The organism is Pseudomonas sp. FW507-12TSA (assembly GCF_058781435.1).
In genome coordinates this window covers 1-49,772 of record NZ_JBYSWT010000044.1, presented here as the reverse complement: position 1 = coordinate 49,772, position 49,772 = coordinate 1, and the positions used below count along the sequence as shown (strand labels likewise).

At 63.7% G+C, this 49,772-nt stretch carries 51 protein-coding genes and 1 tRNA gene; 21 read left to right on the top strand and 31 right to left on the bottom strand.

Annotated features, from left to right (window positions below; all coding sequences use genetic code 11):
* Positions 1-96 precede the first annotated feature (96 nt).
* The 5 genes from prpF to AC3WK8_RS29850 all read right to left on the bottom strand — a co-directional run bounded on the left by prpF (position 97) and on the right by AC3WK8_RS29850 (position 6,807).
* Positions 97-1,287: a 2-methylaconitate cis-trans isomerase PrpF gene (gene prpF / locus AC3WK8_RS29870; protein WP_103326659.1), complete on the bottom strand. Its 1,191-nt coding sequence runs from the start codon at positions 1,285-1,287 to the stop codon at positions 97-99.
* Between the two features lie 61 nt (positions 1,288-1,348).
* Positions 1,349-3,961, bottom strand: coding sequence for a Fe/S-dependent 2-methylisocitrate dehydratase AcnD (acnD, locus tag AC3WK8_RS29865; protein WP_103326657.1), 2,613 nt, complete (start codon positions 3,959-3,961; stop codon positions 1,349-1,351).
* 2 nt (positions 3,962-3,963) lie between these two features.
* On the bottom strand, positions 3,964-5,121 hold the full coding sequence (gene prpC / locus AC3WK8_RS29860) for a bifunctional 2-methylcitrate synthase/citrate synthase (protein ID WP_022643236.1): 1,158 nt from the start codon (positions 5,119-5,121) through the stop codon (positions 3,964-3,966).
* A gap of 82 nt (positions 5,122-5,203) precedes the next feature.
* Positions 5,204-6,088 carry a methylisocitrate lyase gene (gene prpB, locus AC3WK8_RS29855; RefSeq protein ID WP_022643235.1) on the bottom strand — a complete coding sequence of 295 codons (885 nt, stop codon included), beginning with the start codon at positions 6,086-6,088 and terminating at the stop codon, positions 5,204-5,206.
* Complete coding sequence (locus tag AC3WK8_RS29850) at positions 6,085-6,807, bottom strand: GntR family transcriptional regulator (protein ID WP_022643234.1); 723 nt, start codon at positions 6,805-6,807, stop codon at positions 6,085-6,087. The genes prpB and AC3WK8_RS29850 overlap by 4 nt, the downstream gene beginning before the upstream one ends.
* A gap of 268 nt (positions 6,808-7,075) precedes the next feature.
* On the opposite strand from AC3WK8_RS29850, the gene rloA reads away from it, so the two are divergent.
* The 4 genes from rloA (at position 7,076) to pabB (ending at position 11,635) form a co-directional block, all read left to right on the top strand.
* Entirely contained in the window at positions 7,076-7,612 is a 537-nt protein-coding gene (rloA, locus tag AC3WK8_RS29845) for a retropepsin-like aspartic peptidase RloA (RefSeq protein ID WP_103326655.1), read from the top strand.
* Positions 7,613-7,617: 5 nt separating this feature from the next.
* Positions 7,618-9,150: an osmotic stress tolerance membrane protein RloB gene (gene rloB, locus AC3WK8_RS29840; RefSeq protein ID WP_031321286.1), complete on the top strand. Its 1,533-nt coding sequence runs from the start codon at positions 7,618-7,620 to the stop codon at positions 9,148-9,150.
* Positions 9,150-10,136 carry an alpha-L-glutamate ligase-like protein gene (locus tag AC3WK8_RS29835; RefSeq protein ID WP_022643231.1) on the top strand — a complete coding sequence of 329 codons (987 nt, stop codon included), beginning with the start codon at positions 9,150-9,152 and terminating at the stop codon, positions 10,134-10,136. The genes rloB and AC3WK8_RS29835 overlap by 1 nt, the downstream gene beginning before the upstream one ends.
* A 155-nt stretch (positions 10,137-10,291) precedes the next feature.
* Positions 10,292-11,635, top strand: coding sequence for an aminodeoxychorismate synthase component I (gene pabB, locus AC3WK8_RS29830; RefSeq protein WP_103326653.1), 1,344 nt, complete (start codon positions 10,292-10,294; stop codon positions 11,633-11,635).
* A 194-nt stretch (positions 11,636-11,829) separates the two neighbouring features.
* Here the strand turns inward: pabB and thrH are convergent, their stop codons facing one another.
* Entirely contained in the window at positions 11,830-12,447 is a 618-nt protein-coding gene (gene thrH / locus AC3WK8_RS29825; RefSeq protein WP_022643230.1) for a bifunctional phosphoserine phosphatase/homoserine phosphotransferase ThrH, read from the bottom strand.
* Between the two features lie 441 nt (positions 12,448-12,888).
* On the opposite strand from thrH, the gene AC3WK8_RS29820 reads away from it, so the two are divergent.
* The 3 genes from AC3WK8_RS29820 to AC3WK8_RS29810 all read left to right on the top strand — a co-directional run bounded on the left by AC3WK8_RS29820 (position 12,889) and on the right by AC3WK8_RS29810 (position 16,406).
* Positions 12,889-13,623: a phosphoadenylyl-sulfate reductase gene (locus AC3WK8_RS29820; protein WP_022643229.1), complete on the top strand. Its 735-nt coding sequence runs from the start codon at positions 12,889-12,891 to the stop codon at positions 13,621-13,623.
* A gap of 448 nt (positions 13,624-14,071) precedes the next feature.
* Positions 14,072-15,619 carry an NCS1 family nucleobase:cation symporter-1 gene (locus AC3WK8_RS29815; RefSeq protein ID WP_103326651.1) on the top strand — a complete coding sequence of 516 codons (1,548 nt, stop codon included), beginning with the start codon at positions 14,072-14,074 and terminating at the stop codon, positions 15,617-15,619.
* Between the two features lie 58 nt (positions 15,620-15,677).
* Positions 15,678-16,406, top strand: coding sequence for an aspartate/glutamate racemase family protein (locus AC3WK8_RS29810; protein ID WP_103326649.1), 729 nt, complete (start codon positions 15,678-15,680; stop codon positions 16,404-16,406).
* A gap of 12 nt (positions 16,407-16,418) precedes the next feature.
* Here the strand turns inward: AC3WK8_RS29810 and AC3WK8_RS29805 are convergent, their stop codons facing one another.
* On the bottom strand, positions 16,419-17,342 hold the full coding sequence (locus AC3WK8_RS29805; RefSeq protein WP_103326647.1) for a LysR family transcriptional regulator: 924 nt from the start codon (positions 17,340-17,342) through the stop codon (positions 16,419-16,421).
* Between the two features lie 122 nt (positions 17,343-17,464).
* Here AC3WK8_RS29805 and AC3WK8_RS29800 point away from each other — a divergent pair, with 122 nt between their 5' ends.
* Complete coding sequence (locus AC3WK8_RS29800; RefSeq protein WP_085597158.1) at positions 17,465-18,211, top strand: 3-oxoacyl-ACP reductase family protein; 747 nt, start codon at positions 17,465-17,467, stop codon at positions 18,209-18,211.
* A gap of 79 nt (positions 18,212-18,290) precedes the next feature.
* On the opposite strand, the gene AC3WK8_RS29795 is transcribed toward AC3WK8_RS29800, so the two are convergent.
* From AC3WK8_RS29795 to AC3WK8_RS29785, 3 genes are all read right to left on the bottom strand, one after another.
* Positions 18,291-18,986: an HAD-IA family hydrolase gene (locus AC3WK8_RS29795; protein ID WP_022643225.1), complete on the bottom strand. Its 696-nt coding sequence runs from the start codon at positions 18,984-18,986 to the stop codon at positions 18,291-18,293.
* A gap of 150 nt (positions 18,987-19,136) precedes the next feature.
* Positions 19,137-19,298 (bottom strand): hypothetical protein, encoded by a 162-nt coding sequence (locus AC3WK8_RS29790; protein WP_178088067.1) that lies wholly within the window; start codon positions 19,296-19,298, stop codon positions 19,137-19,139.
* Between the two features lie 108 nt (positions 19,299-19,406).
* On the bottom strand, positions 19,407-19,772 hold the full coding sequence (locus AC3WK8_RS29785; RefSeq protein ID WP_031321282.1) for a glycine zipper domain-containing protein: 366 nt from the start codon (positions 19,770-19,772) through the stop codon (positions 19,407-19,409).
* A gap of 300 nt (positions 19,773-20,072) precedes the next feature.
* Between AC3WK8_RS29785 and AC3WK8_RS29780 the strand changes: the two genes are divergently transcribed.
* A complete protein-coding gene (locus tag AC3WK8_RS29780; RefSeq protein ID WP_158250075.1) occupies positions 20,073-20,333 on the top strand; it encodes a hypothetical protein in 261 nt (86 codons plus the stop codon).
* Between the two features lie 198 nt (positions 20,334-20,531).
* Here the strand turns inward: AC3WK8_RS29780 and AC3WK8_RS29775 are convergent, their stop codons facing one another.
* Entirely contained in the window at positions 20,532-20,864 is a 333-nt protein-coding gene (locus tag AC3WK8_RS29775) for a DUF2388 domain-containing protein (RefSeq protein ID WP_143494616.1), read from the bottom strand.
* A 66-nt stretch (positions 20,865-20,930) separates the two neighbouring features.
* Positions 20,931-21,569: a TetR/AcrR family transcriptional regulator gene (locus AC3WK8_RS29770; RefSeq protein WP_158250074.1), complete on the bottom strand. Its 639-nt coding sequence runs from the start codon at positions 21,567-21,569 to the stop codon at positions 20,931-20,933.
* A gap of 91 nt (positions 21,570-21,660) precedes the next feature.
* On the opposite strand from AC3WK8_RS29770, the gene AC3WK8_RS29765 reads away from it, so the two are divergent.
* Positions 21,661-22,671: an alpha/beta hydrolase gene (locus AC3WK8_RS29765; RefSeq protein ID WP_103326638.1), complete on the top strand. Its 1,011-nt coding sequence runs from the start codon at positions 21,661-21,663 to the stop codon at positions 22,669-22,671.
* Positions 22,672-22,675: 4 nt separating this feature from the next.
* Here AC3WK8_RS29765 and AC3WK8_RS29760 read toward each other — a convergent pair whose 3' ends face one another.
* A complete protein-coding gene (locus AC3WK8_RS29760) occupies positions 22,676-23,113 on the bottom strand; it encodes a hypothetical protein (protein WP_103326636.1) in 438 nt (145 codons plus the stop codon).
* An 88-nt stretch (positions 23,114-23,201) separates the two neighbouring features.
* The gene (locus tag AC3WK8_RS29755) at positions 23,202-24,017 is read right to left on the bottom strand and encodes a hypothetical protein (protein ID WP_103326635.1); all 816 of its coding nucleotides are present in this window, start codon (positions 24,015-24,017) and stop codon (positions 23,202-23,204) included.
* Positions 24,018-24,161: 144 nt separating this feature from the next.
* On the opposite strand from AC3WK8_RS29755, the gene AC3WK8_RS29750 reads away from it, so the two are divergent.
* Complete coding sequence (locus AC3WK8_RS29750; protein ID WP_053135857.1) at positions 24,162-24,470, top strand: Imm32 family immunity protein; 309 nt, start codon at positions 24,162-24,164, stop codon at positions 24,468-24,470.
* The gene (locus AC3WK8_RS29745; RefSeq protein WP_103326633.1) at positions 24,467-24,880 is read left to right on the top strand and encodes a hypothetical protein; all 414 of its coding nucleotides are present in this window, start codon (positions 24,467-24,469) and stop codon (positions 24,878-24,880) included. The genes AC3WK8_RS29750 and AC3WK8_RS29745 overlap by 4 nt, the downstream gene beginning before the upstream one ends.
* Before the next feature lie 108 nt (positions 24,881-24,988).
* On the opposite strand, the gene AC3WK8_RS29740 is transcribed toward AC3WK8_RS29745, so the two are convergent.
* A tRNA-Ser gene (locus AC3WK8_RS29740) sits at positions 24,989-25,078 on the bottom strand.
* A gap of 319 nt (positions 25,079-25,397) precedes the next feature.
* On the opposite strand from AC3WK8_RS29740, the gene AC3WK8_RS29735 reads away from it, so the two are divergent.
* The 3 genes from AC3WK8_RS29735 (at position 25,398) to AC3WK8_RS29725 (ending at position 28,121) form a co-directional block, all read left to right on the top strand.
* Complete coding sequence (locus tag AC3WK8_RS29735; protein WP_022643213.1) at positions 25,398-26,087, top strand: crotonase/enoyl-CoA hydratase family protein; 690 nt, start codon at positions 25,398-25,400, stop codon at positions 26,085-26,087.
* 198 nt (positions 26,088-26,285) lie between these two features.
* Complete coding sequence (locus AC3WK8_RS29730; protein WP_103326632.1) at positions 26,286-27,008, top strand: lysophospholipid acyltransferase family protein; 723 nt, start codon at positions 26,286-26,288, stop codon at positions 27,006-27,008.
* A gap of 141 nt (positions 27,009-27,149) precedes the next feature.
* On the top strand, positions 27,150-28,121 hold the full coding sequence (locus AC3WK8_RS29725) for a magnesium and cobalt transport protein CorA (protein WP_103326630.1): 972 nt from the start codon (positions 27,150-27,152) through the stop codon (positions 28,119-28,121).
* Positions 28,122-28,160: 39 nt separating this feature from the next.
* Here AC3WK8_RS29725 and AC3WK8_RS29720 read toward each other — a convergent pair whose 3' ends face one another.
* The 3 genes from AC3WK8_RS29720 to AC3WK8_RS29710 form a co-directional block, all read right to left on the bottom strand.
* Positions 28,161-28,883 (bottom strand): amidotransferase, encoded by a 723-nt coding sequence (locus AC3WK8_RS29720; protein ID WP_022643210.1) that lies wholly within the window; start codon positions 28,881-28,883, stop codon positions 28,161-28,163.
* 105 nt (positions 28,884-28,988) lie between these two features.
* Positions 28,989-31,133: a 3-hydroxyacyl-CoA dehydrogenase NAD-binding domain-containing protein gene (locus AC3WK8_RS29715; protein ID WP_103326629.1), complete on the bottom strand. Its 2,145-nt coding sequence runs from the start codon at positions 31,131-31,133 to the stop codon at positions 28,989-28,991.
* 24 nt (positions 31,134-31,157) lie between these two features.
* Complete coding sequence (locus AC3WK8_RS29710; protein WP_103326627.1) at positions 31,158-32,363, bottom strand: acetyl-CoA C-acetyltransferase; 1,206 nt, start codon at positions 32,361-32,363, stop codon at positions 31,158-31,160.
* Positions 32,364-32,964: 601 nt separating this feature from the next.
* Between AC3WK8_RS29710 and AC3WK8_RS29705 the strand changes: the two genes are divergently transcribed.
* Positions 32,965-33,414 (top strand): rhodanese-like domain-containing protein, encoded by a 450-nt coding sequence (locus tag AC3WK8_RS29705; protein ID WP_103326626.1) that lies wholly within the window; start codon positions 32,965-32,967, stop codon positions 33,412-33,414.
* Positions 33,415-33,449: 35 nt separating this feature from the next.
* Positions 33,450-34,214 (top strand): c-type cytochrome, encoded by a 765-nt coding sequence (locus tag AC3WK8_RS29700; RefSeq protein ID WP_103326660.1) that lies wholly within the window; start codon positions 33,450-33,452, stop codon positions 34,212-34,214.
* A 305-nt stretch (positions 34,215-34,519) separates the two neighbouring features.
* Here AC3WK8_RS29700 and AC3WK8_RS29695 read toward each other — a convergent pair whose 3' ends face one another.
* The 11 genes from AC3WK8_RS29695 to AC3WK8_RS29645 form a co-directional block, all read right to left on the bottom strand.
* Positions 34,520-34,861, bottom strand: a complete 342-nt coding sequence (locus AC3WK8_RS29695) for a ribonuclease E inhibitor RraB (RefSeq protein ID WP_022643205.1) — start codon at positions 34,859-34,861, stop codon at positions 34,520-34,522.
* Positions 34,862-35,071: 210 nt separating this feature from the next.
* A complete protein-coding gene (locus tag AC3WK8_RS29690; protein WP_031321271.1) occupies positions 35,072-35,308 on the bottom strand; it encodes a hypothetical protein in 237 nt (78 codons plus the stop codon).
* Positions 35,309-35,449: 141 nt separating this feature from the next.
* Entirely contained in the window at positions 35,450-36,058 is a 609-nt protein-coding gene (locus tag AC3WK8_RS29685) for an START domain-containing protein (RefSeq protein ID WP_085597170.1), read from the bottom strand.
* A 43-nt stretch (positions 36,059-36,101) separates the two neighbouring features.
* Entirely contained in the window at positions 36,102-36,356 is a 255-nt protein-coding gene (locus tag AC3WK8_RS29680; RefSeq protein WP_053135844.1) for a YkgJ family cysteine cluster protein, read from the bottom strand.
* A 169-nt stretch (positions 36,357-36,525) separates the two neighbouring features.
* A complete protein-coding gene (locus tag AC3WK8_RS29675; protein WP_272482547.1) occupies positions 36,526-37,044 on the bottom strand; it encodes a translation initiation factor 2 in 519 nt (172 codons plus the stop codon).
* 78 nt (positions 37,045-37,122) lie between these two features.
* Positions 37,123-38,562, bottom strand: coding sequence for an aminotransferase-like domain-containing protein (locus AC3WK8_RS29670; protein ID WP_022643200.1), 1,440 nt, complete (start codon positions 38,560-38,562; stop codon positions 37,123-37,125).
* Between the two features lie 203 nt (positions 38,563-38,765).
* Positions 38,766-39,578, bottom strand: a complete 813-nt coding sequence (locus AC3WK8_RS29665; protein WP_022643199.1) for an OmpA family protein — start codon at positions 39,576-39,578, stop codon at positions 38,766-38,768.
* Positions 39,575-39,931 (bottom strand): DUF4398 domain-containing protein, encoded by a 357-nt coding sequence (locus AC3WK8_RS29660; RefSeq protein ID WP_031321268.1) that lies wholly within the window; start codon positions 39,929-39,931, stop codon positions 39,575-39,577. Before AC3WK8_RS29660 ends, AC3WK8_RS29665 begins: the two co-directional genes overlap by 4 nt.
* Before the next feature lie 9 nt (positions 39,932-39,940).
* Complete coding sequence (locus tag AC3WK8_RS29655) at positions 39,941-40,765, bottom strand: substrate-binding periplasmic protein (protein WP_103326624.1); 825 nt, start codon at positions 40,763-40,765, stop codon at positions 39,941-39,943.
* Between the two features lie 78 nt (positions 40,766-40,843).
* The gene (locus AC3WK8_RS29650; RefSeq protein WP_022643196.1) at positions 40,844-41,773 is read right to left on the bottom strand and encodes an electron transfer flavoprotein subunit alpha/FixB family protein; all 930 of its coding nucleotides are present in this window, start codon (positions 41,771-41,773) and stop codon (positions 40,844-40,846) included.
* 2 nt (positions 41,774-41,775) lie between these two features.
* Complete coding sequence (locus tag AC3WK8_RS29645; RefSeq protein WP_031321267.1) at positions 41,776-42,525, bottom strand: electron transfer flavoprotein subunit beta/FixA family protein; 750 nt, start codon at positions 42,523-42,525, stop codon at positions 41,776-41,778.
* A gap of 546 nt (positions 42,526-43,071) precedes the next feature.
* Between AC3WK8_RS29645 and AC3WK8_RS29640 the strand changes: the two genes are divergently transcribed.
* Positions 43,072-44,736 carry an electron transfer flavoprotein-ubiquinone oxidoreductase gene (locus AC3WK8_RS29640; protein ID WP_022643194.1) on the top strand — a complete coding sequence of 555 codons (1,665 nt, stop codon included), beginning with the start codon at positions 43,072-43,074 and terminating at the stop codon, positions 44,734-44,736.
* Between the two features lie 52 nt (positions 44,737-44,788).
* Here AC3WK8_RS29640 and AC3WK8_RS29635 read toward each other — a convergent pair whose 3' ends face one another.
* Complete coding sequence (locus tag AC3WK8_RS29635) at positions 44,789-45,679, bottom strand: AraC family transcriptional regulator (RefSeq protein ID WP_103326621.1); 891 nt, start codon at positions 45,677-45,679, stop codon at positions 44,789-44,791.
* Between the two features lie 182 nt (positions 45,680-45,861).
* On the opposite strand from AC3WK8_RS29635, the gene AC3WK8_RS29630 reads away from it, so the two are divergent.
* Positions 45,862-46,914: an NAD(P)-dependent alcohol dehydrogenase gene (locus AC3WK8_RS29630; RefSeq protein WP_085597173.1), complete on the top strand. Its 1,053-nt coding sequence runs from the start codon at positions 45,862-45,864 to the stop codon at positions 46,912-46,914.
* Positions 46,915-46,963: 49 nt separating this feature from the next.
* On the opposite strand, the gene AC3WK8_RS29625 is transcribed toward AC3WK8_RS29630, so the two are convergent.
* Positions 46,964-47,443: a GNAT family N-acetyltransferase gene (locus AC3WK8_RS29625; protein ID WP_022643191.1), complete on the bottom strand. Its 480-nt coding sequence runs from the start codon at positions 47,441-47,443 to the stop codon at positions 46,964-46,966.
* Positions 47,444-47,621: 178 nt separating this feature from the next.
* Here AC3WK8_RS29625 and AC3WK8_RS29620 point away from each other — a divergent pair, with 178 nt between their 5' ends.
* Both AC3WK8_RS29620 and AC3WK8_RS29615 read left to right on the top strand, forming a co-directional pair.
* Positions 47,622-48,263, top strand: coding sequence for an HD domain-containing protein (locus tag AC3WK8_RS29620; RefSeq protein WP_103326620.1), 642 nt, complete (start codon positions 47,622-47,624; stop codon positions 48,261-48,263).
* Positions 48,264-48,377: 114 nt separating this feature from the next.
* Positions 48,378-49,592, top strand: coding sequence for an MFS transporter (locus AC3WK8_RS29615; RefSeq protein ID WP_103326618.1), 1,215 nt, complete (start codon positions 48,378-48,380; stop codon positions 49,590-49,592).
* Positions 49,593-49,772: the final 180 nt, after the last annotated feature.

Genomic DNA, 49,772 nt, shown 5'->3' with positions numbered 1-49,772 from the left:
CAGTTTACGAGTGGTAAATGAGCATTTTGACCGGGCTGGCGCACCAGCCTGTTTTTAACGCAGCGATGGCAACGCAGCTAGTTTTTCAACGGCCTGTTAGAAGGTATCGCCAGGTACTCTCACCCAGCCTTCCATCAGCACCCGCGCACTGCGGCTCATGATCGCCTTGACCACGCTCCACTCGCCGGCCTCGAGGCTGGCCTCGGCGCCTACGCGCAAAGTGCCCGAAGGATGGCCGAAACGCACGGCGCTACGCTCGCCGCCACCGGCTGCGAGGTTGACCAGGGTCCCGGGGATCGCCGCCGCCGTGCCGATGGCCACCGCCGCGGTGCCCATCATCGCGTGGTGGAGCTTGCCCATGGACATGGCGCGCACCAGCAGGTCGACATCCGCCGCCTTGACCGCCTTGCCGCTGGAGGCCTGGTAGTCCGCCGGCGGAGCGACGAAAGCCACCTTCGGCGTGTGCTGGCGCTGCGCGGCCTCGTCCAGGTGCTTGATCAGGCCCATGCGCAAGGCGCCATGGGCACGGATGGTCTCGAACATCGCCAGGGCCTTGGGGTCGCCATTGATCACGCCCTGCAACTCGGTACCGCGATAACCGATGTCCGCCGCATTGATGAAGATGGTGGGGATCCCGGCATTGATCAGGGTCGCCTTGAGGGTGCCGACACCGGGTACTTCCAGGTCGTCCACCAGGTTGCCGGTGGGGAACATCGAACCGCCACCGCCCTCCTCCTCGGCCGCCGGGTCGAGGAACTCCAACTGCACCTCCGCCGCCGGGAAGGTCACGCCGTCCAGCTCGAAGTCGCCGGTCTCCTGGACCGCGCCATCGGTGATCGGCACATGGGCGATGATGGTCTTGCCGATGTTGGCCTGCCAGATGCGCACCACCGCCACACCGTTGTGGGGAATGCGCGCCGGGTCCACCAGGCCGCTGCTGATGGCGAAGGAACCCACCGCCGCCGACAGGTTGCCGCAGTTGCCGCTCCAGTCGACGAAGGGCTTGTCGATGGCGACCTGGCCGAACAGGTAGTCGACGTCATGGTCGGGCTTGATGCTCCTGGACAGGATCACCGTCTTGCTGGTGCTGGAGGTGGCGCCGCCCATGCCGTCGATCTGCTTGTCGTAGGGATCGGGGCTGCCGATCACCCGCAGCAGCAAGGCATCGCGGGCCGCGCCGGGCAGCTGCGCAGCCTCGGGCAGGTCTTGCAGGTTGAAGAACACACCCTTGCTGGTGCCGCCACGCATGTAGGTGGCCGGAATCTTGATTTGCGCTACAAATGCCATGGATTTCAGGTCCTGATAAAGACCGGGGGCGGCGCCTTGCGGCCCGCCCCAGGTACGTCGCTTAACTGGCTGTGGCCGATTCCAGGAAGTCCTGGGCAAAGCGCTGCAGCACACCGCCGGCCTCGTAGATCGACACCTCCTCGGCGGTATCGAGGCGGCAGGTCACCGGCACCTCGAGCCGCTCGCCATTGCGGCGATGGATCACCAGGGTCAACTGCGCCCGGGGAGTGCGCTGGCCAAGCACGTCGTAGGTCTCGGTGCCGTCGATGCCCAGGGTCTTGCGGTCGGTGCCCGGCAGGAACTGCAGCGGCAGCACGCCCATGCCCACCAGGTTGGTGCGGTGGATGCGCTCGAAGCCCTCGGCGACGATCGCCTCGACACCCGCCAGGCGCACGCCCTTGGCCGCCCAGTCGCGGGACGAACCCTGGCCGTAGTCGGCACCGGCGATGATGATCAGCGGCTGCTTGCGCTCCATGTAGGTCTCGATGGCTTCCCACATCCGCGTGACCTTGCCTTCGGGCTCGACACGGGCCAGGGAGCCCTTCTTCACCTCGCCATCGACCACCGCCATCTCGTTCACCAACTGCGGGTTGGCGAAGGTCGCGCGCTGGGCGGTCAGGTGGTCGCCACGGTGGGTGGCGTAGGAGTTGAAGTCCTCCTCCGGCAGGCCCATCTTCGCCAGGTACTCACCGGCCGCGGAGTCCGCCAGGATGGCGTTGGACGGCGACAGGTGGTCGGTGGTGATGTTGTCCGGCAGCACCGCCAGCGGACGCATGCCCTTGAGCGTGCGCTCCCCGGCCAGCGCGCCTTCCCAGTACGGCGGACGACGGATGTAGGTACTCATCGGACGCCAGTCGTACAGCGGGCTCTCGGCTTCCTTGACGGTGCCGAGGTCGAACATCGGGATGTAGATCTGGCGGAACTGCTCGGGCTTCACCGAGGCGGCGACGATGGCGTCGATCTCCTCGTCGCTCGGCCACAGGTCCTTCAGGGTCACCGGGTTGCCGGCCTGGTCATGGCCCAGCACGTCCTGCTCGATGTCGAAGCGCACGGTGCCGGCGATCGCATAGGCCACCACCAGCGGCGGCGAGGCGAGGAACGCCTGCTTGGCGTAGGGGTGGATACGGCCGTCGAAGTTGCGGTTGCCCGACAGCACCGCGGTGGCATACAGGTCGCGGTCGATGATTTCCTGCTGGATGACCGGGTCCAGGGCGCCGGACATGCCGTTACAGGTGGTGCAGGCGTAGGCGACGATGCCGAAGCCGAGCTTTTCCAGCTCCGGCAGCAGGCCGGCCTCTTCCAGGTACAGCTTGGCGACCTTCGAGCCCGGCGCGAAGGACGTCTTGACCCAAGGCTGGCGCACCAGGCCCAGGGCGTTGGCCTTCTTCGCCACCAGGCCGGCAGCCACCACGTTGCGCGGGTTGGAGGTGTTGGTGCAGCTGGTGATCGCCGCGATGATCACCGCGCCATCGGGCATCAGGCCCTCGGCTTGTTCGACCTTGCCGGCGGCCAGCTTGGTTTCGTCGGCGATCCCCCGCTCGGCCAGGGCCGAGGTCGGCAAGCGCCGGTGCGGGTTGGACGGACCGGCCATGTTGCGCACCACGGTGGACAGGTCGAATGTCAGCACCCGCTCGTACTCCGCGGTGACCAGGGCATCGGCCCACAGGCCGGTGGTCTTGGCATAGTTCTCCACCAGGGCCACCTGCTCCGGCTCGCGGCCGGTGAGCTTGAGGTAGTCGATGGTCTGCTGGTCGATGTAGAACATCGACGCGGTGGCACCGTACTCCGGGCACATGTTGGAGATGGTCGCGCGGTCGCCAACGGACAGGCTGTCGGCCCCTTCGCCGAAGAACTCGACGTAGGCACCCACCACCTTTTCCTTGCGCAGGAACTCGGTCAGGGCCAGGACGATGTCGGTGGCGGTGATCCCGGGCTGGCGCTTGCCGGTGAGCTTGACGCCGACGATGTCGGGCAGGCGCATCATCGACGCGCGACCGAGCATCACGGTCTCCGCCTCCAGGCCACCGACGCCGATGGCGATCACCCCCAGCGCATCGACGTGGGGGGTATGGCTGTCGGTGCCGACGCAGGTGTCGGGGAAGGCCACGCCGCCGCGCGCCTGGATCACCGGGCTCATTTTCTCCAGGTTGATCTGGTGCATGATGCCGTTGCCGGCGGGGATCACATCGACGTTCTTGAACGCGGTCTTGGTCCACTCGATGAAGTGGAAGCGGTCCTCGTTGCGGCGCTCCTCGACGGCGCGGTTCTTCTCGAAGGCATCCGGGTCGAAGCCGCCGAACTCCACGGCCAGGGAGTGATCGACGATCAGCTGGGTCGGCACCACCGGGTTGACCAGGGCCGGGTCGCCACCCTGGTCGGCGATCGCATCGCGCAGGCCGGCCAGGTCCACCAGCGCGGTCTGGCCGAGGATGTCGTGGCAGACCACGCGGGCCGGGTACCAGGGGAAGTCGAGGTCGCGCTTGCGCTCGATCAGTTGCTTCAGCGAGTCGGTGAGCTGCGCCGGATCGCAACGGCGCACCAGTTGCTCGGCCAGCACCCGGGAAGTGTACGGCAGGCCGGCGTAGGCACCCGGGGCGATGGCATCCACCGCCTCGCGGGTGTCGAAGTAGTCCAGCGCCGTACCCGGCAGGTTCTTGCGGTATTGGCTGTTCATGATTACTTGCGGTCCTTCAGGGGCACGAACTTCAGGTCTTCCGGGCCGACATAGTTGGCGCTCGGGCGGATGATCTTGCCGTCGATGCGTTGCTCGATGACGTGGGAAGACCAGCCGGAAGTACGGGCGATCACGAACAGCGGGGTGAACATGGCGGTGGGCACGCCCATCATGTGGTAGCTGACGGCGCTGAACCAATCGAGGTTGGGGAACATCTTCTTGATTTCCCACATGGTCGATTCCAGGCGCTCGGCGATATCGAACATCTTGCTGTTGCTCTGCTCGACGGACAGCTCGCGGGCCACTTCCTTGATTACCTTGTTGCGCGGGTCGGACACGGTGTAGACCGGATGGCCGAAACCGATCACCACTTCCTTCTTCTCGACGCGGGCGCGGATGTCGGCTTCTGCTTCGTCCGGGTTGTCGTAGCGCTTCTGGATCTCGAAGGCCACCTCGTTGGCGCCACCATGCTTGGGACCGCGCAGTGCGCCGATGGCCCCGGCGATGCAGGAGAACATGTCGGAACCGGTACCGGCGATCACCCGCGAGGTGAAGGTAGAAGCGTTGAATTCGTGCTCGGCATAGAGGATCAGCGAGGTATGCATGGCGCGCACCCACGACTCACGCGGCTTCTCGCCGTGCAGCAGGTGCAGGAAATGGCCGCCGATGGAATCGTCGTCGGTCTCCACGTCGATGCGCTTGCCGTTGTGGCTGAAGTGGTACCAGTAGAGCAACGCGGAGCCGAGGCATGCCATCAGCTTGTCGGCGATGTCCCGGGCGCCCGGATGGTTGTGGTCGTCCTTCTCCGGCGACAGGCAACCCAGCACGGAAACGGCGGTGCGCATCACGTCCATCGGGTGGGCGGACGGCGGCAGTTGCTCCAGCGCCAGCTTGACCCCAGCCGGCAGGCCGCGCAGGGCCTTGAGCTTGGCCTTGTAGCCCGTCAGCTCGGCGACATTCGGCAGCTTGCCATGGACCAGCAGGTGGGCGATTTCCTCGAATTCGCAGGAGGTGGCGAAGTCGAGGATGTCATAACCGCGGTAGTGCAGGTCGTTGCCGGTACGGCCGACGGTGCACAGGGCCGTGTTGCCGGCGGCGGTGCCGCTCAGGGCCACGGATTTCTTCGGTTTGAAGGCGGTAGTGGTTTCGCTGGGGCTCATCGCGTGAATCTCCTCATTTTTATCCGGTTGCTTGCGTCTTGTTATATCCGCAGGCCGCTCTCGGGGAGCGGCCCGGGTCCGGTCATTTCTTGGCAGCGAACAGGGCGTCGAGCTTCTGCTCGAAGGCGTGGTAGCCGATGCGGTCGTACAGTTCGGCACGGGTCTGCATCAGGTCGATGACCTCTTTTTGATGGCCATCGCGGCGAATAGCGGTGTAGACCGCCTCGGCCGCCTTGTTGGCGGCACGGAAGGCCGACAGCGGGTAGAGCTGGATGGCGACGCCCACCGACGCCAGCTCATCGCGGGAGAACAGCGGGGTGGCGCCGAACTCGGTGATGTTGGCCAGCACGGGCACATCGAGGGCATCGACGAAGCGCTTGTAGGTCGGCAAGTCGTAGGCGGCCTCGGCGAAGATGCCGTCGGCGCCCGCCTCCACATAACGCTGGCAGCGCTCGATGGCGGCGTCCACGCCCTCGGCCTGGATGGCGTCGGTCCGGGCGATCAGGAAGAAGCTCGGGTCGGTCTTGGCATCGGCGGCGGCGCGCACGCGGTCGGCCATTTCCTCGGTGGAGACAATTTCCTTGCCCGGCCGGTGGCCGCACCGCTTGGCCCCTACCTGGTCCTCGATGTGGGCGGCGGCAGCGCCGGCCTTGATCAGGTTCTTGACGGTACGCTCGATGTTGAAGGCGCTGGGGCCGAAACCGGTGTCGATGTCCACCAGCAGCGGCAGGTCGCAGACATCGGTGATGCGGCGCACGTCGGTGAGCACGTCATCCAGGGTGTTGATGCCCAGGTCCGGCAGGCCCAGGGAGCCGGCGGCGACACCGCCACCGGAGAGGTAGATGGCCTTGAAGCCGGCGCGCTTGGCCAGCAGTGCATGGTTGGCGTTGATGGCGCCGATGACCTGCAGCGGATGTTCTTCGGCAATGGCGTCGCGGAAGCGCTGGCCGGCGGTTTTCTGACTCATGACTCACCTCGTGTCTTGGACGGGTTGACGAGCGCTTCCTGGTAATGGCGCTCGATATTGCGCTTGGAGGCACCGATATGACGGCGCATCAGCAACTCGGCCAGTTCGCCGTCTCGGTCGGCGATGGCATCGAGAATTCGGTGGTGTTCGGCGAAAGCCTGGCGCGGCCGGTTCGGCACGCTGGAGAACTGCAGGCGGTACATGCGCACCAGTTGGTAGAGCTCGCCGCAAAGCATCTTGGTCAGGGTCTGGTTGCCCGCGCCCTGGATGATCCGGTAGTGGAAGTCGAAATCCCCTTCCTGCTGGTAGTAGCCAACCCCGGCCTGGAACGCCGCATCGCGCTCGTGGGTCTCCAGCACCCGGCGCAGCTCGTCGATCTCGGCCACGCTCATGCGCTCGGCCGCCAGGCGGCAGGCCATGCCTTCCAGGGATTCGCGGATTTCGTAGAGTTCGATCAGCTCGGCATGGCTCAGGGAAACCACCCGGGCGCCGACATGGGGCACGCGCACCAGCAGGCGCTGGCCCTCCAGGCGATGGATGGCCTCGCGCAGCGGACCACGGCTGATGCCGTAGGTGCGGGCCAGCTCGGGCTCGGAGATCTTGCTGCCCGGGGCGATCTCACCCTTGACGATGGCCGCCTGGATGCGCCGGAAGACGTTTTCGGAGAGGGTCTCGGAGTCGTCCTGGGCCGGCGTCGAGTGTTCCAGTTGATCCAGCATATTGTCGACACCTTGAAAATCAATGAGGCGAAAATTAGCCAATACCCCCATTACAGTCAAAGGAAAAATATAGATTGTCGACAATCGTCTAAGACCCCCATGAATTCTAAACGAGACAAATGGCCCGCCCCGGACGCTGGCGCCAACAAACCAGCATGCTAGAATGCCGCCCGCATTGGCCTGTCATCTTTTTATGCCACGCACACGAGGGAGCTTGCGCAGCAATGCCGGTCGCCTTGAACTGAAGAACCCATGACCATCAGGATCTATGACTCTCAAGGCCCTTCTCCCACTGCTCTGCCTATTCATCCTTCCTGGTACCGGCATCGCCGCCGGCAAGACCGTCTACGGCTTGAATGAATACGCCCAACTGGCGGGCATCGACCTGGAGGTCGCCGCCAAACTCGACACCGGGGCCAAGACCGCTTCGCTGAGCGCCCGCGACATCAAGCGCTTCAAGCGCAATGGCGAGTCCTGGGTACGCTTCTACCTGGCCATCGACACCGCCCACTCCCACCCCATCGAACGCCCCCTGGCGCGAGTCAGCAAGATCAAGCGCCGCGCTGGCGACTACGACCCCGATGAGGACAAGAACTACACCGCGCGCCCGGTGATCGCCCTGCAAGTCTGCATGGGCAGCGCCTTGCGCAGCATCGAAGTGAACTTGACCGACCGTAGTGCATTCCAATACCCGCTTTTGATCGGCTCCGAAGCCCTCAAGCGTTTCGATGCGCTGGTCGACCCCAGTCTTAAATACGCTGCTGGCAAACCTGCCTGCGCCACCGCCGCTCTTACCGCAGAGTAATTCCAATGCGCTCTCTTACCCTTCATCTGAAAGTCCTGATCGCCGTACTGGTGGTGCTGGGCATTTCGATCACGGCCTACCAGATCTTCGTGCTCGGCATTCCGGTGACCGAAGACGCTACCGACGACTTGTGGAACATCGACGCCAAGGTCGAGTTCGTCGCCAACGGCAAGGACCCGATCAAGATCCAGATGTTCGTGCCGCCCCTGAGCCGTGACTATGTGAGCCTCAACGAGAGCTTCATCTCCAACAACTATGGGGTGGCGGTGAACCGCGTCGACGGCAACCGCAAGGTCACCTGGTCGGCACGCCGGGCCAAGGGCAACCAGACCCTGTACTACCGCCTGGTCCTGACCAAGCGCTACAGCGCCGAGAAAGCCAAGGTCAAGGGTCCGACCTTCCGCGACAGCATGGCCATCGAAGGACCGGAGAAGATCGCCGCCGACGCCTTGCTGGCACCGATCCGCCAGCACTCGGCAGACGTCGAGACCTTCATCAGCGAAGCCATCAAGCGGGTCAACAACGCCAACGACGACAACGCCAAGCTGCTGCTGGCCGGCGACCCATCCAGCGCCAACAAGGCCAAGATCGTCGAACTGCTGCTGTCCATCGCCCATGTGCCGGCCGAGAAGGTCCACACCATCCGCCTGGTGGCCGACCAGCCGCAGACCCCGGAGCTGTGGCTGCGCAGCTTCAACGGCACCGACTGGCTGTACTTCAACCCCGAGACCGGCGAGCAGGGCCTGCCCAGCGATCGCCTGCTGTGGTGGACCGGCGACGACAACCTGATCACCGTCGATGGCGGCAAGAAAGCCAACGTCACCTTCAGCATGAACAACAGCGAGATGAATGCCATCCGCCTGGCCAAGCTGACCGACGAGAACACCGACGCCAACTTCCTCGAATACTCGCTCTACGGCCTGCCGCTGCAGACCCAGCAGACCTTCATGATCATGGTGATGATCCCGATCGGCGTGCTGGTGATCCTGGTGCTGCGCAACCTGATCGGCCTGCAGACCCTGGGCACCTTCACCCCGGTGCTGATCGCCCTGGCCTTTCGCGAGACCCAGCTGGGCTTCGGCATCGCGCTGTTCACCGTGATCACCGCCCTGGGCCTGTCGCTGCGCTCCTACCTCGAGCACCTGAAGCTGCAGATGCTGCCGCGCCTGTCGGTGGTGCTGACCTTCGTCGTGGTGCTGATCGCCGCCATCAGCCTGTTCAGCCACAAGCTGGGCCTGGAGCGCGGCTTGTCGGTGGCGCTGTTCCCGATGGTGATCCTGACCATGACCATCGAGCGCCTGTCCATCACCTGGGAAGAACGTGGCGGCGGCCATGCGATGAAAGTCGCGATCGGCACGCTGTTCGCCGCCTCCCTGGCGCACCTGATCATGAGCGTGCCGGAGCTGACGTACTTCGTCTTCACCTTCCCGGCGATGCTGCTGATCCTGGTGGGCTTCATGCTGGCCATGGGTCGCTACCGCGGCTACCGGCTGACGGAGCTGGTGCGTTTCAAAGCCTTCGTCAAGGCTGACTCCTGATGTTCGGCCTCTGGAAGACCTGGAAGGCCCTGGAAGCGCGCGGGATCATGGGCATCAACCGGCGTAACGCCGACTACGTGCTCAAGTACAACAAGCGCAGCCTGTACCCCATCGTCGATGACAAGATCATCACCAAGGAACGGGCGCTCAAGGCCGGCATCCACGTGCCGGAACTGTACGGGGTGATCTCCACCGAGAAGGAAATCGACAAGCTCGACGAGATCATCGGTGGGCGCAACGACTTCGTCATCAAGCCGGCCCAGGGCGCCGGCGGCGATGGCATCCTGGTGATCGCCGACCGCTTCGAGGGCCGCTATCGCACGGTGTCCGGGAAGATCATCAGCCATGAGGAAATCGAGCATCAGATCTCCAGCATCCTCACCGGCCTGTATTCCTTGGGCGGCCACCGCGACCGCGCGCTGATCGAGTACCGGGTGACCCCGGACCAGATCTTCAAGAGCATCAGCTACGAAGGCGTGCCGGACATCCGCATCATCGTGCTCATGGGCTACCCGGTGATGGCCATGCTGCGCCTGCCGACCCGCCAGTCCGGCGGCAAGGCCAACCTGCACCAGGGCGCCATCGGCGTCGGGGTCGACCTGGCCACCGGCCTGACCCTGCGCGGCACCTGGCTGAACAACATCATCACCAAGCACCCGGACACCACCAACGCGGTAGACGGCGTGCAACTGCCCTACTGGGACGGTTTCATGAAGCTGGCGGCCGGTTGCTACGAGCTGTGCGGCCTGGGCTACATCGGCGTGGACATGGTGCTGGACCAGGACAAGGGGCCGTTGATCCTCGAGCTCAACGCCCGCCCGGGCCTGAACATCCAGATCGCCAACGACTGCGGCCTGACCCAGCGTACCCACGCCATCGAGGCCCACCTGGAACAGCTCAAGGCCCAGGGCATCGAGGAAAGCGTCGAGGAGCGGGTGCGCTTCGCCCAGCAGTTGTTCGGCCATATCCCCGCCGTGGAAGGCTGATCGCCACGGCTGCCTGAAGGTCCTGGCGCAGCCGGTGGCCATGGCCAATGCAAACGGTACGTCGCAAACCACGCCATTGCCGACCTCCCCCCTAGGAGCAAATCCCCGGGGGGACTACAATCGCCAGCCGCGCCCCGATGGCTGATCTGCCCCGCATGTTGACCTGTTCCGTACACCCGCTCCCCTATCGCGACAATCCCGCCGACTACTTCGCGGCAATCGAACACGCCCCCGGCGCCGTGCTGCTCGATAGCGGCCGCCCCAGCGCCGAGCGCGGCCGTTACGACCTGCTCAGCGCCTGGCCCCTGGCGCAACTGACCGTGGCCGCCGAGGAAAGCGGCGGCGCATTCCTCCAACGCCTGCGGGACAACCTTGCACAACTGGGCCCGGCACAGATTCCGGCACCCTACGAACTGCCGTTCGCCGGCGGCCTGATCGGCTACCTGAGCTATGACTTCGGCCGGCACCTGGAGCGCATGCCCAACCAGGCCCGGGACGACCTGCACCTGCCCGATGCACGCCTGGGCCTGTATGCCTGGGCGCTGGTCAACGATCACCAGGCCGGCACCAGCCAGCTGGTGTTCCATCCCAGCCTGGCACCGAGCGAGCGCCAACGCCTGGTGCAGCTGTTCGAACAGCCACTACCGGCGCCAAGCGGCTGGTTCAAGCTGGATGGACCGATGCAGGCCGACCTCGGCGCCGACGACTATCGCCAGGCATTCCAGCGCATCCAGCAATACATCCAGGCCGGCGATTGCTACCAGGTGAATTTCGCCCAGCGCTTTCGCGGCCAGTACCAGGGCGATCCATGGGCGGCCTACCGTGCGTTGCGTGCGGCCTGCCCCACGCCATTCTCCGGTTTCCAGCGCCTGGCCGACGGTGGCGCGGTGCTCAGCCTGTCGCCCGAGCGCTTCATCCACATCAGCCAGGGCCGGGTGGAAACCCGGCCGATCAAGGGCACCCGCCCCCGTGGCCGGGATGCGGCCGAGGATGCGGCCAGCGCCGCCGAGCTGCTGGCCAGCGCCAAGGACCGGGCGGAAAACCTGATGATCGTCGACCTGCTGCGCAATGACCTGGGGCGCAGCTGCCGCATCGGCTCGGTGCGGGTACCGGAGCTGTTCAGCCTGGAGAGCTACCCCAACGTCCACCACCTAGTGAGCAGCGTCACCGGCGAGCTGGCGGCAGACAAGGACGCCCTGGACCTGATCGCCGGCAGCTTCCCTGGCGGCTCGATCACCGGCGCACCGAAGATCCGCTCGATGCAGATCATCGACGAACTCGAACCCACACGCCGGGCGCTGTATTGCGGCTCGCTGCTGTATCTGGACGTGCGCGGGGAGATGGACAGCTCCATCGCCATCCGCAGCCTGCTGGCCAAGGACGGGCAGATCAGTTGCTGGGGCGGCGGCGGAATCGTGGCCGACTCGGACTGGCAGGCCGAATACCAGGAGTCGATCACCAAGGTGCGAGTGCTGCTGGACACCCTGCAGCAGCTCTGACGAAAGTCGCGGCTACACGAAGCATCTGTAGCCGCTGCTAAGCCGGCGAAGCTGCGCCAAGGCCCGCAGGGCCCTCCAACGATGGCGGAGGCTGCCCGATCTTGCGCCCGCTGCGCGCCCGTGCGCAGCCTGCGGCAGCGGCTACACGAAGCCTGATCCCGTAGCCGCTCCAGCCAGCGCGATTGCCGCCGTAGTTACAGGCTCAGGCTACGGTTGGAAGCCTTGAGGAACTCCTGCTTGAGCTCGGCGAAGCTGTGCACCGCCGGGAACTGCGGGAACTCGCGGATCACGTTGTCCGGCGCGTGGAACAGGATGCCGGCATCCGCCTCGCCGAGCATGGTGGTGTCGTTGTAGGAGTCGCCGGCGGCGATCACCCGGTAGTACAGGCTCTTGAAGGCCAGCACCGACTGGCGCTTGGGGTCTTTCTGGCGCAGCTGGTAGCCGGTGACGCGGCCGCTGTCATCGGTGACCAGGCGGTGGCACAACAGGGTCGGGAAACCCAGCTGGCGCATCAGCGGCTGGGAGAACTCATAGAAGGTGTCGGAGAGAATCACCACCTGGAAGCGCTCGCGCAGCCAGTTGACGAACTCCACCGCGCCGTCCAGCGGCTTCAGGGTAGCGATCACTTCCTGGATGTCCGAAAGCTTCAGGCCATGCTCGTCGAGAATGCGCAGGCGCTGCTTCATCAGCACGTCGTAGTCGGGAATATCCCGGGTGGTGGCCTTGAGGGATTCAATCCCGGTTTTTTCGGCGAAGGCGATCCAGATTTCCGGGACCAGCACACCTTCCAGATCGAGACAGGCGATTTCCACGAGATACTCCCATTGGTTCTGATTATTGAAATTGAGCGAGCAAAAGGACGGCCGAACTATAGGGTCTGTTGCCGTTTCGGCGCAAACCGCGTTGCCGCGTCAAATGGCGTCAGGCTAGGCGTAGGACGCAGGCACTGGTCGCGCCCTTGCCAAGTCCTGCAACCACGCATGGCGCCATTTGACGCGCACCCCGAAGGGACGGGCCGGTTTTAGCGCGGCGCGTCGTTACTCGACGACTCATTTGGAATGCCAAACCTCGCGTCTCGTGCCTAGCTCCGCGCTAAAACTGGCTCCGGCGCGGTCGCGGCGAAATGGCAACAGACCCTAGCGATTCGTCCCCGAGGGCGCAACGCAGAGGAGCGCGCCAGGCCCTGGGGGATTTTGCTAAGATCGCCCCCCTATAGAGCGCATAGCGCCACCGACCTGTAGGAAACCGCCCTGATGACCCCATCGTTCGACGTCGCTGAACTCGCCGCGACCTATGCCAACAAATCCGCCCAGGACATCCTCAAGCTGGCCTTTTCCCAGTTCGGCGATGACCTGTGGATCTCCTTCAGCGGCGCCGAGGATGTGGTGCTGGTGGACATGGCCTGGAAGCTGAACAAGAACGTCAAGGTCTTCAGCCTCGACACCGGGCGCCTGCATCCGGAGACCTACCGCTTCATCGACCAGGTGCGCGAGCACTACAAGATCGATATCGAGCTGATCTCGCCGGACCACAGCAAGCTCGAACCCTTCGTCAAGGAAAAGGGCCTGTTCAGTTTCTACAAGGATGGCCATGGCGAATGCTGCGGCATCCGCAAGATCGAGCCCCTGCGACGCAAGCTGTCCACCGTCAGTGCCTGGGCCACCGGCCAGCGCCGCGACCAGAGCCCGGGCACCCGCAGCCAAGTGGCGGTAATGGAGATCGACAGCGCTTTCTCCACCCCGGAGCGCACGCTGTACAAGTTCAACCCGCTGGCGCAGATGAGCAGCGAGGAAATCTGGGGCTACATCCGCATGCTCGAACTGCCATACAACAGCCTGCATGAGCGCGGCTTCATCAGCATCGGCTGCGAGCCCTGCACCCGTCCGGTCCTGCCCAACCAGCACGAACGCGAAGGTCGCTGGTGGTGGGAAGAAGCCACCCAGAAGGAATGCGGCCTGCACGCCGGCAACCTCATCGGCAAGGCCTGATCCTCCCGGGCATCCGTTGGGGTGCCCACTCCACGAGCACAAAACCTGTACACAAAAATGTCACTCAAGGTGCCATTTTTGTGTGCACTAGATTCTTCGCTCGCCCCAGAAAGTTACACATCCCCTCCCCGCCAGTTGCTGCCTCCCGTTACCTGAAAATAAATACCTGTTCGAACGGTCAATTTTTAACTGCGCTATTTCAGTCGGTTAGGGCAAACCAATAACCAAACGAAATCAGCAGGAAAACCCATAGAAGCAAACCTGGCATAAAAGTGGCTTGAGTCGAAATATGTTTTGTATACAAAAACAATCAAAACATACATACACTCACCATCCGCACGCCCCAGGCTGCAGATGCCCCGAAGCCAGGTGATTCCACCCTACGCGGAAGATTGTCGAGCCCAGGCTCAGGCACAGTCATCCAGGGGCGGAATCGGAGTACGCCGGAATGCAGACCCGCCCTTCCCACGACATCGCACTGGACACCGCCTCCCCGCTGCCCCCGTACACCTCGTCACAGCCCATGACCGACAACGATCAAGGGTCCGTCGCCCTCAGCCCACGCCTGCACAACCATGACCTGGCACCCACCAGGATCGCGGGCCGGCGCTGGGGCCGCTACAGCATCTTCGCCCTGTGGACCAACGATGTGCACAACATCGCCAACTACTCCTTCGCCATCGGCCTGTATGCCCTGGGCCTGGGTGGCTGGCAGATCTTGTTGAGCCTGGGTATCGGCGCACTGCTGGTCTATGGCTTCATGAACCTCTCCGGCTACATGGGACAGAAGACCGGCGTACCGTTCCCGGTGATCAGCCGCATCGCCTTCGGCATCCATGGCGCGCAGATCCCGGCATTGATCCGCGCCGTGATCGCCATCGCCTGGTTCGGCATCCAGACCTACCTGGCCTCGGTGGTGTTTCGCGTGTTGCTCACCGCCATTCATCCAGGCTTCGCAGCCTACGACCATGATGCGATCCTCGGCCTGTCGAGCCTGGGCTGGGCCTGTTTCGTGACGATCTGGCTGGTGCAGCTGGCAATCCTGGCCTACGGCATGGAGACCATCCGGCGCTACGAAGCCTTCGCCGGCCCGATCATCCTGCTGACTGTGGCCTGCCTCGCCGGATGGATGTACACCCAGGCCGACGGGCACATTGCCTGGTCGATCCGCGAGCCCCTGAGCGGTGGTGAAATGTGGCGGCAGATCTTCGCCGGCGGCACGCTGTGGCTGGCGATCTACGGCACGATGGTGCTCAACTTCTGTGACTTCGCCCGCTCCGCGCCATGCCGCAAGACCATCACCGTGGGCAACTTCTGGGGCCTGCCGGTGAACATCCTGGTGTTCGCCAGCATCACGGTGCTGCTGTGCGGCGCACAACTGCAGATCAACGGCAAGATCATCGAAAGCCCCACCGACATCATCGCCTCGATCCCCAGCACCCCGTTCCTGGTCCTGGGCTGCCTGGCATTCCTGATCGTCACCGTGGCGGTGAACATCATGGCCAACTTCGTCGCCCCGGCCTTCGTCCTCAGCAACCTGGCGCCCCGGCACCTGACCTTCCGCCGGGCCGGGCTGATCAGCGCCACCATCGCGGTGCTGATCCTGCCGTGGAATCTCTACAACAGCCCGCTGGTGATCCAGTACTTCCTGGCCGGCCTCGGCGCGCTGCTGGGCCCGCTCTACGGGGTGATCATGGTGGACTACTGGATCCTGCGCAAAGGCCGGGTCGACGTGCCGCAGCTGTACAGCGAAGATCCTCAAGGGCCGTACTTCTACAGCCACGGCGTCAACCTGCGAGCAGTGGCGGCATTCGTTCCCGCGGCGCTGATCGCCATCGTCCTGGCCCTGGTCCCGGGGTTCGCCAGCATCTCGCCGTTCTCCTGGCTGGTGGGCGCCGCTATCGCCAGCCTGCTGTACCTGATCATCGCCAAGCGCCAGTCGCACTATGCGGACGTCAGCGGCGAATCGATCGCCGTGGACGATGCCGGTCATTGAGCCCCATGCACGGCCCGCTCCGCCGGGCCTGAACCTATCCAACCTGCAAGGAACCCCCATGCGAATTCTCGTGCTCAACGTCAACACCACCGACAGCATCACCCAGGCCATCGCCCAACAGGCCCGGAGCGTTGCCGCCCCAGGCACCGAGATCATCGGCCTGACGCCCTACTTCGGCGCCGAATCGGTGGAAGGCAACTTCGAAAGCTACCTGGCGGCCATCGCCGTGATGGATCGGGTACTGGCCTACGACCAGCCCTATGACGCGGTGATCCAGGCCGGCTACGGCGAGCACGGCCGCGAGGGCCTGCAGGAGCTGTTGAATGTGCCGGTGGTGGACATCACCGACGCCGCCGCCAGCACCGCGATGTTCCTCGGCCACGCCTATTCGGTGGTGACCACCCTGGACCGTACCGTGCCGTTGATCGAGGACCGCCTCAGGCTGTCGGGCCTGGACCAACGCTGCGCCTCGGTGCGTGCCAGTGGCCTGGCGGTGCTGGAGCTGGAGGAAGATCCGGCACGGGCGGTAGAGGCCATTGTGCGCCAGGCGGAACTTGCGGTGACCCAGGACAAGGCCGAGGTCATTTGCCTGGGCTGCGGCGGCATGGCCGGGCTGGATGAGCAGATCCGCCAGCGTACCGGCGTGCCGGTGGTGGACGGGGTGACGGCAGCGGTGACCATCGCCGAGGCCCTGGTGCGCCAGGGCCTGTCGACTTCCAAGGTGCGCACCTATGCCACGCCCCGCCCCAAGCGGGTCGTCGGCTGGCCGATGCGCCAGGGCCGCTGAGCCGACCGGTCGCTAGACCGCGCTGAAGGCCTGGGCCAGGCCCTGTTCGGCGAACTGCTGGATCACGAAGTCGACGAAGGCCCGGGTCTTGCCCGGCAACATCTTGTGCTCGGCATAGTAGATCGAGGTGAAACCATCATCCACGTACCAGTCCGGCAGCACTCGCTGCAGGGCGCCGGAGCGCAAGTGATTGACCGCGAACGGCATGCTCACCAGGGCCACGCCCAGCCCCTGGGCGGCGGCGATACAGGCCGCCTCGGAATCGCTCATGGTCATGGCCGCCTTGAGCTCCAGGGGTTGCTGCCCCCCTGCTCGCCCAGTCAGCTGCCAGGTGCGGATACGCCCGGTCTGCGGGGAGCGGATCAGGATGCCGCGGCAATCGCGCAGGTCCGCAGGCTCGCTGATCGGCCCTCGCCCATGCAGGTAGGCTGCGCTGGCCACCAACACCCGATGGGCCGGGGTCAGGCGCCGGGCCACCACGCCGGGCGGCAGCTCGAAGCCACCGCCGATGGCGGCATCGAAGCCCTGGCCGATCAGGTCTACCTGGCGGTTATCGAAATGCCAGTCCGGCTGGATATCCGGATAACGGGCCAGGAACGCCCCCAGCAGAGGCACGATGTACAGGCAACCGAACACTGTGCCCACGCTGACCTTGAGGGTACCGGCAGGCCGCCCCTGGGCGTTGGCCAGGCTGCTCACGGCATGCTGGATGGTGTGCAGGCTGTCGCTGACTTCCGCCAGGAACAGGCGGCCGGCCTCGGTCAGGGTCAGGCGCCGGGTACTGCGCTGGAACAGCCTGACCCCCACCCGCGCCTCCAGCTTGGCCACGCTCTTGCCCACCGCCGCCGGGGTCAACCCCAGGCGCCGTGCCGCTTCGGCAAAACTGCCGACTTCGGCGCTGCGCACGAAACACTCGATGCTGCTGAAGCCTTCCATACACCAGGATTCCAAACTTTTGGTTTACACAGAGTATAGGGATTACCCGCTACCCAGGACTCAATCAGCGCTCGATACTGGGCTCCACCCAAGGCGTTCGCCTTTCAATCCAGGAGACCTACATGAGCAAGTTCGACCTCAGCGGCAAAGTGGCCTTGATCCAGGGCGGTTCCCGCGGCATTGGCGCCGCCATCGTCGAGCGCCTGGCGGCCGAAGGCGCTGCCGTGGCCTTCACCTATGTCAGCTCGGCGGATAAAGCCCGGGCCCTGCAAGAACACATCATCGCCCAGGGCGGCCAGGCCTTGGCCATCCAGGCCGACAGCGCCGACGCCGCAGCCATTCGCCAGGCCGTGGGCAGCACGGTAGAGGCGTTCGGTCGCCTGGATATCCTGGTCAACAATGCCGGGGTGCTGGCGGTGGCACCGCTGGATGAGTTCCAGCTGGAAGACTTCGACCGGACCCTGGCGATCAACGTCCGCAGCGTCTTCATCGCCACCCAGGAAGCCGCCCGGCACATGGGCGAAGGCGGCCGCATCATCAACATCGGCAGTACCAACGCCGACCGCATGCCTTTCGCCGGTGGCGGCCCCTATGCCATGAGCAAGGCCGCGCTGGTGGGCCTGACCAAGGGCCTGGCCCGGGACCTGGGCCCGCGCGGGATCACCATCAACAACGTGCAACCCGGCCCTGTGGACACCGACATGAACCCGGCCGACAGCGATTTTGCCGCCAGCCTGATGGATCTCATGGCGGTGGGCCGCTATGGGCGCGCCGAAGAAGTGGCTGGCTTCGTGGCCTACCTGGCCAGCCCCGAAGCGGCCTATATCACCGGTGCCAGCTTGAGCATCGACGGTGGTTTCGGCGCCTGAAGCCCCGGGCAAAAAAACGCCGGGCTACCCTGGCGGGGGCCCGGCGTCTTGGTTGATACGATGGCCTGGCTGTACGGCGTCAGCTCCACGCCAGGTGCGGCAAACCACAGGCCGCGGGCTGGAAGCCTTGCAGCGACCGCAGGATCCCATCGGCATGGGCGAACTTATGATCGGCCATGGCCGGGTCGGGCACCGCGATCGCGGTCATGCCGGCGGCCTTGGCGGCAGTCACGCCGAACGGCGAGTCCTCGAACACCAAGCATTCGGCCGGATCGACTCCCAGGCGTCGGGCCGCGGTCAGGAAGATGTCCGGCGCCGGCTTGGCGGCGGTCACTTCCGGGTCGTCGGCGGTGACGATGGTGTCGAACAGGGCGAACCAGTCGCCATGGCGGGTGGTTTTCTCGACGAAGGACATCTGCGAAGAGCTGGTACCCACGGCGATCGGAATCCGGTGCTCCTTGAGATGGCGCACCAGCTGCTGTGCCCCGGGCATCGCCTCGGCCCGGGGAAAGCGCTCGCGCATCAGCGGCTCGCGCATCACCAGGAACTCCTCGGCAGTGATCGGCAGATCCAGGGCCTGCACCACATAACGCGCGAGGTCGGCGGCGCCACGGCCGATGATGTTCTGCTTGATGGTCCAGTCGTAGGTACGGCCATAACGCTCGGCGATCAACTGGGTGATCTCGGTGTAGATGCCCTCGGTATCCAGCAGCAGACCGTCCATGTCGAAAATGACCGCCTTGATCGGCCCAAAATCATTCAACTGTGCATTCATCGCATCTGATCCGTTAGCAAAAGTACATTCCAGGGAGCGGCTCAGGTACGGCCCGTTCGTTAGCCAGCCTTTCGATGAAAGGGTTCAGCAGCATAGCGGCGGGCCTGTGCCAGGGGCAACCCGGCACAGGTGCGACGGGACACGCAGGCTTCAATCGCGCGGGTCGGGCCCGCTGGCGTCCGGATCGGGGGCTTCTTGCAGAGGGACACGGGCATCGTCCAGCAAGGAACCTGGGTCCTCGTTGCCCGGGTCGTTGATCACCTCGGGCTCCCCGGAGATGGGTTGGGTGTTGCCTGGAGCTTCACGGGCCATGATCGCCTCCTCGATCGCCAGGACCATCCTGGCAAGTATGGCGAAGCCTGGGCCAGGCGCACAAAAAACCCGGCGCATGGCCGGGTTCTCGGGTTGCTTGCGCCTGGATCAGTGACGCTTCTTGTGCCCCATGCTGCTGCCCAGGGCACCGCCCGCCGCACCACCGATGCCAGCACCGACAGTGGCGCCGGTGCTGCCGCCCAGGCGATTGCCGATCAACGAGCCACCAGCCGAACCCAGGCCGCCACCGATCGCCGCCTTGGCCCGGCTGCCCTTGCGCGCACCAGCCGCACTGCCGGCTGCCCCGGCGACACCCGCGCCGATGGCCGCTCCGGTGCTGCCGCCAAGCTTCTGCCCCACCACATTGCCCAGCGCGCCGCCGAGGCCACCGCCAATGGCTGCCGTACCGTCACCGGCCATCGCGCCTTGGGCCAGCAAAAGTCCCACAACCAGGGCAGGGAGAGTTAAACGCATGACTTGAACCTCGAAAAAAGACTGTCGAACTGACATGTAAGAACCCGGCGCCGCATGACTCGACGCAGGTCACCGCGAAACCACCCGGGATTTGGCGCCGGATTGGACAACCAATTCCAGAAGAGTTTTATCACCACGCAAAAAAAAGCCCGCTGGGGAACGGGCTAGGGTGTTGCGTTTAACGGATGGTTTGAGCCTACGCAGGCAGATGTGAAGAAAGCGTGAAAACTTTCACCGCCAGGCCCGACGTCCCTCCAACGCGGCCTCTGTCGCCCCCGGCCTGCGGGCGTGGCGGCGTGAATGAAAAATTTTCTGCCGCCCGTCACCCGCGCCTCTTCGCCCACCTACAAAAAGCCCCGCAAGTGCGGGGCAGTCGTTACTCAAGATCGCTTGTTCTTGGGCAGGGCCCGAGGGAAAAACATCGTATTGCTGGCGACCGATGTCACCGCGGATTTTTTCCTGGCGACATTCGCAGAAGGCTCAGCCTTCGCCTCGAATGCCGCCTGCCCGCAACGCACCAAGTTGTTGATTGGGAACTCATCCCCGTTGTCTTCGATATAAGCAAGACTCCTCATCTCCCAGCTCCCTCCAACAACCGACCAGCACCGGCAAGCTCCTGATTGCCTGGAAAGTACTGATCGTCACGGCGCTTGAGACTAGACAGTCATTCGCCGACCTGCCGGCCAAAGCACCGCAGACGCCGACGAGCGGCCAGCCAGTGGCAGAAAAACTGATCCAGGGCAAATTTTCCCTGGGCGTTCAGCTGTCGTACGCCGCCAGGGCCCGGGCCAGGCGCATGTCGTCGGCATCACTGGCAGGATGCAGTGTCCGGTAGCAACGCAGCGCCTGCTCCAGCTGGGCGCCGCGAATCTGGCCCCCGGAACCGACGAAGGCCAGGGCATCGCCCTTGGCCGAATGAAAGATCTCGCCAGGATTGGATGTGGTGCCCAAGGTGCCGAACGTGGTCAGGCCGGTCACGCCGGTGACCATCATCGAGGCCCGGTCCACGGGGTTCCTCTCCTCTCCCGCCACCACCAAGAGCGGGGCGACACACAACGCACAGATCAATAACGCCTGATTGCAACTCTTCATCGGTGGATCGCCATCCTGGGCCAAGGCAGGCGCGCAACTTAGCATCCGGCGTGTCCGAACGCAGCCTCAAGCCGCTGGTGATTGCCAACGGGACAGGTAGGCGATCGCCGCCTGCTCCGCCTCGACGCAAATGGTTTCACTGATGCGGCCTTCGGCCAGGTAGCCGTACTTCATGCAGGCGAATGCGATTTCCACCGCCAGGGTGGTCACGTCCGGCTGCCGAGGCAGGCTGTCGAAGCCGCCCCGGGCCAGCAGGTAGTCGCGCAGCAAGCTGCCGATCATGGCGTCCTTGCGCTCGTGGGCCTGGCTGTCCAGCGGGGTGAAGTTGCCGCGCAGGAGCAGCAGGCTGGCGGCCGGGTGAGCGTTGTAGTAACCGGCAACGCCGTGAATGACCCGACCGATGGCCTGTTTCCAGTCGCCCTCGGGGCCGGGTCGGGAGCTATCGATCAGCGCGGCGATACGCTCCATCTGCTGGCTCGCCAGATGGGCGAGCAACGCGTATTTGTCCGGAAAGAACTGATAGATGCTCGCCCTCGGGACTCCCGACAACTTGGCGATCTCGGGGATCGATGTGGCGTCCGGGCCGACTTCCTGGAGCAGTTGCTCTGCAGCCGCCAGCACCTTTTCCATGCGCGATTGCGAGCGCTCCTGCTGGGGCAGCCTTGCGACCTTCTTGCCTTTGGGAACCGACGAGCTGTCTTGCATATCGCATAAATCCAACATAAGTTATGTTTCAACATGACAAATGTCATGTTCACCAAGCGCTCCATCTTCCCCGTCCAGAGCGAGACCTGCAATGAGCTACCAAGACCAGACCCAATGGCAAGACATCCAGGCCTTCCTCCCCGCGGCCTATCGCATCGACGCTGAAAATGCCCCGCAAGAGGAGTATTGGCCATGGCGTGGGCATCGGGTGCACCTGGACCGGTTCGTCAATCCGACAGCACCGGCCAAGGTCATCCTGTTCCATGGGGTCGGGACCAACGGTCGGCAGATGTCGACCATCGTCGGCCTGCCCCTGTCGCGGCAAGGGCTGGAAACGGTAGCGATCGACATGCCTGGATACGGCGAGACCCGGGTCACCCCAGGCGCCCAGGTGCGCTATGACACCTGGGTGGAACTGGCCCATGAGTTCATCGAGCATGAACGGCGCCGCGACCCTCGGCCGATCTTTCTCTACGGTCTCAGCGCCGGCGGCATGCTCACCTACCATGCGGCGGCCATGAACCAGAAAGTGGCGGGCATCATCGGCATGACCTTCCTCGACCAGCGACTGGCCCTGGTCAGGGAGCAGACCGCCCTTACCCCCTTGCTGGGCCGCCTGGGCGGGCCGCTGATGCACGCCCTGGCCGGTACTCCATTGGCAGGAATGAAGATGCCGATGTGGCTGGCAAGCAAGATGCACACCCTGGTCAACGACCGCGCCGCGCTGAAAACCTGCCTCAGGGACCGCACCTCGGCGGGCAACTGGGCCAGCCTGCGTTTCCTGAGCTCCTATTTGCACTACGTGCCGGTGGTGGCCCCGCAAGACTTCCAGGCCTGCCCGGTACTGCTGACCCAGCCGGCTGCGGACCGCTGGACGCCACTGGAACTGAGCCAGCCGTTCCTCGAGCGCTTGGCCCGGGTCGAGGTACAGATCCGCATGCTGGAGAATGCCGGGCACTATCCACTGGAAGAACCGGGGTTGACCCAGATGAACCAGGCCATCTTGCAGTTCATCGAAGCGGTCCTGGCCAGCACCGGCGATACGACGACCGCGCCCCCCGCCCGGCAGCAGCGGCCCGAGCCCCTGGACCGGCGCAGCTGAGCCTTCAAGTCCGGGCCAGGAAGCTGTCGGCGTCGCCTCCTTCGCATTTCCAGTCGGCGAACACCCCGACCAAATTGCAGGCATCGCACCGGCAGCCGATGTAGTACCAGCGCACATCGTTGCTGTCGGCATAGAGCGCGACTGCCGAGGTGATCGCAAAGTGTTCGTGGTCGCAGACGCAGGCATGGTTCTCGAAAGCCGCCTGTGCCGCGTAGTCGGCACTGTCACCCAGCAGCTTGACGGTTGCGCACCGGGTGCAAGTGCACCTGCCGGCGCCGACTTCCTCGTCGGTTTCCAGGGTGAACCTGTCGTTCCCGCAGGCGCACCGGGCAGCGTTGAACCTCACTGCCTCGTAGCTCGGTTGGCTGTAGCGGCGGATCTGTGGCTGGATATCCGCATCTTCGCTGCCGTACCGGTAGGGGCCTTTCCTTGAAATCGTCATGGTGTTCCAACTGCCAGTGGTTATCCGCCGGGGATGAACGGCCGGGGCCCGGCGGCGAACATCCGGGCGCCAGCTGGCCTGGTGGTATTCAGGCCACCGGGGCGGACTCCTCGAACAGACTGCGAATGGTGCCCTGGATGCGCAGGATGTCCGAGAGCGCATACAGCCCCACTGAAGGTGCCAGGTGGCGGCTATCCGGGGGATTGGCGACACAGGCGGCAATCAGTGTCAGCTGGTTGGCAGGATCGGGCTGGAACTTGATGCCGCTCACGCAATACAGGCTCTTGCGCCGGATGCCATCGTTATATAGCTCGCCCTGGGCCGGTGCTTGCTGCAACTGTTCCAGCGTCGGCACCTGGTCGAATACCTGGGCGTAGAACTCGATGATCGGGCTCTCGTTGATGCTGCCCAGGCGGTGCACATAAGCGGCGTAGAACCGGCCTTCCAGCTGAATGGCCAATACGTCGCCAGCACGGTAGAACGTCACGGAGTCCGGGAGCGCCGGCTTGCGCGCCAGGGCCACGGGAGGCGCTTGCAGGCCAGCGCTGAACTCCTGCGAGCGCTGGTGAAACTTGTCCCCCAGGGCCACCGCTCGATTCAGTTCCTCGATCGCCTCCACGGCCCGGGCGGTAATGCCCGGCTCGGCCAGGCCATATTTATGTAACAGCGTGGCCAGCGCGAGCCAGGCCTTGTGCCGATAGAGCGGCGCGACCTGGGACTCATCCGCCAGCAGCACGCAATTCCAGCGAGCCAGCAGGCCTGGCAACACCGCATCGATCTGCGGGCCCTGGTGACCATGCTGCTGTGCAACCATCGCCTTCCAGGTCAGCCGCGCAAGGTCCTCGTCCAAAGCCTGGACCAGGTGCCTGGCGGCCAGTTTCTCCAGCAACTGCTGATGCTTCACAAGCTCATCTCCATTCGATGCTTAGTCCGGTGCCATCTGAAGGCGCTACCCCCAGGCGTAGCCGCTGTGGTCGTTCTTTGTTTCAATGGCGGCCTGCACAGGGCCAGTAGCACGCCAAGCGCCCTACTCCGGGAAAATCGCGCAATGATAACGATCGACGCCTTCAAGGCATACGGCACCCGCACCGGTTCGCCTACGCAAATGCCGCTGGACGAAATAACCCTGCTCGCCTCGCCCGCGGCTCTCAGGGCGCTGGGGGATTTCCTGCTGCAGGCCGCACAACGCATGCAGGAAGACGGCATGGAGCATCTGCACCTGCAGGATGCCTGGGCCGACTTCGATCCTGGGCTGCACGTGGACCTGGTGCTAGTGAATAGCCAGCAGGCCGCCGCACACGAGCCGCAGACCACGACCGTCGACAGCGCCGATACTCCCCACGGAAACTACCGATGAACGCCAGTCCCTCGCCTGCATCCCTATCGGCCTTACAGGAGTACGCCGCCCATTGCCTGGATGCCTACTGTCAGGCGCAAGGCATCGCCCACCCGTGCATCGACGAACTGCTGGAGCATCTGCGATCCATGGCCAGCTACTCGAACCTGGCCTTGTGGGAACAGGCCGGCGCCGACCTGGCCCTGAACGGCCGGGGCGACGACATGCCGGCCTCGCTCTGTGCAATGCTCGATACGCAACAGGTCGAACAATTGCAGGCGCTGGCCTGCAATGTCGTGGAAGTCGGCCTGGCGGATATGTACGGCCAGGGCTCGACCCTGCCCCGGTACTTCCTGGCGCAGGTGGAGGCGATGCTGGAAAGGGCAAACGTGCAGTTGCCCGAGGGCCGGAACAACAGCAACCCCCGGTGAGCGCACCCACGCGCCGAGAACGACCGAGCCCTGGGCGGGAGGCTATTTTCGCAGGCAACAAAAAACCCCTGGAAGCCATGGGCCTTCAGGGGTTTCTTGTATCGAATATGGCGGTGAAGGAGGGATTCGAACCCTCGATACAGTTTCCTGTATACACACTTTCCAGGCGTGCTCCTTAAGCCACTCGGACACCTCACCGTTTCTCTTCAAACCGATTCAGTCTGTCGAGGCGCGCTAATGTAGTCGAAAGCTTTTCAGATGGCAAAGGTTTTTTTCAGAATTTTCATGCGCTTAAGCACTTTTCTGGTTTTCAGGGCCTGCACGCCCCCGCGACATAGGGCAAACCGGCCAATCTTCGGCTCGCTCCAGGCTGCCGTGCAGCTACAGGGATGCAGCCCAGCGGGTCGTGCGACCTGCCACCCGGGACAAAGCCTGACTCATCAGTCAGTCATGGCGCTTTACCGGGCCGATCATGCTGGGTAACTTCTGCTGCACTTCTAATACAAGGAATTGCGTCATGAGTGAGTTGATTTCCTACCATCTCGAAGACGGTATCGCGACCCTGACCTTGAGCAATGGCAAGGTCAATGCCATCTCACCGGACGTGATTGCCGCCTTTAATGCCGCGCTGGACCAGGCCACCGCCGATCGCGCGGTGGTGATCATCACTGGCCAGCCAGGGATCCTCTCTGGCGGCTACGACCTCAAGGTCATGACCGCAGGTCCCAAGGAGGCCGTGGCCCTGGTGACCCTGGGCTCGACCCTGGCCCGGCGCCTGCTGTCCCACCCGTTCCCGGTGATCGTCGCATGCCCCGGGCACGCAGTGGCCAAGGGCGCCTTCCTGCTGCTGTCGGCCGATTACCGTATCGGTGTCGAGGGCCCCTTCAGCATCGGCCTCAACGAAGTGCAGATCGGCATGACCATGCACCACGCCGGCATCGAGTTGGCCCGTGACCGCCTGCGGCGTTCGGCCTTGCACCGCTCGGTGATCAACGGCGAGATGTTCGACCCGCACAGCGCGGTGGATGCCGGCTTCCTCGACAAGGTGGTCAGCGCCGAAGAACTCCAGGGCGCCGCCCTGGCCGCAGCGCGCCAGTTGAAGAAGATCAACATGCTGGCCCACAAGAACACCAAGCTGAAGGTACGCAAGGCCCTGCTGGAACGACTGGACAACGCCATCATCGAAGACCAGGGACATCTGGGCTAAACCCCGGCATGAACGAGCATCGCCCGGCCCTTGTGCCGGGCTTTTTATTGTGTCGCGAAGCCTTCCCCCCTGCACGCCCCGCCATCGGACACATCCGCTCAATCATCACTGCTCATCCTGCCTGGCGGAGCAATTGCCGAAAACAGTGCACATTCGTACACTGCGCCACCTTTTGTCCCCTGCGCGGTGGCCGTTTAGATGTTGTATCTGTTTCGTATGTCTTTGATGGGCTTGCACTTTATAGCTGCTGGCAGCCTGGGCTTGCTGCTTGGACTGTGTCGTCCCTTCAATCCTGACAACAGCCGCCTGTGTGCCCGCCTGTATGCCTGGCCGGCCATGCGCATCCTGGGCCTGAAGGTCAGGGGCGAGGCCGGGCCATTGATGGACAAGCCACAAAGCTGCGTGATCATCGCCAACCATCAGTCCAACTATGACCTGTTCGTGTTCGGCAACGTGGTGCCGCCACGCACCGTATGCATTGGCAAGAAGAGCCTGAAATGGGTTCCGCTGTTCGGCCAGTTGTTCTGGCTGTCGGGCAACGTCTTGATCGACCGCGGCAACCCACACAAGGCCCGGCGCTCGATCGTCACCACCACCCACACCCTGCAACACAAGGACACCTCGATCTGGGTATTCCCGGAAGGCACGCGCAACGGCGGCGAAGAGCTGCTGCCATTCAAGCGCGGCGCCTTCCAGATGGCGATCGCCGCCGGGGTCCCCATCGTTCCGGTCTGTACCAGCAACTACATCAAGCACATGCGCCTGAACCGCTGGAACAGCGGTGAAATCCTGATTCGTTCGCTACCGGCGATCCCCACTGCCGGCTTGAGCATGGACGACTTGCCACGGCTGATGGCGCAATGTCGCGAGCAAATGCTCGAGTGCATCGCCAGCATGGATCGCCAGTTGCAATCGAACTGAGCCCTGTTGAGCCAAAGCCCGCCTCGCGCGGGCTTTCATTTATCTGCGAACTCGCATCTCCCAGGGGACTCTGATGCTGCAATGCAGGCTAAGCTGCTGATTTGCCACCGCTCCCTTGATAAGAAGAAGTGAACCTGAGCCATGGGTAGAGTTGTTGCCGCCGCCGTCTACAGCGGTGGAAAGAAAGTCACGAACATCAGCCTCGACGAGGGGGCCGCCTGGGCGGCCAAGCCCGGGCATTTCGTCTGGATCGGCCTGGAAGAACCCAACGCCCACGAACTGGCCAACCTGCAACGCCAGTTCAACTTGCATGAACTGGCCATCGAGGATGCCCTGGAGAAACACAGCCGGCCCAAACTGGAAACCTTCGGGGATGCCCTGTTCATCGTCACCTACTCGCCAGTGCGCACCGACGGCAAGCTGGAGTTCATAGAAACCCATATCTTCGCCGGCAACGGCTACATCATCACCGCCCGCAATGGCCACTCGGCCTCCTACGGCCATGTGCGCCAGCGCTGCGAGGCCCGCCCGTTGCTGCTCGAACATGGCGAGGACTTCGTGCTCTATGCCCTGCTGGACTTCGTCACCGAGAACTACCAGCCAGTCAGCGAAGCCATCCACGCCGAGATCGAGGAGCTGGAGAGCAACGTGCTGTGCCAGTCGATGAACGAGCGCGACATCCTCAGCCTGCACAGCCTGCGTCGCGATGTACTGCGCCTGCGCCGCCACGTGGCGCCGATGGTGGAGATCAGCGAGGACCTGCAGAAGCTCAGCTTCCCCTTCATCGACAAGAACATGCGGCCGTATTTTCGCGATGTGCAGATCCACGTCACACGGCAGATGGAAGACCTTTCGACCCTGCGCGACATCGCCAGCCAGACCATCGAGATCGGCGTGCTGCTGGAGGCCTCGCGGCAAAGCATCGTACAGCGCAAGTTCGCCGCCTGGGCGGCGATCCTGGCGTTTCCAACGGCGGTGGCGGGAATCTACGGGATGAACTTCCAGAACATGCCGGAGCTGGGCTGGCACTACGGCTACTTTGGCGTCCTGGGCTTCATCAGCATGGGCTGCGTGGCCCTCTGGGCCAGCTTCAAGCGTTCAGGCTGGCTGTGAAACGACGTGGCCCCGCCCCAGGCGGGGCCACGGCTTGCCTCAGGCCGCTGCGGGCTTGTGGGCGACGAAGCGCATCATCCATTCGGCCACGGTAGTGCCGTGATGATCGTGCTCGAGACTGGCCACGCCCTTCTGGTAGACCTGCTCGCCGAGGAACTCATGGCGCAGGTCGAGCAAGGCGCGGGAATAGTCGTGGATGAATTCCGGATGCCCCTGGAAGCACAGCACCTGGTCATTGATGTGGTAGGCCGCGTACGGGCAGAAATCGCTGGAGGCGATCACCGTGGCGTTCTCCGGCAAGGCGGTGACCTGGTCCTGGTGGCTGATCAGCAGCGTCAGCTCCTCCACCACCGGGCTCATCCACGGCGCCTTGGCCGCAAGCTTGTAGTTGTGGATGCCCACGCCCCAGCCCTGGTTCGCCCGCTCGCTCTTGCCCCCCAGCAGCAGCGCCAGCAACTGATGACCGAAGCAGATGCCCAGCAGCTTGTCGCCACGCTCGTAGCGCTCCAGCAGGTAGGTCTTGAGGGTCTGGATCCACGGATCGGTGCCGAACGAATCGGCCTTGCTGCCCGTCACCAGGTAGGCATCGAACTTCAGGTCGTCAGCCGGATACTGGCCCTGCACCACGTTGTAGACGCTGAACTGCGCGGCAATGGGCTGCTGGGAAAACAGGCGCTGGAACATCTGCCCGTAGCCCTGGTACTGGTCGATCAGTTCGGGACGCAGGATATCGGTTTCAAGAATGCAGATGCGTAGCGACATAAAATATTCCTGACAAGGCGATGGCAATAACGAACACCCCAGAGCCTGCCTTGAAATACCACGGCAAGGCAAGCCCCGGGGGCCGTCATTTAACGCCCGCCAGGCTCAGAACAACTGGCCCTGGCGCGCCTTCTCCAGGAGCAGGTCCGGCGGGTTGAAGCGCTCGCCGTATTGACGTGCCAGGTACTGGGCGCGGGCGACGAAATCCTGCACCCCGTACTGGTTGATGAACTGCAGCGCGCCGCCACTCCAGGCCGCGAAACCGATGCCGAAGATCGAACCGACGTTGGCGTCGGCCGTGGATTGCAACACGCCCTCTTCCACGCAGCGCACGGTCTCGATGGCCTGGATGAACAACAAACGGTCGCGCACGTCCTGGGGCGAGATCTGCCCGTCGGCCTTGTAGAAGCGCGTACGCAACTGCGGCCACAGGTGTTTCTGGCCACCGGCCGGGTAGTCATAGAAACCGCCACCGGCGGCCTTGCCCGCGCGCTTGTACTCGTTGAGCAGCAGGTCGATCACGGCGAATGCCGGGTGTTCGATGACAGGCTTGCCTTCGGCTTGCAGGTCCTTGGTGGTCTGCAGGCGAATGTGGCTCATCAGGCTCAGGGACACTTCGTCGGAGATCGCCAGCGGACCCACGGGCATCCCGGCCTTGCGAGCCTCGGTCTCGATCATCGGCGCGGCGATGCCTTCGCCGAGCATGGCGATGCCTTCGTTGGTGAAGGTGCCGAATACCCGGGAGGTGAAGAAGCCGCGGCTATCGTTGACCACGATCGGGGTCTTCTTGATCTGCTGGACGAAATCGAACCCTCGGGCCAGGGTCTCGTCACTGGTCTTGGCGCCCTTGATGATTTCCACCAGCGGCATCTTTTCCACCGGGCTGAAGAAATGCAGGCCGATGAACTTGTCCGGATTGGGCACCGCGCTGGCCAGCCCGGTGATGGGCAGGGTCGAGGTATTGGAGGCGATCACCGCCTGCGCACCGACCACCTGCTGCGCCGCCTTGGAGACCTTGGCCTTGAGCTCGCGATCCTCGTAGACCGCCTCGATGATCAAGTCGCAACCGGCCAGGTCGGCATCTTCGGCGGTGGTGAGGATGCGTGCCAGGGTCGCGTCGCGCTGTTCGGCGCTCAGTTGCCCACGGCCGACCTTCTTCTCCAGCAGGGCCGCGGAATGGGCCTTGCCCTTCTCCGCCGCCTCGCGGCTGACATCCTTGAGCACCACCTCGATGCCCGCCACGGCACTGACATAGGCGATGCCTGCGCCCATCATCCCGGCGCCCAGCACCCCGACCCTGCGGGTCGCCTGGGGCGCCACGCCCTGGGGCCGCGAGCCGCCGGCGTTGATTTCATTGAGCTGGAACCAGAAGGTGCCGATCATGTTCTTCGCCACCTGGCCGGTGGTCAGCTCGGTGAAGTAGCGAGCCTCGATCAACTGGGCGGTATCGAAGTCCACCTGGGCGCCCTCGACCGCGGCACAGAGGATCTTCTCCGGTGCGGGGAAGCAGCCCTGGGTCTTGGTGCGCAGGATCGAAGGAGCGATGGCCAGCATCTGCGCCACTTTCGGGTTCGAAGGGGTGCCGCCGGGAATCTGGTAGCCCTTCACATCCCAGGGCTGCTTGGCCGTCGGGTTGCTGGCGATCCAGGCCCGGGCCTTGGCCAGCAACTCGTCGCGATCGCCAGCCAGCTCATTCACCAGGCCCGCCTGCAGCGCCTGCCGCGCCCGGACCTTCTTGCCCTCGAGCAGATACGGCAAAGCCTTCTCCAGGCCCAGCATGCGCACCATGCGCACTACCCCGCCGCCGCCAGGCAGCAGGCCCAGGGTGACTTCCGGCAGGCCTACCTGCAGCGACTTGTCGTCCAGGGCCACGCGGTAATGGCAAGCCAGGCAGATTTCCCAACCGCCGCCCAGGGCCGCGCCGTTGATTGCCGCCACCACCGGCTTGCCCAGGGTCTCCAGCGCCCGCAGTTGGGCCTTGAGGGCCAGAACCATGTCATAGAAGGCCTGGGCCTGTGGTTTGCCGACCTTGATCAGCTCGTTGAGATCGCCGCCGGCGAAGAAGGTTTTCTTCGCCGAAGTGACGATCACCCCGGCGATGTCGGCTTGCTCGGCCTGCAGCCGGGCCAGGGTGGCGGCCATGGCGTCGCGGTAGGCCGCATTCATGGTGTTGGCGCTCTGGCCCGGCATGTCGATGGTCAGGACCACGATCTGGTCCTGGCCTTTTTCGTAACGGATGGCATCGGTCATGAAAGGATTCCTTGATATCGGGGCTCAGAGGCGTTCGATGATGGTGGCGATGCCCATGCCGCCGCCGACACACAGGGTGGCCAGGCCATAGCGCCGGCCGCGGGCCTCCAGTTCGTCGAGCAGGGTGCCGAGGATCGCGCAGCCCGTGGCGCCCAGGGGGTGGCCCATGGCGATGGAGCCACCGTTGACGTTGACCTTGGCGGGGTCGATGGCCATGTCCTTGATGAACTTGAGCACCACCGAGGCGAAGGCTTCGTTGACCTCGAACAGGTCGATGTCCTCGACCCGCAGCCCGGCCTTGGCCAGGGCCTTGCGGGTGGCCGGTGCCGGGCCGGTGAGCATGATGGTCGGGTCGGTGCTGGTGACCGCAGTGGCGACGATCCGCGCCCGGGGCTTGAGGCCCAGCTCACGCCCCTTGGCCTCGGAGCCGATGAGCATCAGCGCCGCGCCGTCGACGATCCCGGAACTGTTGCCCGGGGTGTGCACATGATTGATCCGCTCGACGTGGCTGTAGACCCGCAAGGCCGTGGCGTCGAAACCCATCTGCCCCATCATCTCGAAGCTCGGCTTGAGATTGCCCAGGCCCTCGAGGGTCGAGTCGGCACGAATGAATTCGTCATGGTCCAGCAGGACAATGCCGTTCTGGTCCTGCACCGGCACCAGGGACTTGGCGAAGGCTCCGGCCGCCCGGGCCCGCGCGGCCTTGTGCTGGGATTGCAGGGCGAACTGATCGACATCCTGGCGGGAGAAGCCTTCGAGGGTGGCGATCAGGTCGGCACCTATGCCCTGGGGCGTGAAGTGGCTGTGCAGGTTGGTCTCGGGGTCCAGCACCCAGGCGCCACCGTCGCTGCCCATGGGTACCCGCGACATGGACTCCACCCCACCGACCACCACCAGCTCCTCGAAGCCGGAGCGCACCTTCATCGCTCCCAGGTTCACCGCCTCGAGGCCCGAGGCGCAGAAGCGGTTGATCTGTACCCCGGCCACGCTGATATCCCAGTCCGCGACCTGCACCGCGGTCTTGGCGATATCGGCGCCCTGGTCGCCGATGGGCGTCACGCAGCCCAGGACCACATCGTCCACCTGGCTGGTATCCAGCTCGCAACGCTGGCGCAGGGCCCGCATCAGCCCCGCCACCAGGTTCACCGGCTTCACACTGTGCAAGGCGCCATCGGCCTTGCCTTTGCCACGGGGCGTGCGTAACGCATCGAATATCAAAGCTTGGGTCATGACGTCCTCGAACCGTTTGTGCAGGGAGAAAATGTCGAGTTCCCACCTTAGGCGCGGCAGCGTCGGATTCAATGACCGATGCGCTCAGCCGCCTTGACGGTGACGCTCAGACGAACGGTAGGCAGCTAATGGATAGCCCGACAAAGGGTCGCGAGCTGTCTAGCCAAAGGGCGGCCAGGGGGCATCGGGAGGAACTTATAAGGTTTTTATCGAAGCTCGCGATGACGTCATATGAATTGGATCTAAGCCAGGGGATTCAAGGCCCCTAAGGTAGAAACTGTAGGAAGTCCCGGAGGGTCTTTGCACCGGGACAGGTAAGAAAATGGAAACATCGCCGGCCCATAGTGAAGAACAGGGACCGGCTTGCATTGATGCTTAGGAATAACAACAAAAGGCATTCAGCCATGTTCAGACACTCGAAAGTTCGCCAGGCGGGACTCATCCTCTTCGCAACCACGCTGCTGCTGATCTTGCCGAACCTCACCAAGGTGATCGGCTGATTCATGGTGGCTCGATCAACGAGTCATAAAATTGTCCCCGGTTCCTACCGGGGCACGGACTTGTGTGCCAGTCTTCCTGGGGAACATCACGGGGAAGATTCATGCGCCATTGGATTGCACTTGCCGCGCTCTTGAGCGCCTTCAACGCCCATGCCGGGATCATCGACATCAACCGCGCCGTGGATGAGATCAACGACGGTGCCCTGATCCTGGATCTGCGCAACGACAGCGACTTCGCCGCTGGCAACCTGCACAACTCGCTGCAGGTCAACCTCGAACTGGAAGACGGCACCGGCATCAGCGCCGAAGGCCTGGCCTACCAGCTGCGCAAGGTGGTGCTGGACCCCAACGCCACGGTGGTGATCTACAGCGACACCAACCAGCACGCCCTGGAAGCCGAGGACACGCTGATCCAGCGTGGTTATTTCGGTATCGTGAACGGCGGCAACTACGAAGAACTCCGGGACGCCTTGTTCGATCACGTGTCGCGACCGGACGACGTGCTGCCCGGCAACGAACCCACTGACGACGATCCGACGGCCATCAATTGAAAACCTTGTTCCTGTGCACTGCCCTGTTGCTGAGCATGCCCCTGCACGCCGCACAACTGCTGATCGACCTGGGCTCCGGCAGCCGCGCCTGGCAGACCGAAGAGCTGTTGCGTCACCCCGAGGCCCGGGACATCAGCATCCAGGACGATGTCTCCTACAAACGCCAGATGCGCTACCGCGCGGTCCCGCTGGCCGACCTGCTCCCCGGCCTCAAGCCCGAGGACCACTTGCAGGCCGTGGCCCTGGACGGCTTCGCCGCCGAATTGAGCGCCGCGCCACTGCTCGAACGCCAGGGAACCCGGGCCTGGCTGGCCATCGAGGATCCACATAAGCCCTGGCCAGCCCTGGCAGCCGGCAAGCCCAGCGCCGGCCCCTTCTACCTGGTATGGACCAACCCCGCGGCCGGGCATATCAGCCCCGAGCAATGGCCGTTCCAGATGGCGCGGATCCAGCGCCTGGCGCCGGTGGCCGAGCGTTTCCCGGCCCTGCGGCCGGACCCTGCGCTAGCCGCCGATGACCCGGTGAACCAGGGTTTTGCCCTGTTCCAGAAGAACTGCCTGGCCTGCCACCGGCTCAACGGCGCCGGGGATTCGCAGTTCGGCCCCGACCTGAACGTCCCCTATAACCCCACCGAGTACTTCGGCGGTGACTTCCTCAAGCGCTACATCCGCGATCCACAGAGCCTGAGACGCTGGCCACAGGCGAAGATGCCGGGCTTCAGCAACAGCGTCCTGCCCGATACCGAACTGGAGCTGCTGCTGGGCTACCTGCGCCACATGGCCGGGCACAAGCAGCCCTGACCCCCTCGGTTCGACTAGAGACCCTGGCTATCGCTGGCATAGCCAGAGTCGATTTCACCCACTGCGCATGCCGGCGGATAATCGCCCCCATCGAGCAACACTTCACCTGCCTGATGAAGCCACTGCTGCAAACCTGATGACGCCGACGATCAAAGGATCCGGACTCTCCTGACCGGCTCCCGCTCAAGACCGGTCTTCCCTTTTAGCCACCCTCCCGGGTGGCTTTTTTTTGCCTTTGCGGGCCCTGAAATGCAATTGGCCAACCCGTGGGTTGGCCAATCGTCGGTCTCGGTGCGCTTATCCGGCTATATCAGCCGCCCACGAATCTCGTGCTTGACTCCCCAGCCCTCGATGATGCCGCCCAAGGGCTCGACCACTGCTTCGAAGTCCTGCTCGAAATCACCGATGCCACCATGGGTGGCATACATCACCTTGCTCAGCTCCAGGTACCAGGCACCGTCGTCACGGGGACTGACCTGGGCATTCAAGGATTCGCCGCGAAACTGCCCCGCGGCCCTGCGCGCCCGCTCCTCATCCGGAAAAATGGCGTAGAACTCGATGGGATGAAAGCGTGAAAAATCGAAGCCGCCCTCTTTCATGCGGCGCAGCACGCTGCTGCTGATGTCGTCTTGAAAGGCTGTGCTCATGAAACGTCCTCCTCAAACCGATGGATAGACTTTCCGTGCTTCCCGAATGACAGGCCCAAAAGGCCCGTATCACGACCCGGGGAGGTCGCCAGGAAACAAGCATGGAGCTGGCAAGATCAGGCCTTGGGGGAGAATTCGCTGACCTTGCTTGCAGATTAGCGCCTGCCTCTGGACGCTGCCAGAAATCATGGCCGGTGCCATCTCTGCTACTTACTGGATCGGCGTGATGCTCAGAATCTGAATGCTGTTCTGTTCTTTCAGGCTCTTGAGGGTGGGCGTGTCGGTGCGCCCCTCCAGGTCGTTGAGATCCAGTTCGGCACTCACCGGCAGTAATCTGGCCCGCACCAGCTGCGCGGCACGCTCCAGGGTCGGTGGCTGTTCGCAGTCGAAATGCTCGACGGACTGGACGCCATGATCATCAACGAAAGTGACTTGCCACTTTTGCATCAATGCCTCCTCGATGGCCCCTGTATGGGCCCACATAATCTGGACCTTGTGGCCCAGGTAAACGTTCCGCTGCGCCATGGCCCGAAGCCATTAAAAAACCGCCCGAAGGCGGCCTTTTGCATGGCGGATGCAGCGCTGTGATCAAGGCTTCTCGGCACGGGCCTTGAGTGCCTTCAGGGTGTTGAACGGAGCATCGACCACAAATTTGTTGGCCAGCCAGGAAGGGACACTGCCACCTGGCTCGGTATGGACCTGGTAGGTCACTTCCACCTGGTCGGCGCCCTTGGGGACGAACTTCCAGTAGCCCTCGACCTGGGCCACGCGCACGAAACCTTTCTCCTCGGGAATATAGGTCGGCATACCCTCCAACTTGCGGGTCAGGCTGCCGTCGGCGCCTTGGCTGGTGGTGATGTGCAGGACCGAGTCGCGGGCAGTGACCGGCCATGGGGTGTTGAACTGGGTGTAGGTCCAGCTTTGGTCGCCCTCGTGCTTGAGCAGCTTCTGGGTCTTGCATTCGTGGATCCAGGAGCAGGCCCCGGCCACGTCTTCTTGCAGCGCGCGGAGCTTGGCGATGGAGGTCTTCATGGTGGTGACACCACGGTAGGCCTTGTACTTGGAGCCGGCCACTTCGCTCAAGGAGACCTTGATGCCGTCTTCGTCCTTGGCCGTCTGCCAGTCTTCGGCCTGGGCCGTTGCCGACAACAGCACGGTTAAACCACAGAGCACAGCAATTCGATGCAGCGAACCCATTGTCTTATTCCTTATTGTTGAAGTTCCGTTCATTGAGAACACCCTAAGCCGCCGTCACTTGCTCCCACCAGCCGATCAGGCGGATGGCTTCTTCACGACTCTGGCCACAGACCTCGGCCTCAGCCTGGAAGGCCCCACACACCGCCGGCCGCTCAGGCAGGCCGAACAGCCCACACAGGTGTTCGACCGAAAGATGCAGGCAACGTTCTCCAGCCGGCTTGCCCTGGGGCATTCCGGGAATCGGGGTGCTGATGGAAGGGGCGATGCAGCAAGCGCCACAACCTTCACGGCAGTTCATGACGAAGATTTCCTCGCGACAAGCAAAGAGTTGGATGACGCCGCACAAGAGTAACCGCTAAAACAGCCGTTTAAAATTACTCGAAGAACGGATTTGACGCACAACCGTGCGTGACTGATCAGTCTCCGACAAAGTGTCGGCCACGACGGTCACAAGGACGACAAAGAATTTACTGCTTGAACTCGAAATCCAGGGCGGCGCCCTCGATGTCCCGACGCTCTTCCCGACGCAATTGCAGTTGCATCTCGTTGGTGAGCAGGCGGCCGTTGAGCTGGAACGGCGTACTTTCCTTGGGTTTCTCGCCAAACATCGGCGGCAGCAACGGCGCGCGCTTGGGTAATGGCGTGGCGCCCAGGGGTTGCAGGTGCTTGACCATCTCGGTTGGCAGGTTCAAGTCCAGCTTGGGGCTGACCAGCGGCGTCTTGATGTCCTGGTAGGCCCACTTGGACTGTTTGGCGGGAGCAGGCTTCTTGTTTGCCGGCTGGGTCTTGCTGGCCTTGGTTTTACTGGCCGGAGCTTTCTTTACCGGGACTTTCTTTGCCGGTGCTTTGCCAGAGGTTGTCGAATGGTCCGTCCGAGTAGTGCCGGCAGCGGTTTTTTCCACAGGTGCTGCGGCCTGGACGGGCATGGCAGCAACCGCTCCCAACAGGCAGGCACATAACCAGATGGCAGGAAGAAAGGCTTTCATAAAAACAGGCAGATCGAGAACAAGGTGCCCCTATGCTCGCTTGTTGCACGCCCCATGACAAGCATGGGGCTGCATTGCCTAGAATCCGCCTGCCGCTTCCTGGCACAACTGGCTGGCGAGCATCCCCAAGGTCATCAGCGCCCGCTCGGCCTCGCGATTCCATGGGGTGCCGCAGTTGAGGCGTACACAGTGGTTGAACTGCTCGGTATTGCTGAAGATCAACCCGGGGGCGATGCTGATGCCCTGTTGCAGGGCCCGGACATGCAATTCCTGGGTGTTGACCCGCCCCGGCAAGCTGACCCAGAGGATAAAGCCGCCAGTGGGCCGGGTGATCTGCGTGCCCTCCGGGAAGTACTGCTGGACCGCCAGCTGGAAGGCGCTGAGGTTCTTGCGATACTCCTGGCGGATGTAGCGCAGGTGCCGATCGTAGCCGCCGTTCTCGAGGTAAGCCGCGACGGCCATCTGGGTCACGCTGCAGGCCGAATGGGTGCTGAAGGTCTGCAGGCGCTGGATTTCCTGCTGGTACTTGCCGGCGATCATCCAACCGATGCGTACGCCGGGCGACAAGGTCTTGGAGAAGCTGGAACAGTAGATCACCCGGTCCAGGCGGTCATAGGCCTTCAGGGACTTGGTCCGGCCGACCTCGAACATCAACTCGCCGTAGATATCGTCCTCGACCACCTGGATATCGAAGTCCGACGCCAGGCGCAGCAACTGCTTCTGCCGCTCCTCGGGCATGGTGCCGCCCAGGGGATTGCTCAGGCGCGTGGTCAACACCAGGGCCTTGATCGACCACTGGTTGGCCGCCAGCTGCAAGGCCTCCAGGCTCATGCCGGTGGATGGATCGCTGGGGATCTCGATGACCTTGAGCCCCAGCAAGTCGGCCAGTTGCAGCAACCCGTAATAGGTCGGCGACTCGGCGGCGATCAGGTCACCGGGTCGGGTCAGGACCCGCAGCGACATCTGCAGCGCGTCGACGCAACCGTGGGTGATCACCACTTCGGACGGGTCGACCACCACGCCGGCATCGCGCATGCGAATCGCCACTTGGCGCCGCAGCGGCTCGAATCCCGGGCTGAACATGTAGCTGAAGGCGCGAGGGCTATGGAAGCGCGTGACCTTGGCCAATTGCTGGTGCAGTGCGCGCACGGGCAGGTAATCGACGCTGGGCACCGCGGCCCCCAGGGGAAACACCCCTTCCCGGCGCGACTCCACCAGCACCTGCTGGATGATGCTGCTGCGGGTGACCAGCCCCGGACGCTCGACCCGGGCGATATCCGGCGTCGGCGCGGTGAGCGCGGGCGTCTGGTGCACGTAGTAGCCCGACTGCGGTCGCGCGCGGATCAGCCCCTGGTCTTCCAGGTTGGCGTAGGCCTGCAGCACCGTGGCGTGGCTGACATTGAGCTGCGAGCTCATCTTGCGCACCGACGGTACGCGCTCCCCCGGCTGATAGACACCACGGCGAATATCCTCAGCCAACTGCTGAGCGATACGTTGATAGAGCAAGAGATTGGTCATGGCGCAGCACCCGATTTCACGGTGTTTTATTCTTGTGTGAAACAATACCGGCACAGTTTAGAAGTGTACTGGGACAGTTTCCACAATAGTCGAGGACACCAGGCAGTGAAAAGCACCACGGCAAGTTTTTTCCAGCCGTTGGGCAGGCATAAAAAAACCCGATGCGGCCAGGCATCGGGTTTTTCATGAAAGCTGGCAAAACCTCAGCGTGCGGCGCCGAGCTGGCCCTTCTCGTCGGAGAAAACGATCTCTACCCGACGGTTCTGCGCCCGGCCGCGCTCGGAAGCGTTGGCCTCCACCGGATAGTCGTCGCCATAACCCTCGACCTGGATGCGCTTTTCGTCGACGCCCAGGTCCACCAGCACATCCGCCACGGCCTGGGCCCGGTCGCGGGACAGCTGCAGGTTGCCCTGATGTTCACCGGTATTGTCGGTGTACCCCTCGATCCGCACCACGCGCTTGGGATTGAGCTGGAGGAACTGGGCCACCTTGAGCACGATGCGGTTGGCGGAGTTGTTGAGCTCCGCCTCGCCGGTATCGAACTGCACATCCCCCAGGGTCATCACCAGGCCTCGATCGGTCTGGGTGGTGGCCATGTTGAGGATCTGCTCCTCCAGCCACTTGCCCTGCTGTTGCACGCTGATCAACTTGGCTTCACGCAGGGCCAGTTGCAGGCGCTGGCGCTCCAGCTCGAGCTTGGCCGCCCGCTCCTGGTTCAGCGTCTGCTCGGTATGCTCGCGGGCAATCTCGCTGTAGCGGCGGCTCAGGTAGGCGTAATGCTCCACGTCGCTGCCGCTGCCCCAGTAGCTGGACAGACGATCGGCACGAGCGAGGGACTCACCGGCGCGGATCACATCCTTGGGGGCGACCCGCAGGACATTGGAGTCTTCCTTGACCTTCTGGAAGTCGTTGCCGGCTTGTTGCAGCGCCTCCTCGCTCTGCTGGCCGGCACATCCCAGGAGGCTGGCGCCAGCCAGCAACACCGCGGCACCCAAGAGCTGCTTGGAAATCTTCATTGGGCATCCCCCAGTTGCTTGCGCAGGCGAGTGATGCGGGTCTCGAGCATATTCACCTGCTCCCGGCTCTTCTGGGTCAGGACCTTGGCCTCGGCCAGGCGCGCATCCAACTCCGCCTGCTCGGCACGGACCCGCGCCTTCTTGTAGGACTCATCCTGCATATTGCCCTGGGCCCGGGAAAACTTGTCTTCGGCCAGCTTCAACTCCGGCACGTCCTCGGCCGAGGCTCCCACGGCCTTGGCCTGCTCCAGGGCCTGGGCAGTGAGGCGCATCTGCTCGTTGGGGGCTGGGTCTGAGGCACAACCCGCCATGGCCAGCAGGGCCAAGGCAGCAAAAAGAGGTCGAATAGTCACACGAGATTCCTACGGTTTGGGGCTGCTGACGGGTTGCTGCAACTGGGCCTTCCAACGCTCGAGATTGCGCTGCAACAGGGCCTCCGTCAGACCGGACGCGGGCAATTCTGTCATCTTTTTCGCCAGCTGTCCGCGCAACCATGGGTCATTGCAGGCAGAGTTGTGGGACAGCGCCAGGAACAACCCGGGCTTGTCGATGGGCTGGGGAAATGCCGCCAGGTCGGCGGCCATTCCCAGGGACTGGGCCATGACCATGCCGGCGTAGCGTGGCGCCAGCACATAGTCGAACTCGCCCAGCAGCAGTTTCTGGAAAACCTGGGTCAGGTTCGGCAGGCGCTTGAGCTGCAATTGCTCCTTGGCCAAGGCCTGGAATGGCTGGGTCAGGCGGGCCTTTTCCGAAACGGCGCCGGAGTGGCCCTGCAAATCGGACAACTGGCGGCAATCCAGGGTCGTTTCCTTGCGCGTCCAGACCAGATAGTCGTTCTGCACCAGGGCCGGATGGATATAGTCCAGGGACTCCAGCTCGTCGAGGGTCAACGGGGCATCGGCGAGCATGTCCATGCGCCCGGTACGCACCTCCTCGAGCGCCTCGGAACGCTTGCCGGCGTACAGCAGCTCGACCTTGAGCCCCAGCTCCCCGGCCACCTGCTGCAGCAAGTCGGCGCTGGCACCGATCAGGTGCCTGGGATCCTGTGGATCACGCCACAGGTAGGGTGGCGCATCGGGACTGCCGGTCACCACCAGCCGCTCGCACTTGCCCACCGCCATCGCCAGCGAAGGCAATAGCGCCAGCCCCAGCAATACGGGCCAGCCACTCATGCGGCGCAGTTCCATGACATCACTCCCTCGATAAACGACAGACAAAAAAAACCCGGCCATGAGGCCGGGCTCTTTATAAGTGAAGCGGCTGGATTAGACCAGCTTCTCCAGCTCAGGTACGGCTTCGAACAGGTCAGCCACCAGGCCGTAGTCAGCCACCTGGAAGATTGGCGCCTCTTCGTCCTTGTTGATCGCGACGATCACTTTGGAGTCCTTCATGCCCGCCAGGTGCTGGATCGCGCCGGAGATACCGACGGCGATGTACAGCTGTGGCGCGACGATCTTGCCGGTCTGGCCGACCTGCATGTCGTTGGGCACGAAGCCTGCGTCCACGGCCGCGCGGGAAGCGCCGACCGCAGCGCCCAGCTTGTCGGCCAGGGCGTACAGGTGCTTGAAGTTGTCGCCGTTCTGCATGCCGCGGCCGCCGGAAACGACGATCTTGGCAGCGGTCAGCTCAGGGCGATCGGACTTGGCCAGCTCTTCGCCGACGAAGCTCGACTTGCCAGCATCGTGGGCCGCGCCGACGGTTTCCACCGCCGCCGAACCACCTTCGGCGGCAACGGCGTCGAAGCCGGTGGCGCGCACGGTGATGACCTTGACCGCAGCAGTGGACTGCACGGTGGCAATGGCGTTACCGGCATAGATCGGACGCTTGAAGGTGTCGGCGCTTTCTACCGAGATGATCTCGGAGATCTGGTCGACGTCCAGCTGGGCAGCGACCCGCGGCAGGATGTTCTTGCCGTTGGAAGTGGCGGCAGCCAGGATGTGGCTGTAGCCGGCGCCCAGCTCGGCAACCAGCGGTGCGACGTTTTCCGGCAGTTGGTGCGCATAGGCAGCGTTGTCGGCTACCAGCACCTTGGCCACGCCAGCGACTTTGGCTGCAGCCTCGGCCACGGCGCCAACGCCTTGGCCGGCCACCAGCACGTGAATGTCGCCACCGATTTTGGCAGCAGCGGCCACGGTGTTCAGGGTGGCCTGGGCCAGCGCTTTGTTATCGTGTTCGGCGATTACCAAGATAGTCATGATCAGATTACCTTCGCTTCGTTTTTCAGTTTCTCGACCAGTTCAGCCACCGACTTGACCTTGATGCCCGCGCTGCGTGCAGCCGGTGCTTCGACTTTCAGGGTCTTGTTGGTGGAGGCGGTGGAAACGCCCAAAGCATCAGGAGTCAGCGTCTCGAGCGGCTTCTTCTTGGCTTTCATGATGTTCGGCAGCGACGCGTAGCGTGGCTCGTTCAGGCGCAGGTCGGTGGTGACGATCGCTGGCAGGTTCAGCGCAACGGTCTGCAGGCCGCCATCGATTTCACGGGTGACGTTGACCTTGTCGCCAGCCACTTCGACCTTGGAGGCGAAGGTGCCTTGGGCGTAACCGCTCAGGGCAGCCAGCATCTGGCCGGTCTGGTTGTTGTCGCTGTCGATGGCCTGCTTGCCCAGGATCACCAGCTGTGGCTGTTCCTTGTCGACCACGGCCTTGAGCAGCTTGGCCACGGCCAGGGAGGTCAACTCTTCAGCGGACTCGACGAGGATCGCGCGATCGGCACCCAGTGCCAGGGCGGTACGCAGCTGCTCTTGAGCAGTAGCAGGACCGATGGAGACGACGACGATTTCAGTCGCCACGCCTTTCTCTTTCAGGCGTACGGCTTCTTCCACTGCGATTTCGCAGAAAGGGTTCATCGACATCTTGACGTTGGCGAGGTCGACGCCGGAGTTGTCCGCCTTGACGCGAACCTTGACGTTATAGTCGACCACTCGTTTGACAGCTACAAGAACCTTCATGGATTCCTCGTTACTCTCCGGTGAAAAGAAAGTCGCCTAGGCGAGAACCTGGCGGTTGATGCTCATCGGCACAAGGGCACCTCCAAAAACGCCGGCACACTAAGGTTGACCTTGCTCACGGGACGATGACCGTTCGTCAGTGGCGACCGACGAGTCATTCATTATCGCGGCGTGTAAACTGCGCACCTTCAAGCTGCGCGGCGCATCACCTTCACTGCCTTTGCCCTGTCTTTAGAGGTGCTCTTGAGACCAACAGTCAGCCTACGGCGAGCGCAAAACCGACCGTATCTTGACCGGAACACCTTTTCCGGTCAATACGGCAAAATGGCCGTTCATGAGCCGCGCTTCTTTGATTTACCTGGCCTGCGGCAATTTCAAACAAACGTTTGTATTGGACGCTAGGAGTGGTGTAGATATAATGCGCCGCCCAGAGAGAAAGGTCGGCCGTCCCTCCCCTCTCCCCCCATCGGCGATGGGAGAAAGCGGGACGCAATGCCAAACCTCCAATTAGAAAAAACCGTTGAGCCTTGAGTAGGAGATAGCCTAGTGGAACGCGAATACATGGAATTCGACGTAGTCATCGTCGGTGCCGGCCCCGCAGGCTTGTCCGCCGCTTGCCGCCTGAAGCAGAAGGCTGCAGAAGCAGGCAAGGAAATCAGCGTCTGCGTCGTTGAAAAAGGCTCCGAAGTCGGTGCCCACATCCTTTCCGGCGCCGTGTTCGAACCACGGGCCCTGAACGAACTCTTCCCTGACTGGAAGGAACTGGGCGCCCCGCTCAACACCCCGGTCACCCGCGACGACATCTATGTCCTGCGCAACGGCGAAGCCGCCACCAAGGTTCCCGACTTCTTTGTGCCCAAGACCATGCACAACGAAGGCAACTACATCATTTCCCTGGGCAACCTGTGCCGCTGGCTGGCCCAGCAGGCCGAGAACCTGGGCGTGGAAATCTACCCAGGCTTCGCCGCCCAGGAAGCCCTGATCGACGAAAACGGCGTGGTTCGCGGCATCCTCACCGGCGACATGGGCGTGGATCGCGAAGGCCATCCCAAGGACGGCATGTACACCCCTGGCATGGAGCTGCGCGGCAAGTACACCCTGTTCGCCGAAGGCTGCCGTGGCCATATCGGCAAGCAGCTGATCAAGCGCTTCAACCTGGACAGCGACGCCGACGCCCAGCACTACGGCATCGGTCTCAAGGAAATCTGGGAAATCGATCCGGCCAAGCACCAACCGGGCCTGGTGGTGCACACCGCCGGCTGGCCGCTGGACATCATGGGCACCGAGAACACCGGCGGCTCCTTCCTCTATCACCTGGAGAACAACCAGGTGGTGGTCGGCCTGATCGTCGACCTGTCCTACGCCAACACCTACCTGTCGCCGTTCGATGAATTCCAGCGCCTCAAGCACCACCCGGTGCTCAAGCAATACCTGGAAGGCGGCAAGCGCATCAGCTACGGCGCCCGTGCCATCTGCAAGGGTGGCCTGAACTCGCTGCCGAAGATGGTGTTCAAGGGCGGCGCGCTGATCGGCTGCGACCTGGGCACCCTGAACTTCGCCAAGATCAAGGGCAGCCACACCGCCATGAAGTCCGGCATGCTGGCCGCCGATGCCGTGGCCGATGCGCTGCTGGCCGGTTCCGAAGGCGCCGACGAGCTCAACAGCTACGTCAGCGCATTCAAGTCCAGCTGGCTGCATGACGAGCTGTTCGCCAGCCGCAACTTCGGACCGGCAATCCACAAGTTCGGCGCCATCGTCGGTGGCGGCTTCAACTGGGTCGACCAGAACCTGTTCGGCGGCAAGCTGCCGTTCACCCTGCACGACACCAAGCCGGACTACGCCTGCCTCAAGCTGGCCAAGGACTGCGTGAAGATCGACTACCCGAAACCCGACGGCAAGCTGAGCTTCGACAAATTGAGCTCGGTGTTCATCTCCGGTACCAACCATGAAGAAGAGCAGCCTTGCCACCTGAAGCTCACCGACCCGAGCATCCCCCTGGGCCGCAACCTGCCGCTGTACGACGAGCCAGCCCAGCGCTACTGCCCGGCCGGCGTGTACGAAGTGGTCACCCAAGAGGACGGCGAGAAGCGCTTCCAGATCAACGCCCAGAACTGCGTGCACTGCAAGACCTGTGACATCAAGGACCCTGCGCAGAACATCACCTGGGTCACCCCGGAAGGTTCTGGCGGCCCGACCTACCCGAACATGTAAGTCGGCGCCCTGCGAAAAGGCCCCCAAATGGGGGCCTTTTTCATTCCAGCATTCAAGCCACGCGCTCGTCCCCCGGGGTGCGCTCGAAGTAGCGCTTGTACTCGCGGCTGAATTGCGAGGTGCTCTGGTATCCCACTCTGTGGGCCACCTGGGCCACGCCCAGCCCCTCGCCCAGCAGCAATTGCTGGGCCTTGAGCAACCGCAAGCGCTTGAGGTACTGCACCGGCGACAACAAGGTGCTGCGCTTGAAATGCTCATGGAAGGTCGAAGTACTCATATTGGCGCAGCGAGCCAGGGTCTCGACGTTCAACGGCTCGGTGTAGTGCTGGTGCAAATGGTTGAGCGAGGCGGCGACCCGGGCGAAATGCCCCTGCTGCTCTACCAGTGCCCGCAAGGCCTCGGCCTGGGGTCCGCGCAAGGCAGCGAATAGCAGCTCACGGACCCGCGCCGGCCCCATGACCTTGCACTCCAGGGGATCGTGCAGGCAGCGCAACAAGCGCTCGACACAACCGCGCATGCTGTCGTCGAGGACCACCGAGGTCATGGACTCCAGGGTCTGCGCCGCAGCTGCCGGCCCATCGCCGATGCCCATGGCCAGCACCAGCTCCCTGAGCATGGCGCGGTCGATACCGATGGAGATTCCCAGCAGCGGCGCGTTGGGCAAGGCGAAGGTTTCGCACTCGAACGGCACCGACAGCGCCTGGATCAGGTAATGCCCGGCGCCGTACTCCAGGGTCCGGGTGCCCAGGTAGGCCAGCTTGCTGCCCTGGACGATGATCATCAGGCTCGGCTCGTAGATCTGCGGCCCTCGGGCGACGTCACGACTGGCCCGCAGCACCTGGATCCCGGGCAAGGCAGTAGCGGCGAAGCCCTCGCGGCTGGCCAGGGGCTCGAGCAGCGCGACCAGGGGGGCATTGGCGTCCAGATGGCGGGTCAACAACATGTGGGCAAACTTCATGCAAGGGAGGGGATGCCAGCATCATCGCAGGTCCGTTGGCCAATGCCCCGTGAAAACCGTCGATGGCGGAGGAATAGGCATGACATGCCGAGGAATCGCCATGGTTGCCCGCAAGCCTCACGCCGACAATGCGCCGCCTCACTTGTCAGCGCTTTGCGAGGTTCACCATGTACACCGCCATCGGTTATGCCGCCCAGTCGGCCACCACTCCCCTCGCCCCCATGAGCTTCCAGCGGCGCAGCCCGCGCCCGGACGACGTGGCCATCGAGATCCTCTACTGCGGCGTCTGCCACTCCGACATCCACCAGGCCCGCAACGAATGGGGCATCGCCGTGTACCCGCTGATGCCGGGCCATGAAATCATCGGCCGGGTCACCGCCGTCGGCTCCAGCGTCAACCTGCACAAGGTCGGCGACCTGGTCGGCGTCGGCTGCATGGTGGACTCCTGCCGCCAGTGCGAGGCCTGCGCCGCCAACCTGGAACAATACTGCCTGCAGGGTCCGACCTTGACCTATGCCTCGCCAGACCGGATCGATGGCAGCAACACCATGGGTGGCTACTCCGACAGCATCGTGGTCAGCGAGCATTTCGTGGTGCGCATCCCCGAGTCCCTGGACCCAGCCAGTGCCGCACCGATCCTCTGCGCCGGCATCACCACCTACTCGCCGCTCAAGCACTACGGCGTCAAGGCCGGGGACAAGGTGGGGATTCTCGGCATGGGCGGCCTGGGCCACATGGGCATCAAGTTCGCCAAGGCCCTGGGGGCCGAAGTGACCTTGTTCACCCGCTCGGCGAGCAAGGCCGAGGAAGCCCGGCAACAAGGCGCGGATCACGTGGTCGTGTCCACCGACCCGGCGCAGATGCAGGCCGCGGCCGGGCAGTTCGACTTCCTCCTGGACACCATCCCGGTGGCCCACGATCTCAATCCCTACCTCGATACCCTGCGCTTTGACGGCGTGCACATCCTGGTGGGCCTGATCGAACCGGTGGACCCGGCACTGCACGCCGGCAAGCTGGTGATGGGCCGTCGGGTGCTGGCCGGCTCGTTGATCGGCGGCATCGCCGAAACCCAGGAAGTGCTGGATTTCTGCGCCGAGCACGGCATCCGTTGCGACATCGAGATGCTGGATATCCGCCAGATCAACCAGGCCTACGAGCGCATGATCAAGGGCGACGTGAAATACCGCTTCGTGATCGACATGGCGACCCTCAAGGGCTGAGTCACCCTGAAGTGCGGCGCCAGCGACCCGGATCGCTGGCGCCCGCGCCTCAACCCCGGGCGAAGGCGCGCAGCACCTCGCCATCCATGCGGTACTTGACCCACTCCTCCTGGGGCTGAGCGCCCAGGGACTTGTAGAACTGGATCGCCGGTTCATTCCACTCCAGCACACTCCACTCGAAACGCCCGCAGTCGTTGTCGCAGGCGATCTGCGCCAGGTGCCGCAACAGTTGCTTGCCAGCCCCACCCCCACGCTGCTCGGGGGTGATGTAGAGATCCTCCAGGTACAGGCAGTTGCTGCCCAGCCAGGTGGAATAGCTGAAGAAGAACACCGCAAAACCGATCGGTACGCCGTCGCGCAGGCACATCAGGCCATGGGCCGTGGCGCCTTCGCTGAACAGGCTGCGCTCGATGTCGGCGACGCTGGCGATCACCTCGTGACGGGCTCGCTCGTAGTCGGCGAGTTCGGTGATGAACGCAAGGATCTGCAGGGCATCGCTGGGCAGCGCAGGACGAATTTCGACGGTCATCGGCGGGTCTCATGGCGGAATCAGGTCGGCCATATTAGAACGACAGCCGAAAGACATGCACGGGCATTTCTCCGCCATCGGCCATCCATGCTCCGTACCGGCCTTGCCCCCATCGACACTTATCACCACTGGCGCCAGCGGTTAGAGTGACGGCCCAACCGCCAACCGGAGCCTGCCCATGACTTTCGCGCCCCTGGAGTCCTTGGCCGCCAGCCTGCTGCCCCATGCCTTCGAGCCCCACGACGACGGTGCCCACGACCTGTCCCACCTGTATCGGGTGTGGAGCAACGTCCGGCGTATCGCCGCAGAGGAAGGCGGCGACCTGCGCCTGTTGCTGGCCGCGACCCTGCTCCATGACTGCGTGAACGTGGAAAAAAGCTCGCCGCTGCGCTCCCAGGCGTCACGGCTCTCGGCAGAGCGGGCGCGGCAGGTCCTGGCCGACTTGCACTGGAGCGCCAGCGATATCGAGGCCGTGGCCCATGCCATCGCCACCCACAGTTTTTCCGCAGGGCTGACGCCGACCACCCTGGAAGCGCGAATCCTCCAGGATGCCGATCGTCTCGACTCCCTGGGCGCGCTCGGCGTGGCTCGCACCTTCTATGTCTCGGGGCGCCTGGGGCGGGCCCTGTACGACCCGGCCGACCCACGCGCCAGCCACCGCGAACTGGATGACTCGCGCTTCACCCTGGACCACTTCCAAAGCAAGCTGCTGCACTTGGCCGAAGGTTTCCAGACCACCACTGGCAGCAAACTGGCACAGGTCCGGCATGAGCGCCTTGAACGCTTTCGGCGCGAGTTGCTGGAGGAAATCGGCCAGTAGCCCCCTCATTCACTCCGCTGCCGACTGATCCTGAGGCGGTGAGTAATGGAACAATCACTGGCTACAGACGTGTTAGAAAGCCCCGCACAACGACAAGCACAAAGAGGCGCTTTCATGTCCCCCAGCACGCCCCCGTCACCTCGGGTTTTCGACCCGTTGTTCGGGCTGTTCTGCCTGGGCAGCTACCTGCTGTCCCTGTCCTATGGCTCGACCTTCCTCCTCTCGCTGCTGATCAGCAGCCACGGCGGCAACGAGCATGACGCCGGCCAGGTGATTTCCGTGGCGATGCTCAGCACCTTCGTTGCGGTGATCGCCTCCGGGCACCTGGCGGACTGGCTCGGCGCAGCGCGCTCGGTGGCCTGCTTCGGCAGCCTGCTGGTCATCGCCTGCCTGGGCTTCGCCCTGACGCCGGGCATCGGGCCCGCACTGTTGTGCTTCGGTTTGATCCTTGGCCTGGGTTGGGGAGTGTTCTACACCCTGGGACCGATCATCGTCGCGATGCTGGTCGCCCCCTCGCAGCGTCCACGCTACTTCGCCCTGTTGTCGGGCAGCATGATGAGCGGCATCGGCTCCGCTCCACTGCTCGGACGCCTGGCCAGTGCCCTGGGATATCCCCTGAGCAGCAGCTTTTTCATTGCAGCCGCAGCCAGCCTGCTAGGTGCGCTGATCTTCTGGCGACTGGCTGGTCACCTGCAGCGGCGTACCGACCACCTGGGCACCGCAGCGGCACGAATCACCTGGACCGGCACCCTCCGGGTACTGACCTCCAGGGCCCTGTTCCCGATCCTGATGGTGGGCCTGGGCGGTTGCGTCTTCGGCGGCTTGTCGAGCTTCCAGACCAGCTATGGCCCCGCCCGAGGCGTGGACTACTCACTGTTCTTCATTGGTTTCATGAGCGCGGCCATCGCCAGCCGGATGCTGATTGCCGGCATCGTGGTCAAACGCGATCCGTACTGGGCCGCGTGCCTGTTGTCGGGATTGATGATGGTGTCGATCCTGCTGTTCCTGTCGGTGGTGGATAGCAGCGCCAGCTACCTGCTGGCCGCCATGGCACTGGGCATCGGCTATGGCCTGACCTACTCGGTGATCAACGGCCAGGCAGCCAATGAAGCGCCACCGGGCCACACCTCGCAGGCATTGCTGCTGTTCAGCCTGTCCTACTTCATTGGCGTATTCGGCTTCCCGTGGCTGGCCGGACGGATCATCGTCGAAGCCGGAATCCAGGCATTGCTGCTAGGCGTGCTGGCGATCGCCACAGTGAACTGGCTGATCGCGCTTGGCCGCCTGGGCTGGAGCTACCGGCTTCGATCCCGGGCGGCTCAGGCCTGACACCGTTCGTCGATCACCCGGCACCAATCGCGGGCCAGGGCAGACCAATATCAGGTAGCGACTCTAACGAATGGAGGCGACATCATGATCAAGGTCCAACTCTCTGCCCTGGTCCTGGCCGGGCTGTTGTCCAGCGCGGCCATGGCCGGCTCCACCGGCCCCACCAACCCCGTGGAAGGC

Coding starts and splice junctions, on each gene's coding strand:
- AC3WK8_RS29720 (WP_022643210.1), bottom strand. CDS start 28,883: ATGTCGCTACGCATCTGCATTCTTGAAACCGATATCCTGCGTCCCGAA.
- AC3WK8_RS29850 (WP_022643234.1), bottom strand. CDS start 6,807: ATGCTGGATCAACTGGAACACTCGACGCCGGCCCAGGACGACTCCGAG.
- AC3WK8_RS29635 (WP_103326621.1), bottom strand. CDS start 45,679: ATGTTGTTGACCCGCCATCTGGACGCCAATGCCCCCCTGGTCGCGCTG.
- AC3WK8_RS29700 (WP_103326660.1), top strand. CDS start 33,450: ATGCCCCTGCACGCCGCACAACTGCTGATCGACCTGGGCTCCGGCAGC.
- AC3WK8_RS29620 (WP_103326620.1), top strand. CDS start 47,622: ATGACTTTCGCGCCCCTGGAGTCCTTGGCCGCCAGCCTGCTGCCCCAT.
- AC3WK8_RS29655 (WP_103326624.1), bottom strand. CDS start 40,765: ATGGAACTGCGCCGCATGAGTGGCTGGCCCGTATTGCTGGGGCTGGCG.
- AC3WK8_RS29695 (WP_022643205.1), bottom strand. CDS start 34,861: ATGAGCACAGCCTTTCAAGACGACATCAGCAGCAGCGTGCTGCGCCGC.
- pabB (WP_103326653.1), top strand. CDS start 10,292: ATGTTGACCTGTTCCGTACACCCGCTCCCCTATCGCGACAATCCCGCC.
- AC3WK8_RS29795 (WP_022643225.1), bottom strand. CDS start 18,986: ATGAATGCACAGTTGAATGATTTTGGGCCGATCAAGGCGGTCATTTTC.
- AC3WK8_RS29615 (WP_103326618.1), top strand. CDS start 48,378: ATGTCCCCCAGCACGCCCCCGTCACCTCGGGTTTTCGACCCGTTGTTC.
- AC3WK8_RS29780 (WP_158250075.1), top strand. CDS start 20,073: ATGAAAAATTTTCTGCCGCCCGTCACCCGCGCCTCTTCGCCCACCTAC.
- AC3WK8_RS29765 (WP_103326638.1), top strand. CDS start 21,661: ATGAGCTACCAAGACCAGACCCAATGGCAAGACATCCAGGCCTTCCTC.
- AC3WK8_RS29735 (WP_022643213.1), top strand. CDS start 25,398: ATGAGTGAGTTGATTTCCTACCATCTCGAAGACGGTATCGCGACCCTG.
- AC3WK8_RS29710 (WP_103326627.1), bottom strand. CDS start 32,363: ATGACCCAAGCTTTGATATTCGATGCGTTACGCACGCCCCGTGGCAAA.
- AC3WK8_RS29835 (WP_022643231.1), top strand. CDS start 9,150: ATGTTCGGCCTCTGGAAGACCTGGAAGGCCCTGGAAGCGCGCGGGATC.
- AC3WK8_RS29625 (WP_022643191.1), bottom strand. CDS start 47,443: ATGACCGTCGAAATTCGTCCTGCGCTGCCCAGCGATGCCCTGCAGATC.
- rloA (WP_103326655.1), top strand. CDS start 7,076: ATGACTCTCAAGGCCCTTCTCCCACTGCTCTGCCTATTCATCCTTCCT.
- prpB (WP_022643235.1), bottom strand. CDS start 6,088: ATGAGTCAGAAAACCGCCGGCCAGCGCTTCCGCGACGCCATTGCCGAA.
- AC3WK8_RS29770 (WP_158250074.1), bottom strand. CDS start 21,569: ATGCAAGACAGCTCGTCGGTTCCCAAAGGCAAGAAGGTCGCAAGGCTG.
- prpC (WP_022643236.1), bottom strand. CDS start 5,121: ATGAGCCCCAGCGAAACCACTACCGCCTTCAAACCGAAGAAATCCGTG.
- AC3WK8_RS29805 (WP_103326647.1), bottom strand. CDS start 17,342: ATGGAAGGCTTCAGCAGCATCGAGTGTTTCGTGCGCAGCGCCGAAGTC.
- AC3WK8_RS29685 (WP_085597170.1), bottom strand. CDS start 36,058: ATGGGTTCGCTGCATCGAATTGCTGTGCTCTGTGGTTTAACCGTGCTG.
- AC3WK8_RS29730 (WP_103326632.1), top strand. CDS start 26,286: ATGTTGTATCTGTTTCGTATGTCTTTGATGGGCTTGCACTTTATAGCT.
- AC3WK8_RS29690 (WP_031321271.1), bottom strand. CDS start 35,308: ATGCAAAAGTGGCAAGTCACTTTCGTTGATGATCATGGCGTCCAGTCC.
- AC3WK8_RS29750 (WP_053135857.1), top strand. CDS start 24,162: ATGATAACGATCGACGCCTTCAAGGCATACGGCACCCGCACCGGTTCG.
- AC3WK8_RS29680 (WP_053135844.1), bottom strand. CDS start 36,356: ATGAACTGCCGTGAAGGTTGTGGCGCTTGCTGCATCGCCCCTTCCATC.
- AC3WK8_RS29745 (WP_103326633.1), top strand. CDS start 24,467: ATGAACGCCAGTCCCTCGCCTGCATCCCTATCGGCCTTACAGGAGTAC.
- AC3WK8_RS29645 (WP_031321267.1), bottom strand. CDS start 42,525: ATGAAGGTTCTTGTAGCTGTCAAACGAGTGGTCGACTATAACGTCAAG.
- AC3WK8_RS29800 (WP_085597158.1), top strand. CDS start 17,465: ATGAGCAAGTTCGACCTCAGCGGCAAAGTGGCCTTGATCCAGGGCGGT.
- prpF (WP_103326659.1), bottom strand. CDS start 1,287: ATGGCATTTGTAGCGCAAATCAAGATTCCGGCCACCTACATGCGTGGC.
- AC3WK8_RS29810 (WP_103326649.1), top strand. CDS start 15,678: ATGCGAATTCTCGTGCTCAACGTCAACACCACCGACAGCATCACCCAG.
- AC3WK8_RS29665 (WP_022643199.1), bottom strand. CDS start 39,578: ATGAAGATTTCCAAGCAGCTCTTGGGTGCCGCGGTGTTGCTGGCTGGC.
- acnD (WP_103326657.1), bottom strand. CDS start 3,961: ATGAACAGCCAATACCGCAAGAACCTGCCGGGTACGGCGCTGGACTAC.
- AC3WK8_RS29775 (WP_143494616.1), bottom strand. CDS start 20,864: ATGAAGAGTTGCAATCAGGCGTTATTGATCTGTGCGTTGTGTGTCGCC.
- AC3WK8_RS29630 (WP_085597173.1), top strand. CDS start 45,862: ATGTACACCGCCATCGGTTATGCCGCCCAGTCGGCCACCACTCCCCTC.
- AC3WK8_RS29790 (WP_178088067.1), bottom strand. CDS start 19,298: ATGGCCCGTGAAGCTCCAGGCAACACCCAACCCATCTCCGGGGAGCCC.
- rloB (WP_031321286.1), top strand. CDS start 7,618: ATGCGCTCTCTTACCCTTCATCTGAAAGTCCTGATCGCCGTACTGGTG.
- AC3WK8_RS29705 (WP_103326626.1), top strand. CDS start 32,965: ATGCGCCATTGGATTGCACTTGCCGCGCTCTTGAGCGCCTTCAACGCC.
- AC3WK8_RS29785 (WP_031321282.1), bottom strand. CDS start 19,772: ATGCGTTTAACTCTCCCTGCCCTGGTTGTGGGACTTTTGCTGGCCCAA.
- AC3WK8_RS29760 (WP_103326636.1), bottom strand. CDS start 23,113: ATGACGATTTCAAGGAAAGGCCCCTACCGGTACGGCAGCGAAGATGCG.
- AC3WK8_RS29715 (WP_103326629.1), bottom strand. CDS start 31,133: ATGACCGATGCCATCCGTTACGAAAAAGGCCAGGACCAGATCGTGGTC.
- AC3WK8_RS29725 (WP_103326630.1), top strand. CDS start 27,150: ATGGGTAGAGTTGTTGCCGCCGCCGTCTACAGCGGTGGAAAGAAAGTC.
- AC3WK8_RS29650 (WP_022643196.1), bottom strand. CDS start 41,773: ATGACTATCTTGGTAATCGCCGAACACGATAACAAAGCGCTGGCCCAG.
- AC3WK8_RS29820 (WP_022643229.1), top strand. CDS start 12,889: ATGACCCCATCGTTCGACGTCGCTGAACTCGCCGCGACCTATGCCAAC.
- AC3WK8_RS29815 (WP_103326651.1), top strand. CDS start 14,072: ATGCAGACCCGCCCTTCCCACGACATCGCACTGGACACCGCCTCCCCG.
- AC3WK8_RS29675 (WP_272482547.1), bottom strand. CDS start 37,044: ATGAAAGCCTTTCTTCCTGCCATCTGGTTATGTGCCTGCCTGTTGGGA.
- AC3WK8_RS29670 (WP_022643200.1), bottom strand. CDS start 38,562: ATGACCAATCTCTTGCTCTATCAACGTATCGCTCAGCAGTTGGCTGAG.